55 protein-coding genes and 1 pseudogene (1 of these 56 running past the window's edge) are annotated in these 57,110 nt (G+C 56.4%); 38 read left to right on the top strand and 18 right to left on the bottom strand.

Annotated features, from left to right (window positions below; translation table 11 throughout):
- The first annotated feature begins 81 nt into the window (after window positions 1-81).
- Window positions 82-666 carry a hypothetical protein gene (locus BWI95_RS12180; RefSeq protein ID WP_076769552.1) on the top strand — a complete coding sequence of 195 codons (585 nt, stop codon included), beginning with the start codon at window positions 82-84 and terminating at the stop codon, window positions 664-666.
- 34 nt (window positions 667-700) lie between these two features.
- Here the strand turns inward: BWI95_RS12180 and ubiF are convergent, their stop codons facing one another.
- Window positions 701-1,873, bottom strand: coding sequence for a 3-demethoxyubiquinol 3-hydroxylase (ubiF, locus tag BWI95_RS12175; RefSeq protein ID WP_076769551.1), 1,173 nt, complete (start codon window positions 1,871-1,873; stop codon window positions 701-703).
- Window positions 1,874-2,045: 172 nt separating this feature from the next.
- Here ubiF and miaB point away from each other — a divergent pair, with 172 nt between their 5' ends.
- The 9 genes from miaB (at window position 2,046) to BWI95_RS12130 (ending at window position 11,431) form a co-directional block, all read left to right on the top strand.
- A complete protein-coding gene (miaB, locus tag BWI95_RS12170) occupies window positions 2,046-3,470 on the top strand; it encodes a tRNA (N6-isopentenyl adenosine(37)-C2)-methylthiotransferase MiaB (RefSeq protein ID WP_076769550.1) in 1,425 nt (474 codons plus the stop codon).
- Between the two features lie 141 nt (window positions 3,471-3,611).
- Window positions 3,612-4,658, top strand: coding sequence for a PhoH family protein (locus BWI95_RS12165; RefSeq protein WP_023479981.1), 1,047 nt, complete (start codon window positions 3,612-3,614; stop codon window positions 4,656-4,658).
- Window positions 4,655-5,122, top strand: coding sequence for an rRNA maturation RNase YbeY (ybeY, locus tag BWI95_RS12160; RefSeq protein WP_023479990.1), 468 nt, complete (start codon window positions 4,655-4,657; stop codon window positions 5,120-5,122). Before BWI95_RS12165 ends, ybeY begins: the two co-directional genes overlap by 4 nt.
- Before the next feature lie 103 nt (window positions 5,123-5,225).
- On the top strand, window positions 5,226-6,104 hold the full coding sequence (gene corC / locus BWI95_RS12155; RefSeq protein WP_023479952.1) for a CNNM family magnesium/cobalt transport protein CorC: 879 nt from the start codon (window positions 5,226-5,228) through the stop codon (window positions 6,102-6,104).
- A gap of 5 nt (window positions 6,105-6,109) precedes the next feature.
- Window positions 6,110-7,648: an apolipoprotein N-acyltransferase gene (gene lnt, locus BWI95_RS12150; protein ID WP_054804211.1), complete on the top strand. Its 1,539-nt coding sequence runs from the start codon at window positions 6,110-6,112 to the stop codon at window positions 7,646-7,648.
- 561 nt (window positions 7,649-8,209) lie between these two features.
- On the top strand, window positions 8,210-9,130 hold the full coding sequence (locus BWI95_RS12145; protein ID WP_076769549.1) for an amino acid ABC transporter substrate-binding protein: 921 nt from the start codon (window positions 8,210-8,212) through the stop codon (window positions 9,128-9,130).
- 158 nt (window positions 9,131-9,288) lie between these two features.
- On the top strand, window positions 9,289-10,029 hold the full coding sequence (gltJ, locus tag BWI95_RS12140) for a glutamate/aspartate ABC transporter permease GltJ (protein ID WP_023480005.1): 741 nt from the start codon (window positions 9,289-9,291) through the stop codon (window positions 10,027-10,029).
- A 2-nt stretch (window positions 10,030-10,031) separates the two neighbouring features.
- Window positions 10,032-10,706 carry a glutamate/aspartate ABC transporter permease GltK gene (gene gltK / locus BWI95_RS12135; protein ID WP_054804212.1) on the top strand — a complete coding sequence of 225 codons (675 nt, stop codon included), beginning with the start codon at window positions 10,032-10,034 and terminating at the stop codon, window positions 10,704-10,706.
- Entirely contained in the window at window positions 10,706-11,431 is a 726-nt protein-coding gene (locus BWI95_RS12130; RefSeq protein ID WP_023479949.1) for an amino acid ABC transporter ATP-binding protein, read from the top strand. The genes gltK and BWI95_RS12130 overlap by 1 nt, the downstream gene beginning before the upstream one ends.
- 42 nt (window positions 11,432-11,473) lie before the next feature.
- On the opposite strand, the gene BWI95_RS12125 is transcribed toward BWI95_RS12130, so the two are convergent.
- Window positions 11,474-11,956, bottom strand: coding sequence for a zinc ribbon-containing protein (locus tag BWI95_RS12125; protein WP_054804213.1), 483 nt, complete (start codon window positions 11,954-11,956; stop codon window positions 11,474-11,476).
- A gap of 233 nt (window positions 11,957-12,189) precedes the next feature.
- Here BWI95_RS12125 and leuS point away from each other — a divergent pair, with 233 nt between their 5' ends.
- The 15 genes and pseudogenes from leuS to lipA all read left to right on the top strand — a co-directional run bounded on the left by leuS (window position 12,190) and on the right by lipA (window position 27,880).
- Window positions 12,190-14,772: a leucine--tRNA ligase gene (gene leuS, locus BWI95_RS12120; RefSeq protein ID WP_076769548.1), complete on the top strand. Its 2,583-nt coding sequence runs from the start codon at window positions 12,190-12,192 to the stop codon at window positions 14,770-14,772.
- A 14-nt stretch (window positions 14,773-14,786) separates the two neighbouring features.
- Window positions 14,787-15,353, top strand: a complete 567-nt coding sequence (gene lptE, locus BWI95_RS12115; RefSeq protein WP_076769547.1) for an LPS assembly lipoprotein LptE — start codon at window positions 14,787-14,789, stop codon at window positions 15,351-15,353.
- Window positions 15,353-16,384, top strand: coding sequence for a DNA polymerase III subunit delta (holA, locus tag BWI95_RS12110; RefSeq protein ID WP_054804216.1), 1,032 nt, complete (start codon window positions 15,353-15,355; stop codon window positions 16,382-16,384). Before lptE ends, holA begins: the two co-directional genes overlap by 1 nt.
- Before the next feature lies 1 nt (window position 16,385).
- The gene (nadD, locus tag BWI95_RS12105) at window positions 16,386-17,027 is read left to right on the top strand and encodes a nicotinate-nucleotide adenylyltransferase (protein ID WP_167552469.1); all 642 of its coding nucleotides are present in this window, start codon (window positions 16,386-16,388) and stop codon (window positions 17,025-17,027) included.
- 25 nt (window positions 17,028-17,052) lie between these two features.
- Window positions 17,053-17,670, top strand: coding sequence for an adenosylcobalamin/alpha-ribazole phosphatase (locus tag BWI95_RS12100; protein ID WP_054804218.1), 618 nt, complete (start codon window positions 17,053-17,055; stop codon window positions 17,668-17,670).
- A gap of 244 nt (window positions 17,671-17,914) precedes the next feature.
- The gene (gene rsfS, locus BWI95_RS12095) at window positions 17,915-18,232 is read left to right on the top strand and encodes a ribosome silencing factor (protein WP_023479923.1); all 318 of its coding nucleotides are present in this window, start codon (window positions 17,915-17,917) and stop codon (window positions 18,230-18,232) included.
- Window positions 18,233-18,235: 3 nt separating this feature from the next.
- Window positions 18,236-18,703 (top strand): 23S rRNA (pseudouridine(1915)-N(3))-methyltransferase RlmH, encoded by a 468-nt coding sequence (gene rlmH / locus BWI95_RS12090; RefSeq protein ID WP_003858701.1) that lies wholly within the window; start codon window positions 18,236-18,238, stop codon window positions 18,701-18,703.
- Between the two features lie 26 nt (window positions 18,704-18,729).
- Window positions 18,730-20,631 carry a peptidoglycan DD-transpeptidase MrdA gene (gene mrdA, locus BWI95_RS12085; protein ID WP_076769546.1) on the top strand — a complete coding sequence of 634 codons (1,902 nt, stop codon included), beginning with the start codon at window positions 18,730-18,732 and terminating at the stop codon, window positions 20,629-20,631.
- 2 nt (window positions 20,632-20,633) lie between these two features.
- Entirely contained in the window at window positions 20,634-21,746 is a 1,113-nt protein-coding gene (gene mrdB / locus BWI95_RS12080) for a peptidoglycan glycosyltransferase MrdB (RefSeq protein WP_023479966.1), read from the top strand.
- Window positions 21,747-21,756: 10 nt separating this feature from the next.
- Complete coding sequence (gene rlpA / locus BWI95_RS12075; RefSeq protein ID WP_076769545.1) at window positions 21,757-22,998, top strand: endolytic peptidoglycan transglycosylase RlpA; 1,242 nt, start codon at window positions 21,757-21,759, stop codon at window positions 22,996-22,998.
- A 138-nt stretch (window positions 22,999-23,136) separates the two neighbouring features.
- Window positions 23,137-24,348 carry a D-alanyl-D-alanine carboxypeptidase DacA gene (gene dacA, locus BWI95_RS12070; RefSeq protein WP_023479926.1) on the top strand — a complete coding sequence of 404 codons (1,212 nt, stop codon included), beginning with the start codon at window positions 23,137-23,139 and terminating at the stop codon, window positions 24,346-24,348.
- A 103-nt stretch (window positions 24,349-24,451) separates the two neighbouring features.
- Window positions 24,452-24,715: a DUF493 family protein YbeD gene (gene ybeD / locus BWI95_RS12065; RefSeq protein WP_017455881.1), complete on the top strand. Its 264-nt coding sequence runs from the start codon at window positions 24,452-24,454 to the stop codon at window positions 24,713-24,715.
- An 87-nt stretch (window positions 24,716-24,802) separates the two neighbouring features.
- Entirely contained in the window at window positions 24,803-25,444 is a 642-nt protein-coding gene (lipB, locus tag BWI95_RS12060) for a lipoyl(octanoyl) transferase LipB (RefSeq protein WP_054804126.1), read from the top strand.
- Between the two features lie 307 nt (window positions 25,445-25,751).
- Complete coding sequence (locus BWI95_RS12055; protein ID WP_054804125.1) at window positions 25,752-26,705, top strand: YbeF family transcriptional regulator; 954 nt, start codon at window positions 25,752-25,754, stop codon at window positions 26,703-26,705.
- A gap of 210 nt (window positions 26,706-26,915) precedes the next feature.
- Window positions 26,916-27,880 (top strand): annotated as a pseudogene (gene lipA, locus BWI95_RS12050) (lipoyl synthase).
- Between the two features lie 67 nt (window positions 27,881-27,947).
- Here lipA and tatE read toward each other — a convergent pair.
- Window positions 27,948-28,145, bottom strand: a complete 198-nt coding sequence (gene tatE, locus BWI95_RS12045; RefSeq protein ID WP_023479962.1) for a twin-arginine translocase subunit TatE — start codon at window positions 28,143-28,145, stop codon at window positions 27,948-27,950.
- Between the two features lie 128 nt (window positions 28,146-28,273).
- Window positions 28,274-29,062 carry a deaminated glutathione amidase gene (locus BWI95_RS12040; protein ID WP_076769544.1) on the bottom strand — a complete coding sequence of 263 codons (789 nt, stop codon included), beginning with the start codon at window positions 29,060-29,062 and terminating at the stop codon, window positions 28,274-28,276.
- 89 nt (window positions 29,063-29,151) lie between these two features.
- Between BWI95_RS12040 and crcB the strand changes: the two genes are divergently transcribed.
- Complete coding sequence (crcB, locus tag BWI95_RS12035) at window positions 29,152-29,535, top strand: fluoride efflux transporter CrcB (RefSeq protein WP_054804124.1); 384 nt, start codon at window positions 29,152-29,154, stop codon at window positions 29,533-29,535.
- 56 nt (window positions 29,536-29,591) lie between these two features.
- Here crcB and cspE read toward each other — a convergent pair whose 3' ends face one another.
- The 7 genes from cspE to BWI95_RS12000 form a co-directional block, all read right to left on the bottom strand.
- On the bottom strand, window positions 29,592-29,801 hold the full coding sequence (gene cspE / locus BWI95_RS12030; protein ID WP_007373839.1) for a transcription antiterminator/RNA stability regulator CspE: 210 nt from the start codon (window positions 29,799-29,801) through the stop codon (window positions 29,592-29,594).
- 190 nt (window positions 29,802-29,991) lie between these two features.
- Complete coding sequence (gene pagP / locus BWI95_RS12025) at window positions 29,992-30,555, bottom strand: lipid IV(A) palmitoyltransferase PagP (RefSeq protein WP_076769543.1); 564 nt, start codon at window positions 30,553-30,555, stop codon at window positions 29,992-29,994.
- A gap of 170 nt (window positions 30,556-30,725) precedes the next feature.
- Window positions 30,726-33,845: an efflux RND transporter permease subunit gene (locus tag BWI95_RS12020; protein WP_076769542.1), complete on the bottom strand. Its 3,120-nt coding sequence runs from the start codon at window positions 33,843-33,845 to the stop codon at window positions 30,726-30,728.
- Entirely contained in the window at window positions 33,842-35,281 is a 1,440-nt protein-coding gene (locus BWI95_RS12015) for an efflux RND transporter periplasmic adaptor subunit (protein WP_054804122.1), read from the bottom strand. Before BWI95_RS12015 ends, BWI95_RS12020 begins: the two co-directional genes overlap by 4 nt.
- Window positions 35,281-36,534, bottom strand: coding sequence for a TolC family protein (locus BWI95_RS12010; protein ID WP_054804121.1), 1,254 nt, complete (start codon window positions 36,532-36,534; stop codon window positions 35,281-35,283). Before BWI95_RS12010 ends, BWI95_RS12015 begins: the two co-directional genes overlap by 1 nt.
- Before the next feature lie 12 nt (window positions 36,535-36,546).
- On the bottom strand, window positions 36,547-36,873 hold the full coding sequence (locus BWI95_RS12005) for a copper-binding protein (protein ID WP_232374352.1): 327 nt from the start codon (window positions 36,871-36,873) through the stop codon (window positions 36,547-36,549).
- 54 nt (window positions 36,874-36,927) lie between these two features.
- Entirely contained in the window at window positions 36,928-37,335 is a 408-nt protein-coding gene (locus tag BWI95_RS12000; protein WP_054804120.1) for a hypothetical protein, read from the bottom strand.
- A gap of 344 nt (window positions 37,336-37,679) precedes the next feature.
- On the opposite strand from BWI95_RS12000, the gene dcuC reads away from it, so the two are divergent.
- The 4 genes from dcuC to uspG all read left to right on the top strand — a co-directional run bounded on the left by dcuC (window position 37,680) and on the right by uspG (window position 41,090).
- Window positions 37,680-39,053: an anaerobic C4-dicarboxylate transporter DcuC gene (gene dcuC, locus BWI95_RS11995; protein ID WP_094193105.1), complete on the top strand. Its 1,374-nt coding sequence runs from the start codon at window positions 37,680-37,682 to the stop codon at window positions 39,051-39,053.
- A gap of 100 nt (window positions 39,054-39,153) precedes the next feature.
- Window positions 39,154-39,957 carry a ribonuclease I gene (gene rna / locus BWI95_RS11990; protein ID WP_054804119.1) on the top strand — a complete coding sequence of 268 codons (804 nt, stop codon included), beginning with the start codon at window positions 39,154-39,156 and terminating at the stop codon, window positions 39,955-39,957.
- 148 nt (window positions 39,958-40,105) lie between these two features.
- The gene (gene rnk / locus BWI95_RS11985; RefSeq protein ID WP_042715712.1) at window positions 40,106-40,516 is read left to right on the top strand and encodes a nucleoside diphosphate kinase regulator; all 411 of its coding nucleotides are present in this window, start codon (window positions 40,106-40,108) and stop codon (window positions 40,514-40,516) included.
- 145 nt (window positions 40,517-40,661) lie between these two features.
- Window positions 40,662-41,090 (top strand): universal stress protein UspG, encoded by a 429-nt coding sequence (uspG, locus tag BWI95_RS11980; protein WP_054804118.1) that lies wholly within the window; start codon window positions 40,662-40,664, stop codon window positions 41,088-41,090.
- A gap of 266 nt (window positions 41,091-41,356) precedes the next feature.
- Here uspG and ahpF read toward each other — a convergent pair whose 3' ends face one another.
- On the bottom strand, window positions 41,357-42,919 hold the full coding sequence (gene ahpF, locus BWI95_RS11975) for an alkyl hydroperoxide reductase subunit F (protein WP_023479972.1): 1,563 nt from the start codon (window positions 42,917-42,919) through the stop codon (window positions 41,357-41,359).
- A 181-nt stretch (window positions 42,920-43,100) separates the two neighbouring features.
- Window positions 43,101-43,664 carry an alkyl hydroperoxide reductase subunit C gene (ahpC, locus tag BWI95_RS11970; RefSeq protein ID WP_042715710.1) on the bottom strand — a complete coding sequence of 188 codons (564 nt, stop codon included), beginning with the start codon at window positions 43,662-43,664 and terminating at the stop codon, window positions 43,101-43,103.
- 364 nt (window positions 43,665-44,028) lie between these two features.
- Here ahpC and dsbG point away from each other — a divergent pair, with 364 nt between their 5' ends.
- Complete coding sequence (gene dsbG, locus BWI95_RS11965) at window positions 44,029-44,775, top strand: thiol:disulfide interchange protein DsbG (RefSeq protein WP_076769541.1); 747 nt, start codon at window positions 44,029-44,031, stop codon at window positions 44,773-44,775.
- Window positions 44,776-44,779: 4 nt separating this feature from the next.
- Here dsbG and BWI95_RS11960 read toward each other — a convergent pair whose 3' ends face one another.
- Complete coding sequence (locus tag BWI95_RS11960) at window positions 44,780-45,940, bottom strand: pyridoxal phosphate-dependent aminotransferase (protein WP_054804117.1); 1,161 nt, start codon at window positions 45,938-45,940, stop codon at window positions 44,780-44,782.
- A 116-nt stretch (window positions 45,941-46,056) separates the two neighbouring features.
- On the opposite strand from BWI95_RS11960, the gene BWI95_RS11955 reads away from it, so the two are divergent.
- The 3 genes from BWI95_RS11955 to BWI95_RS11945 are packed head-to-tail and all read left to right on the top strand — an operon-like array spanning window position 46,057 to window position 47,896.
- On the top strand, window positions 46,057-46,671 hold the full coding sequence (locus BWI95_RS11955; RefSeq protein ID WP_023479934.1) for a methylthioribulose 1-phosphate dehydratase: 615 nt from the start codon (window positions 46,057-46,059) through the stop codon (window positions 46,669-46,671).
- Window positions 46,668-47,357 (top strand): acireductone synthase, encoded by a 690-nt coding sequence (gene mtnC / locus BWI95_RS11950; RefSeq protein ID WP_054804116.1) that lies wholly within the window; start codon window positions 46,668-46,670, stop codon window positions 47,355-47,357. The genes BWI95_RS11955 and mtnC overlap by 4 nt, the downstream gene beginning before the upstream one ends.
- Window positions 47,354-47,896 carry a 1,2-dihydroxy-3-keto-5-methylthiopentene dioxygenase gene (locus tag BWI95_RS11945; RefSeq protein ID WP_076769540.1) on the top strand — a complete coding sequence of 181 codons (543 nt, stop codon included), beginning with the start codon at window positions 47,354-47,356 and terminating at the stop codon, window positions 47,894-47,896. The genes mtnC and BWI95_RS11945 overlap by 4 nt, the downstream gene beginning before the upstream one ends.
- Before the next feature lie 50 nt (window positions 47,897-47,946).
- Here BWI95_RS11945 and BWI95_RS11940 read toward each other — a convergent pair whose 3' ends face one another.
- On the bottom strand, window positions 47,947-48,174 hold the full coding sequence (locus BWI95_RS11940; RefSeq protein WP_076770310.1) for a helix-turn-helix domain-containing protein: 228 nt from the start codon (window positions 48,172-48,174) through the stop codon (window positions 47,947-47,949).
- A 453-nt stretch (window positions 48,175-48,627) separates the two neighbouring features.
- Between BWI95_RS11940 and BWI95_RS11935 the strand changes: the two genes are divergently transcribed.
- Window positions 48,628-50,166 carry a methyl-accepting chemotaxis protein gene (locus BWI95_RS11935; protein ID WP_054804115.1) on the top strand — a complete coding sequence of 513 codons (1,539 nt, stop codon included), beginning with the start codon at window positions 48,628-48,630 and terminating at the stop codon, window positions 50,164-50,166.
- 124 nt (window positions 50,167-50,290) lie between these two features.
- Here BWI95_RS11935 and BWI95_RS11930 read toward each other — a convergent pair whose 3' ends face one another.
- The 3 genes from BWI95_RS11930 to melR form a co-directional block, all read right to left on the bottom strand.
- Complete coding sequence (locus tag BWI95_RS11930) at window positions 50,291-51,604, bottom strand: type II toxin-antitoxin system HipA family toxin (RefSeq protein WP_076769539.1); 1,314 nt, start codon at window positions 51,602-51,604, stop codon at window positions 50,291-50,293.
- Window positions 51,604-51,867 carry a type II toxin-antitoxin system antitoxin HipB gene (gene hipB / locus BWI95_RS11925; protein ID WP_023479979.1) on the bottom strand — a complete coding sequence of 88 codons (264 nt, stop codon included), beginning with the start codon at window positions 51,865-51,867 and terminating at the stop codon, window positions 51,604-51,606. Before hipB ends, BWI95_RS11930 begins: the two co-directional genes overlap by 1 nt.
- A 138-nt stretch (window positions 51,868-52,005) precedes the next feature.
- Window positions 52,006-52,923 carry a transcriptional regulator MelR gene (melR, locus tag BWI95_RS11920; protein ID WP_042715696.1) on the bottom strand — a complete coding sequence of 306 codons (918 nt, stop codon included), beginning with the start codon at window positions 52,921-52,923 and terminating at the stop codon, window positions 52,006-52,008.
- 234 nt (window positions 52,924-53,157) lie between these two features.
- Between melR and melA the strand changes: the two genes are divergently transcribed.
- From melA to leuA, 3 genes are all read left to right on the top strand, one after another.
- Window positions 53,158-54,510, top strand: a complete 1,353-nt coding sequence (gene melA, locus BWI95_RS11915; RefSeq protein WP_076769538.1) for an alpha-glucosidase/alpha-galactosidase — start codon at window positions 53,158-53,160, stop codon at window positions 54,508-54,510.
- A 70-nt stretch (window positions 54,511-54,580) separates the two neighbouring features.
- Complete coding sequence (gene melB / locus BWI95_RS11910; RefSeq protein WP_076769537.1) at window positions 54,581-55,999, top strand: melibiose:sodium transporter MelB; 1,419 nt, start codon at window positions 54,581-54,583, stop codon at window positions 55,997-55,999.
- A 229-nt stretch (window positions 56,000-56,228) separates the two neighbouring features.
- Window positions 56,229-57,110, top strand: partial view of a 2-isopropylmalate synthase gene (leuA, locus tag BWI95_RS11905; RefSeq protein ID WP_054804128.1) — the 5' portion only. Its footprint extends 789 nt past the window's final position; the window shows 882 of its 1,671 coding nt (coding positions 1-882); its start codon is at window positions 56,229-56,231; its stop codon lies beyond the right edge, outside the window.

Below are 57,110 nucleotides of genomic sequence, written 5' to 3'. Positions count from 1 at the left end.
CTGCCTCCTGACAATCAGTAGCTGTTAAGCGCCTGAACAGCATGCTAATTTGAGCCATCTTTCCCCTGTCGGGTGCGCACCATGAATTACCAAACTACGACTCTGTGGTTTTACTCCCCCTATCATCTGCTGCTGGTCGTCGCGGTTATTGCCGCCACCTTTCTCGGGCTGACCGCGCCAATCCTCTATTTTCTGGTTATCGGGCTGCTGTTTCCGGTGCTGGTCTCGATGCGGCTGCATATCCTGAGCGAGAACGGCAAAGCAACGTTGATAAAAGAGCGCGAGGAGTGGATGGTCTACGTGCAGGGGATCCCGGTGCATGAGACGCGTGCCTCGCTGAAAAACCCCTGTTTTTCCACGCCTGAGCGGCTGCGCCAGTTTTTTATGCGCGGCTTTATGGCGAGAGCGCTGATCCAACTCGCAGCCATCGCGATGTTGATCGACCAGGCGCGCGCCAATCCGCTGGTGAGTTATGAAGGGCTGGCGGCGGGCACCATGCTGGTTCTGCTGCTGATACCGCTCTATCGCACAGCGCGCGCCATCAGCGATGTGCATGCAGGGAAATGGGCGTTGCAGGAGATTGATGCGACAACAGGCTATCAGGCCTATTTCGTTGACAACAAACGCGTGAAGACGGCACTCGACAGGATGCTTGCGGTGCCGTAACGGTATGCGCGAGCGACCTGTCGCTCGCGCTTTTTTACAGACCTAAGGCGTATTTCAGCGCCTGGCGTTTCAACCCTCCGGCGCGCTCTGCCGCCATCAGGCCAATATTGCGTAACACACGCAGCGGGCCAAGATCGTTACTGAACCCGGCATAAAAGAGATCCATCCCGCTCTGCATAATGAAGTTATCCGCCCTGCGCCGCGTCTGGTAGCGTTGCAGCACCTCGCGGCTGGCCCATGCTTCGCCGTGGCTGCGGGCGCGTGACAGCACATCCAGCAGCGCATCAACGTCGCGATAACCAAGATTGACACCCTGCCCTGCCAGCGGATGAATGGTGTGCGCCGCATCGCCCACCAGCGCCAGCCCCGGCTGCATATATTGCAGCGCATGGCGACGCACCAGCGGGAACGACGCCGCAGAGACCGCTTTAACGCGCCCCAGCCGCGGCGGAAAGTTGCGGGCGATCTCCTGCTCCAGTTGCGTCATGGAGAGGGTTTGTAACTGGCGAATGCGCGCAGGCTTGTCGTACCACACCAGCGACGCCCAGCGATCATAAAGCGGCAAAAAGGCGTGCGGCCCGTTCGGCGTAAAGTGCTGCCAGGTCGACTCGCCCGCCTCCTGCTCGCACTCGACGCTTATCAGCATGCAGGATTGATCGTACTGCCAGGCATGAATACCGATCCCCGCCGACTGGCGCACCCAGGAGTTGGCACCATCCGCGCCAATCAGCAGCTGTGCCGTCAATGTATCGCCATTTTCAAAACTTAGGGTTTGGGTGCCCTCACTGGCTTCACGCCCGCTCAGCGTCTCTGTGCTCAGCGTCACCTGCGAATGCGCCTGCAACGCCTGCCATAAGGCGTACTGCAGAACGCTGTTTTCCACCATATACCCGAGCAGCGGCAGCTTCAGCTCGCTGGCGTCAAACAGCACGTGGGCGTTTTCCCACTCCCACGTCTCCAGCTGTCGGTAGGGGTGGCAACGCATCGCTTCGATGCTCTCCCAGACGCCCAATCCGCGCAGCAGTTCGACCGAGGCGGCGCTGATCGCCGAGATGCGCACATCCGGCGGCGCGCTGGCATCAAAGGGCGCAGGCGTCTGTTTATCAATTACCGTGACGGCAAAACCCTGTTGCGCCAGCCCTAACGCCAGCGCCCCGCCGACCATACCGCCGCCAACAATAGCGACCTCTGTGGAGTGATTTGTCATGGCGAAGTGTCCTTTTAGATGAATGGCCTAAGTCTACCGGATTTTTGCGCCCTTGCCCCCCGTCAACCGTCATACTGGTCAGGGCGCAACCAAAGCATTACAATACGCGGCCTGCAATCCTGGCTTATACCCGTCATACTCCGGGTATACGAACTTACGCAAGAGCAAGTCGATGACAAAAAAACTCCATATTAAAACCTGGGGCTGTCAGATGAACGAATATGATTCATCAAAGATGGCCGATCTGCTGGATGCCACCCACGGCTATCAACTGACCGAGGTTGCGGAAGAAGCGGATGTGCTGCTGCTCAATACCTGCTCAATCCGCGAAAAAGCCCAGGAGAAAGTTTTCCATCAGCTGGGCCGCTGGAAGCTGCTGAAAGAGAAAAAGCCGGAGCTGATTATTGGCGTCGGCGGCTGCGTGGCCTCGCAGGAGGGCGATCACATTCGCCAGCGCGCCCACTATGTCGACATCATTTTCGGGCCGCAAACCCTGCACCGTCTGCCGGAGATGATCAACTCCGTGCGCGGCAACCGCAGCCCGGTCGTCGATATCAGCTTCCCGGAAATTGAAAAATTCGACCGCCTGCCGGAGCCGCGCGCCGAAGGCCCAACCGCCTTTGTCTCGATCATGGAAGGGTGCAACAAATATTGCACCTACTGCGTGGTGCCTTACACCCGCGGCGAAGAGGTGAGCCGTCCTTCTGACGACATCCTGTTTGAGATCGCCCAGCTGGCGGCGCAGGGCGTGCGTGAAGTGAACCTGCTTGGCCAGAACGTTAACGCCTGGCGCGGGGAAAACTATGACGGCACAACCGGCACTTTTGCCGATCTGCTGCGCCTGGTCGCCGCGATTGACGGCATCGACCGTATTCGCTTTACCACCAGCCACCCGATTGAGTTCACCGACGATATCGTTGATGTCTATCGCGATACGCCGGAGCTGGTGAGCTTCCTGCACCTGCCGGTGCAGAGCGGTTCCGACCGCGTGCTGAACCTGATGGGGCGTACCCACACCGCGCTGGAGTATAAAGCGATCATTCGTAAGCTGCGCGAGGCGCGTCCCGATATTCAGATCAGCTCTGACTTTATCGTCGGCTTCCCGGGCGAAACCACCGATGACTTTGAGAAGACTATGAAGCTCATTGCCGATGTCAATTTCGACATGAGCTACAGCTTTATCTTCTCTGCGCGTCCGGGTACCCCGGCTGCCGACATGGTTGACGATGTGCCGGATGAAGAGAAGAAGCAGCGTCTCTATATCCTGCAAGACCGTATTAACCAGCAGGCGATGGCCTGGAGCCGCCGCATGCTGGGCACCACGCAGCGTATTCTGGTGGAAGGTACTTCGCGTAAGAGCATCATGGAGTTGTCCGGTCGTACCGAGAACAACCGCGTGGTGAACTTCGAAGGCACGCCGGAGATGATCGGCAAGTTTGTCGACGTCGAGATCGTGGATGTTTATACCAACTCCCTGCGCGGCGTGCTGGTGCGTACCGAAGAGGAGATGGGGCTGCGCGTTGCGGAATCTCCGGCTTCGGTGATCGCCCGTACCCGTAAAGAGAACGAGCTTGGCGTAGGTACATATCAGCCGTAAAACCTCAGGCCTGCCATTTCTGGCAGGCCTTGCTTTTCCCCGCGATCACCCCAACATGCTGTCTGATGCTTGCGACTTCTGGCGATGCCGTAAATACTTGCCAGAGAGACGCTATGGCGACACATATCAAAGAGGAACAGTTTGAACATAGATACGCGTGAAATCACCCTTGAGCCAGCGGACAACGCACGTCTGCTAAGTCTGTGCGGCCCGTTTGACGACAACATCAAACAACTGGAGCGGCGACTGGGCATCGAAATCAACCGCCGCGATAATCACTTCAAACTCACCGGACGCGAAATTTGCGTCAATGCGGCTGCCGATATTCTGCACACGCTGTATGTCGACACTGCGCCGATGCGCGGTCAGACCCAGGATATCGAGCCGAACCAGATCCACCTGGCGATCAAAGAAGCGCGCGTGCTGGAGCAGAGCGCTGAGAGCGTGCCGGAGTACGGTAAAGCGGTCAACATCAAGACCAAGCGCGGCGTTATTAAGCCACGCACGCCGAACCAGGCGCAGTACATCGCTAACGTGCTCGATCATGACATCACCTTCGGCGTTGGCCCGGCGGGTACGGGTAAAACCTACCTCGCAGTCGCAGCCGCCGTGGATGCGCTTGAGCGCCAGGAAGTGCGTCGCATTCTGCTGACCCGCCCGGCGGTGGAAGCGGGTGAAAAGCTCGGCTTCCTGCCCGGCGATCTCAGCCAAAAGGTCGACCCTTATCTGCGCCCGCTCTATGACGCGCTGTTTGAGATGCTCGGCTTTGAGCGCGTTGAGAAGCTGATGGAGCGCAACGTCATTGAGGTCGCCCCGCTCGCTTATATGCGTGGTCGCACCCTGAATGATGCCTTTATCATTCTTGATGAGAGCCAGAACACCACCATCGAACAGATGAAGATGTTCCTGACGCGTATTGGTTTTAACTCGAAAGCGGTGATCACCGGCGACGTCACACAGATTGACCTGCCGCGCAGCACCAAATCGGGCCTGCGCCACGCTATCGAAGTGCTGGCGAATGTCGATGAGATCAGCTTCAACTTCTTCCACAGCGAAGACGTGGTGCGCCATCCTGTGGTAGCACGCATTGTTATCGCTTATGAAGCCTGGGAAGAAGCGGAGCAAAAACGGAAAGCAGAACTGGCCGCCGAGCGTAAGCGCGAAGCCCAGGATCAGGAGCAGAAATGAGTCAGGTGATCCTCGATTTACAGCTGGCCTGCGAAGATAACACTGGCCTGCCGGATGAAGCGCAGTTTCAGGCGTGGCTGGATGCGGTGATCCCGCAGTTCCAGCCGGAAGCGGAAGTGACCATCCGCCTGGTCGACAGCGCAGAGAGTCACGAGCTGAACCTGACCTATCGCGGGAAAGATAAACCGACCAACGTGCTCTCTTTCCCGTTCGAAGCGCCGCCCGGCATCGAAATGCCGCTGCTGGGCGATCTGATCATCTGCCGCCAGGTGGTTGAGCAGGAGGCACTCGAACAGGTTAAACCCCTCGAAGCCCACTGGGCGCATATGGTGATCCACGGCAGCTTACACCTGCTGGGGTATGACCATATCGAGGATGAGGAAGCGGAAGAGATGGAAGGGATCGAGACAGAGATAATGCTTGCTCTGGGCTATGAGGATCCGTACATTTCCGAGAAGGAGTAGTCTGTGCGCCAGTTCGCTGGCGCATTGGCACAAAATGCCGTCCGGCGCTGAGTTTACGCGTGACGAGCGACAATTCAACCAACATGAGAACCCACACGACGCCATGAGCGACGATAACTCACACAGTAGCGACAACACCAACAGCAAAAAGGGATTCTTCTCCCTTTTACTCAGCCAGCTCTTTCACGGCGAACCGAAAAACCGTGATGAATTACTGGCTCTGATCCGAGACTCCGGGCAGAACGAGCTTATCGATGAAGATACGCGCGACATGCTCGAAGGGGTGATGGATATTGCGGACCAGCGCGTACGCGACATCATGATCCCCCGTTCACAAATGATCACCCTGAAACGCAACCAGACGCTGGACGAGTGTCTCGATGTCATTATCGAGTCCGCCCACTCGCGTTTCCCGGTCATTAGCGAAGACAAAGATCATATCGAAGGGATTCTGATGGCCAAGGATCTGCTGCCGTTTATGCGCAGCGATGCCGAAGCATTCAGCATGGAAAAAGTGTTACGCCCGGCAGTGGTGGTACCGGAGAGCAAGCGCGTTGACCGTATGCTCAAAGAGTTCCGTTCCCAGCGCTACCACATGGCTATCGTTATTGATGAGTTTGGTGGTGTCTCCGGTCTGGTTACTATCGAAGATATTCTTGAGCTGATCGTCGGCGAAATCGAAGATGAGTATGACGAAGAAGAGGATATCGATTTCCGCCAGCTGAGCCGTCACACCTGGACGGTGCGCGCGCTGGCGCCGATTGAAGACTTTAACGACACCTTCGGTACCCACTTCAGCGATGAAGAGGTCGATACCATTGGCGGTCTGGTGATGCAGGCGTTTGGTCACCTCCCCGCGCGCGGCGAATCTATCGACATTGATGGTTACCAATTCAAGGTCGCTATGGCAGACAGTCGACGTATTATTCAGGTCCATGTCAGAATGCCGGATGATTCTCCGCAACCGAAACTGGATGAGTAATGTAAATGGTATTTGCCGCCTTGTTTGAGCGCCAGCGCGTCCGTCTGCTGCTGGCGTTACTGTTCGGAGCCAGCGGAACGCTGGCTTTTTCACCTTATGACCTCTGGCCCGCCGCGCTTCTCTCCCTGATGGGCCTGCAGGGCTTAACCCTTAACCGCCGTCCGTTACAGGCCGCCTGGATTGGCTACGCCTGGGGGCTTGGCCTGTTTGGCAGCGGCGTACACTGGGTCTATGTCAGCATCGCGCAGTTTGGCGGCATGCCTGGCCCCATCAATGTCTTTATCGTCGCGCTGCTGGCGGCTTATCTCTCGCTCTATACCGGCCTGTTTGCCGGCCTGCTCGCGCGCCTGTGGCCAAAAACCAGCTGGCTGCGCGTGGCGGTTGCCGCGCCGGTGGTGTGGCAGATCACCGAGTTCCTGCGCGGCTGGGTGCTGACCGGCTTCCCGTGGCTGCAGTTTGGCTATAGCCAGATTGATGGCCCGCTGAAAGGTCTGGCACCGGTGCTCGGCGTCGAGTCGATTAACATCCTGCTGATGGTCGTCAGCGGCCTGCTGGTGCTGGCGCTGGCAACCCGTAACTGGCGTCCGCTGGTGGCGGCGGTTGTGCTCTTCGCCCTCCCCTTCCCGCTGCGTTTTATTCAGTGGTATCAGCTGCTGCCAGATCGCACCACCCAGGTGACGATGGTGCAGGGTAATATTCCCCAGTCGATGAAGTGGGACGCAGGTGAGCTGCTCAATACGCTGAAGATTTACGCCGGGGCGACAGAGCAGGTGCTGGGCAAGTCGCAGCTGATTATCTGGCCAGAGTCGGCAATCCCGGATCTGGAGATTAATCAGCAGGGTTTTCTCAACGAGATGGATAAAACCCTGCGGGCGAACAATGCCACGCTGATTACCGGTATTGTTGATGCGCGTCTCAATCAACAGAATCGCTACGACACCTACAACGCGGCGATTACGCTGGGGACCGGCAGCCCGTATAGCTATCGCTCAACGGATCGCTACAACAAAAATCACCTCGTGCCGTTTGGCGAGTTTGTGCCGCTGGAGTCGATTCTGCGACCACTCGCGCCCTTTTTCGATCTGCCAATGTCATCCTTTAGCCGCGGGTCTTATGTGCAGGCACCGCTGTCGGCTCATGGTTTAAAACTGACGGCGGCAATCTGCTACGAGATTATTCTCGGCGAGCAGGTGCGGGATAACTTCCGTCCGGACACCGACTTCCTGTTGACCATCTCCAACGATGCCTGGTTTGGTAAGTCAATTGGGCCATGGCAGCACTTCCAGATGGCGCGTATGCGTTCTCTGGAGCTGGCGCGCCCGCTGCTGCGCAGCACCAATAACGGCATTACCGCCGTGATTGGGCCGCAGGGGGAGATCCAGGCGATGCTGCCGCAGTTCACCCGCGAGGTGCTGACGGCGAAAGTAACCCCCACCAGCGGATTGACACCGTATGCGCGAATGGGTAACTGGCCGGTGTGGATTATCACGGTTCTGCTGGGCTTTGCCGCGCTGGTGTTGGGCCTGCGTCAACGCCGTCGTTAATTTTTCGCTGCTGATTGCCGGATGGCGCTGCGCTTATCCGGCCTACAAAATTTCGCACTTCTCCGTAGGCCACATAAGGCGTAAGCCGCCATCCGGCAGTGAACTCATATCTTTGCCGGATAGCGCTGCGCTTATCCGGCCTACAAAACTTCAAACTTCCCCGTAGGCCGGATAAGGCGCAAGCCGCCATCCGGCAGTGACCTCATATCTTTGCCCGATAGCGCTGCGCTTATCCGGCCTGGGTGACTTCTCACTTCTTCACCCGCCAAACTGGCATGCCGCTTGCTTATATCTACCCTGTGACGACCAAATCTGCCCGTGCGTAAACGGGTCGCACCGGCAGGGATCGGTCGCAGCACTATTCTGGTGCAATGTGAGATTTTTGCCTCTAAACGGTGCGGCGCGCCTCGCAAAAATAAACAATACCGCAGCAAATTCTTTACATTAAGCCAGACTAAATGTAACAAACACACACGACACTGCACGAATATGTAGCAGCACATAACAACAACACAACGGGTATCACTGTGCTTTACGCACTGACGATAAAGGAGTCTGGATATGCAATTACGTAAACTGGCCGCCGCCATGCTGGTGATGGGACTGTCCGCCGGTCTGGCACATGCCGAAGAGGCGAAGCCTGCCGACGCAGCGGCTCAGCAATCGACGCTGGATAAAATTGCCAAAAACGGCGTTATCGTCGTCGGTCACCGTGAATCTTCCGTACCGTTCTCCTATTACGACAACGCACAGAAAGTTGTCGGTTATTCACAAGACTACTCCAACGCTATCGTTGAAGCGGTGAAGAAGAAGCTCAACAAGCCGGATCTGGCCGTTAAGCTGATTCCTGTCACCTCGCAGAACCGCATTCCGCTGCTGCAAAACGGCACCTTCGATTTTGAGTGCGGCTCCACCACTAACAACGTCGAGCGCCAGAAACAGGCGGCCTTCTCTGACACCATTTTCGTGGTTGGCACCCGTCTGCTGACCAAAAAAGGCGGCCCGATCAAAGATTTCGCCGACCTGAAAGGCAAAGCCGTGGTTGTCACCTCCGGCACCACCTCCGAGATCCTGCTTAACAAGCTGAACGACGAGAAGAAGATGGATATGCGCATCATCAGCGCGAAAGATCACGGCGACTCCTTCCGTACGCTGGAGAGCGGCCGCGCGGTGGCCTTTATGATGGATGATGCCCTGCTGGCTGGCGAGCGCGCGAAGGCGAAGAAACAAGATAACTGGGAGATCGTCGGCACGCCGCAGTCGAAAGAGGCTTACGGCTGTATGCTGCGCAAAAACGATCCGGAATTTAAAAAGCTGATGGATGAGACCATCGCGCAGTACCAGACCTCTGGCGCGGCGGAAAAATCGTTCACCAAGTGGTTTAAAAACCCGATTCCACCGAAAAACATGAACCTGAACTTCGATCTTTCTGACGACATGAAAGCGCTGTTCAAAGAACCGAATGACAAAGCTCTGAACTAATTACAACCATTAGGGGCGGGTTTACCTGCCCTCTCGATTGTCGAAGCTGCACGGACAGACTATGCGTTGAGTGGCCGTTCCCCACTCAGCGTGAACATTCGCACTTCACACAATCTTCGAGGGTAGCGCTGCTACCCTTTTTTTTCTGGAGTAGATTTATGTCCATAGACTGGAACTGGGGAATCTTCCTGCAACAGGCCCCGTTCGGCAACACCACCTATCTTGGCTGGTTATGGAGCGGTTTTCAGGTCACCATCGCCCTGTCGGTGACGGCCTGGATTATCGCCTTCCTGGTCGGCTCTCTGTTTGGCATCCTGCGCACCGTTCCCAACCGCTTCCTCTCGGGGATCGGCACCTTATATGTGGAACTGTTCCGTAACGTGCCGCTGATTGTGCAGTTCTTTACCTGGTATCTCGTGGTACCGGAGCTGCTGCCGGAAGATATCGGCATGTGGTTTAAGGCAGAACTGGATCCCAACATCCAGTTCTTCCTCTCGTCAATGGTCTGCCTTGGGCTGTTTACTGCCGCTCGCGTCTGCGAGCAGGTGCGCGCCGCGATCCAGTCGCTGCCGCGCGGGCAGAAAAATGCCGGGCTGGCGATGGGCCTGACGCTGCCGCAAACCTACCGCTACGTGCTGCTGCCGAATGCCTACCGCGTGATCGTTCCGCCGATGACCTCCGAGATGATGAACCTGGTGAAAAACTCGGCCATCGCTTCGACCATTGGTCTGGTGGATATGGCGGCGCAGGCGGGCAAACTGCTAGATTACTCCGCCCACGCATGGGAATCTTTTACCGCCATTACCCTCGCTTACGTGGTGATTAACGCCGTGATTATGCTGGTGATGAACCTGGTTGAACGCAAAATCCGCCTGCCGGGCAATATGGGAGGCAAATAACGATGTATGAGTTTGACTGGAGTTCAATCGTCCCTTCCCTTCCCTATCTGTGGGCGGGATTGCTGGTGACGCTGAAAATCACCGCCATCGCCATTGTGTTCGGTATCGTCTGGGGCACGCTGCTGGCAGTGATGCGTCTGTCGACCTTCGCACCGCTGCGCTGGTTCGCCAAAAGCTACGTTAACGTCTTCCGTTCGATTCCACTGGTGATGGTGCTGCTGTGGTTCTATCTGATCGTGCCGGGTTTCCTGCAAAACGTGCTGGGACTGTCGCCGAAAACCGATATCCGGCTTATCTCGGCGATGGTCGCCTTCGCGATGTTTGAGGCGGCGTACTACTCGGAGATTATCCGCGCCGGGATCCAGAGTATCTCCCGCGGGCAGTCGAGCGCGGCGCTGGCGCTCGGCATGACGCACTGGCAGTCGATGAAGCTGATTATTCTGCCGCAGGCGTTTCGCGCCATGGTGCCGCTGCTGCTTACCCAGGGCATCGTCTTATTCCAGGACACCTCGTTAGTGTATGTCCTGAGCCTGGCGGATTTCTTCCGCACGGCCTCCACGATTGGCGAGCGTGACGGTACGCAGGTCGAGATGATCCTGTTTGCCGGCGCTGTCTATTTTGTTATCAGTTTGAGTGCTTCGCTGTTGGTCAGCTGGCTGAAGAAAAGGACCGTCTAATGATTTCCCTGAAAAATGTTTCGAAATGGTATGGCCACTTTCAGGTGTTGACCGACTGCTCCACCGAAGTGAAAAAGGGCGAGGTGGTGGTAGTTTGCGGCCCGTCGGGTTCCGGTAAATCGACGCTGATCAAAACCGTCAATGGCCTTGAGCCGGTGCAGAAAGGCGAGATCCTGGTAAACGGCACCAAAGTGAACGACAAGAAAACCAATCTCGCGGAGCTGCGCTCCCACGTGGGTATGGTGTTCCAGCACTTTGAGCTCTTCCCGCACCTGTCGATTATCGAAAACCTGACGCTGGCGCAGGTGAAAGTGCTGAAACGCGATAAAGCGGCGGCGCGCGACAAAGGGCTGAAGCTGCTGGAGCGCGTTGGTCTGACGGCGCACGCCAATAAGTTCCCGGCACAGCTCTCCGGTGGTCAGCAGCAGCGCGTGGCGATTGCCCGCGCGCTCTGCATGGATCCGGTGGCGATGCTGTTTGATGAACCGACATCGGCGCTCGATCCGGAGATGATCAACGAAGTGCTGGACGTGATGGTCGAACTGGCTAACGAAGGGATGACGATGATGGTGGTAACCCACGAAATGGGCTTCGCCCGTAAAGTGGCGAACCGCGTGATCTTTATGGATGAAGGGAAAATCGTCGAAGACTCGGAGAAGGATGCCTTCTTTAACGATCCGAAATCGGATCGCGCAAAAGACTTCCTCGCCAAGATCCTGCATTAATCCCCTTGCGCCTGCCCGCGCTATGTGGGCAGGCGCTTGCTGTTAAGGTTCGAACGGACGGCGCTGGAACTGATCGTGCCCGCATTTCGGGCATAACGGCAGTACATCCGGCGTGTAGACCGCCAGATGGAAATGGCACTTCTCGCAGACCAGGTTCCCCAGCCCAACCACCTCCCCGCTGTGATAGACGCCGTGGTGGTTGAGATCCTGAAACACCTCGCGCCACTCCAGCTGGGTTTTATCGGTAATATCCGCCAGCTCCTGCCAGATGCTCTCTTTAATCACCCGCATAAAGACGCCGTCGGTGACCTCACTCTGGCTTTCGTTGTAGCTGCGGGCGAACTCTTCCAAATCGCGACGAATAGCGCGCATTAACTCATCCGTCTCGGTTCGCGTTAACTCACCGGTCTGTGTGACCCTCAGGCGAGCCTGTTCAACCAATGCGTCAATATCGCGATCGCCATTACGCAGGCGCTCGGTCAGTGAAGCGACCAGTTCACGGTAAAATTGCGCAACCTTGTTCATCGTTTCGCCTCCGGTTAAGTGATTCATTTTAATGATAGACGTTAATTTCCCCCGCCTCTGCCGAGCCGTCTGTTGCGTGATGAAAAAGTGATGTGGCGCAGAGAAGGGCTATTTCGACGGCGCTTTTCGGAAAGGCTGTTTTGAGGCTGGCGTTTGGGCTATGCTATGCCGACTAAAAACCACCTATTAACGCTACATTTGTAGCTGTAGCAAAAACAGGACTACTGGCTGCCATGCAAGAGCAATACCGCCCGGAAGAGATAGAATCCACCGTACAGCGTCACTGGGAAGAAAAGCGCACATTCGAGGTCACCGAAGACGAGAGCAAAGAGAAATACTATTGCCTGTCGATGCTTCCCTATCCTTCTGGCCGACTACACATGGGCCACGTCCGTAACTACACCATTGGCGATGTGATCGCCCGCTACCAGCGCATGCTGGGTAAAAACGTGCTGCAGCCGATTGGCTGGGATGCGTTTGGCCTGCCGGCTGAAGGCGCCGCGGTGAAAAACAAAACCGCCCCTGCGCCGTGGACCTACGACAATATCGCCTACATGAAAAACCAGCTCAAAATGCTGGGCTTCGGCTACGACTGGAGCCGTGAAGTGGCGACCTGCACCCCGGAATATTACCGCTGGGAGCAAAAATTCTTCACCGAGCTCTATAAAAAAGGGCTGGTCTACAAAAAAACCTCCGCGGTGAACTGGTGCCCGAATGACCAGACCGTACTCGCTAACGAACAGGTTATCGATGGCTGCTGCTGGCGCTGCGATACCAAAGTTGAGCGTAAAGAGATCCCGCAGTGGTTTATCAAAATCACCGCCTATGCCGACGAGCTGCTGAACGATCTGGATAAACTGGATCACTGGCCGGATACCGTGAAAACGATGCAGCGCAACTGGATCGGCCGTTCTGAAGGGGTGGAGATCACCTTTGATGTGCAGAACAGCGTCGAGAAGCTGACCGTTTACACCACCCGCCCGGACACCTTTATGGGCGTGACCTATCTCGCCGTTGCCGCCGGTCACCCGCTGGCGCAGCAGGCTGCCCAGACCAACCCGGAGCTGGCGAGCTTTATCGACGAATGCCGCAACACCAAAGTCGCGGAAGCCGAAATGGCGACGATGGAGAAAAAAGGCGTCGATACCGGCCTGAAAGCAATTCATCCGCTGACCGGCGAAGCGATTCCGGTCTGGACGGCGAACTTTGTGCTGATGGAGTACGGCACCGGCGCGGTGATGGCCGTTCCGGGTCACGATCAGCGCGACTACGAGTTTGCCAGCAAATATCAGCTGAACATCAAGCCGGTCATCCTGAATGCCGACGGCAGCGAGCCGGATCTCAGCGCCCAGGCGCTGACCGAAAAAGGCGTGCTGTTTAACTCCGGTGAGTTTGACGGTCTCGACTTCAACGCCGCCTTTAACGCCATTGCTGACAAGCTGGCAGAGAAAGGCGTCGGTGAGCGTAAAGTGAACTTCCGTCTGCGCGACTGGGGCGTTTCCCGTCAGCGTTACTGGGGCGCACCCATCCCGATGGTGACCCTTGAAGATGGCACCGTGATGCCGACGCCAGAAGACCAGCTGCCGGTGATCCTGCCGGAAGATGTGGTGATGGACGGCATTACCAGCCCGATCAAAGCCGATCCGGAGTGGGCGAAAACCACCGTTAACGGCCAGCCTGCGCTGCGCGAAACGGATACTTTCGACACCTTTATGGAGTCCTCCTGGTACTATGCGCGCTACACCTGCCCGCAGTACAACGAAGGGATGCTGGATCCGAACGCGGCGAACTACTGGCTGCCGGTTGATATCTATATTGGCGGTATCGAACACGCCATCATGCACCTGCTCTACTTCCGCTTCTTCCACAAGCTGATGCGCGATGCGGGCATGGTCACCTCTGACGAACCGGCTAAACAGCTGCTGTGCCAGGGCATGGTGCTGGCAGATGCCTTCTACTACCTCGGCGAAAGCGGCGAGCGTAACTGGGTGTCACCGAAAGAAGCTATCGTCGAGCGTGATGAGAAAGGCCGTATCGTGAAAGCGACCGATGCCGCGGGCCATGAGCTGGTCTACACCGGTATGAGTAAGATGTCGAAGTCGAAAAACAACGGCATCGACCCGCAGGAGATGGTAGAGCGTTACGGCGCGGATACCGTGCGTCTGTTTATGATGTTCGCCTCCCCGGCAGATATGACGCTGGAGTGGCAGGAGTCCGGCGTTGAGGGGGCAAACCGCTTCCTGAAACGCGTCTGGAAACTGGTCTACGAACACACCGCCCAGGGTGCCGTTGCGCCGCTGGATCTGGCTGCGCTGAATGACGATCAGCAGGCGCTGCGCCGCGATGTGCATAAAACCATCGCCAAAGTCTCCGATGATATCGGCCGTCGTCAGACCTTCAACACCGCCATCGCGGCGATCATGGAGCTGATGAACAAGCTGGCGAAAGCGCCGCAGGAGAGCGAGCAGGATCGCGCTCTGATGCAGGAAGCGCTGCTGGCAGTGGTGCGTATGCTCAACCCGTTCACCCCGCATGCCAGCTTCACGCTGTGGCAGGAGCTGGGCGGCGAAGGCGACATCGATAACGCGCCGTGGCCGGTTGCCGACGAGAAAGCGATGGTTGAAAACACCACGCTGGTCGTCGTGCAGGTCAACGGCAAAGTGCGCGGTAAAATTACCGTCGCTGTTGATGCGACAGAAGAACAGGTTCGTGAACGCGCAGGCCAGGAGCACCTGGTGGCGAAATATCTTGAGGGCGTTACCGTACGTAAAGTGATTTATGTACCGGGCAAACTGCTCAATCTGGTCGTTGGTTAAGCGCGGGAGGAAGCGTGCGATATCTGGCAACACTGTTCGTAACCCTGGCGGTGCTGGTCACCGCCGGATGCGGCTGGCATCTGCGGAACACAACTCAGGTGCCGCCGGAAATGAAAACGATGATCTTTAACTCTGGCGATCCGAATGGACCGCTGAGCCGGGCTGTTCGTAGCCAGCTTCGCCTCAACGGCGTGACGCTGCTCGATGACAGCACGCTGCGTCAGGATGTACCGTCGCTGCGTCTCGGCTCTGTGTCAATGGGACGCGATACTGCTTCCGTTTTCCAGAATGGCCAGACCGCAGAGTATCAAATGGTGCTGACCGTACATGCAAGTGTGTTGATCCCGGGTCACGATATCTATCCGATCAGCACCAAGGTGTACCGTTCGTTCTTTGATAACCCGCAGAAAGCGCTGGCAAAAGCGGCTGAGCAGGAGATCATTACACAAGAGATGTATAACAAAGCCGCAGAGCAGCTGATTCGTCAGTTGCCGAGCGTGCGTACGGCGGATGCGAAAAACACGCAAAATAGTGAGGCTTCCTCAAGCGTGACGCCCGCCCCGGCAACGCCAGGTAGCTGATGCTCAGGCTTTATCCGGAACAACTCCGCGCGCAGCTCAATGAAGGGCTGCGCGCGGCCTATCTGCTGCTCGGTAACGATCCGTTACTGCTGCAAGAGAGCCAGGATGCGGTGCGGCAGGTTGCCGCCACGCAGGGCTTCACTGAACACCACACCTTCTCGCTTGATGCCAGCACCGACTGGGATGCGATCTTCTCTATTTGCCAGGCGCTGAGCCTGTTCGCCAGCCGACAAACCCTGCTGTTACAGCTGCCGGATAACGGCCCGAACGCCGCGATGAACGAACAGCTGGCAAAGCTGGTTAGCCTGCTGCATGATGATCTGATCCTGATTGTGCGCGGCAATAAGCTTACCAAAGCGCAGGAGAACGCCGCCTGGCTTAGCCAGCTTAATACGCAGGTGGTGCAGGTCAGCTGCCAGACGCCCGAACAGGCGAACCTTCCACGCTGGGTGGCGGCACGGGCAAAACAGAACAAACTGGAGCTGGACGACGCCGCCAATCAACTCCTCTGCTACTGCTACGAGGGGAATTTGCTGGCGCTGGCGCAGGCGCTCGAACGCCTGGCGCTGCTGTGGCCCGACGGCAAGCTTACCCTGCCCCGCGTCGAGCAGGCGGTTAACGATGCCGCGCACTTCACGCCGTTTCACTGGGTCGATGCCCTGCTGGCCGGTAAGAGCAAGCGCGCGTTACATATTCTGACCCAGCTGCGGCTGGAGGCGTGCGAGCCGGTGATCCTCCTGCGTACCGTGCAGCGCGAGCTGCTGCTGCTGGTCACGCTGAAACGCCAGATGACGCAGATGCCGCTGCGCGCGCTGTTCGATAAACACCGGGTGTGGCAAAACCGCCGCGGCACCACCACGGAGGCGCTGAACCGGCTGAGTGCCGATCAGCTTCGCCAGGCAGTGCATCTGCTGAGTCGCATTGAGCTGATCGTCAAGCAGGATTACGGTCAGTCGGTCTGGGCGGAGCTGGAGGGGCTTTCTCTGCTACTCTGTCACAAAGCCCTCGCTGACATCTTTATTGATGGTTGATATGAAACAGTTACAAGCGCTGTTTGGCGGCACCTTCGATCCTGTCCATTACGGTCACCTGAAACCGGTGGAAGCGCTGGCAAATCTTATTGGCCTGTCAAAAGTGACGATCATGCCCAATAATGTGCCGCCCCATCGCCCGCAGCCAGAGGCGAACAGCCAGCAGCGCAAAACCATGGTCGAGCTGGCAATCGCTGATAAACCGCTCTTCACCCTTGATGAGCGTGAACTGATGCGCAATGAGCCCTCCTATAGCGCGGATACGCTGCAGGCGTGGCGGCAGGAGTCTGGCGAGAAGGCACCACTGGCATTTATTATTGGCCAGGACTCGCTGCTCACTTTCCACAGCTGGCATCGCTACGACACCATTCTTGATAACTGCCACCTGATTGTCTGCCGCCGCCCGGGTTATGCCCTGACGATGAGCGAAGAGGCTCATCAGCGCTGGCTGGACGCACACCTTACAACCCGCGTAGAGGATCTGCACACTCTGCCCGCCGGTAAAATCTATCTTGCCGAAACGCCGTGGTTTGATATCTCCGCCACGCAGATTCGCCAGCGGCTGGCGCACGATGAGCCGTGCGACGATCTGCTGCCTGCCGCCGTGCTCGAGTACATCCATCAACAGGGCCTCTACCGCTAAACCGCGCGATAAACAGGAGAAGTGCATGCGACTCTGGTTAATACGCCACGGCGAGACCGAAGCGAACGTGGCCGGGCTCTACAGCGGACATGCCCCTACCCCCTTAACGCCAAAAGGATTAGCCCAGGCGCAAACCCTTCACCACCTGCTCCACGCCGTACCGTTCGATTATGTGCTCTGCAGCGAACTGGATCGCGCCCAACAGACCGCGGCGCGCGTGCTGGCATCGCGCGATATCGAAACTCACACCACGCCCCTGCTCAATGAGATGTTTTTTGGCGACTGGGAGATGCGCCACCACCGCGATTTAACGCACGACGATCCCGAGCGCTACGCCGCCTGGTGTACCGACTGGCAGCATGCGGTTCCGACTAATGGTGAAGGTTTTCAGGATTTTTCGGCGAGGATCGAGCGCGTGGTGACGCTGTTGCAGGATCTGAAACAGACGCAGAAAAATGTGCTGATCGCCAGCCACCAGGGGGTTATCAGCCTGCTGATTGCCCGTTTACTGAATATGCCCGCCTCGTCGCTGTGGCATTTCCATATTGACCAGGGCTGCTGGAGCCGGGTGGATCTGCGCGACGATTTTGCCACGCTGCGGGTGCTAAACAGCCGCGCGGTCTGGCATCCTGACGATAAGTAGCCGCTTTTTCATCCATCTTTTAAGCTGTAGTGATTCGGTGATTGACAGGACCCCGCAGGCTGCTATTCTCCGCGCGCAGAAATTGTTTTACAAAATTGGCGATGCAATCGCGCGGCCAGGATGGGATGATAGCCCACTTTTCATGTCGCGAAGCCTGGACTTTTGTCCCGACATTCGCCGTCTTTCAGGTATAATGTCAGGCTGTTTATGACCAGTACATTTTTTACTCACCCAGGGGGAACACTTGCAGGGTAAAGCACTCCAGGATTTTGTTATCGACAAAATTGACGACCTGAAAGGTCAGGACATCGTCGCCATTGACGTTCAGGGCAAATCGAGCATCACCGATTGCATGATCGTCTGTACCGGCACTTCAAGCCGCCATGTTGCTTCTATCGCGGATCACGTGGTTCAGGAGTCCCGCGCAGCGGGCATGCTGCCACTGGGCGTAGAGGGTGAAAGCGCCGCCGATTGGGTGGTCGTTGATCTGGGCGATGTCATGGTCCACGTCATGCAGGAAGAGAGCCGTCGTCTGTACGAGCTGGAAAAACTCTGGGGTTAATGCGTGAAGCTGCAACTCGTCGCCGTCGGCACAAAAATGCCGGACTGGGTACAGACAGGTTTTACCGAGTATCTGCGCCGTTTTCCGAAAGATATGCCGTTTGAGCTGGTGGAAATTCCCGCCGGCAAGCGCGGCAAGAACGCGGATATCAAGCGCATCCTCGATAAAGAGGGTGAACTGATGCTGGCCGCCGCCGGCAAAAACCGCATCGTCACCCTTGATATCCCCGGCAAACCGTGGGATACGCCGCAGCTGGCACATGAGCTGGAGCGCTGGAAGCAGGACGGACGCGATGTCAGCCTGCTGATCGGCGGCCCGGAAGGGTTGTCTCCCGCCTGCAAAGCGGCAGCTGAACAAAGTTGGTCGCTCTCTGCGTTGACACTTCCTCACCCGCTGGTGCGTGTGTTGGTTGCCGAAAGCCTGTATCGCGCATGGAGTATCACGACCAACCATCCTTATCACCGTGAGTAACGAGTCTTAGGCGGATTTAGCAGCGGATGAAATTACAGAACTCTTTTCGCGACTATACGGCTGAGTCCGCGCTGTTTGTGCGCCGGGCTGTAGTCGCTTTTACGGGGATATTGCTGCTTTCCGGCGTGCTGATCGCCAACCTTTATAACCTGCAAATCGTCCGCTTTGCGGACTATCAAACCCGCTCCAACGAAAACCGCATCAAACTGGTGCCCATCGCGCCCAGTCGCGGCATTATTTACGATCGCAACGGTACGCCGCTGGCGCTGAACCGCACCATCTACCAGGTGGAGATGATGCCGGAGAAGGTCGATAACGTGCAGCAAACCCTCGACGCGCTGCGCGATGTGGTCGATCTGAACGATGACGATATCGCCAACTTCAAAAAGGAGCGCGCTCGCGCGCACCGCTTTACCTCGATTCCGGTGAAAACCAACCTCACGGAAGTGCAGGTGGCGCGCTTCGCCGTCAACCAGTACCGTTTCCCCGGCGTGGAAGTAAAAGGCTATAAGCGCCGCTACTACCCCTTCGGCTCTGCGTTGACCCACGTGATCGGCTATGTGTCGAAAATCAACGATAAAGACGTCGAGCGGCTGGATAAAGATGGCAAGCTTGCCAACTATGCCGCGACTCACGATATCGGCAAGCTCGGCATCGAGCGCTACTACGAAGATGTGCTGCACGGCCAGACCGGTTATGAAGAAGTGGAAGTGAACAACCGGGGCCGCGTGATCCGCCAGCTGAAAGAGGTGCCGCCGCAGGCGGGACACGATATCTACCTGACGCTCGATCTCAAACTGCAGCAGTATATTGAAACCCTGCTCGCCGGCAGCCGTGCGGCGGTCGTGGTGACCGATCCGCGCACCGGCAGTATCCTGGCGCTGGTCTCAACGCCAAGCTACGACCCGAACCTGTTTGTTGATGGTATCTCCAGCAAGGATTACTCCGGGCTGCTCAATGACCCGAATACGCCGCTGATTAACCGCGCCACCCAGGGCGTCTACCCGCCAGCATCAACGGTTAAGCCTTATGTCGCGGTCTCCGCGCTCAGCGCCGGGGTGATCACCCGCAATACCAGCCTGTTCGATCCCGGCTGGTGGCAGCTTCCGGGTTCCGAAAAACGGTATCGCGACTGGAAAAAATGGGGACACGGGCATCTGAACGTCACCAAATCCCTGGAAGAGTCCGCCGATACCTTCTTCTACCAGGTCGCTTACGACATGGGCATCGACCGCCTTTCCGAGTGGATGAGCAAGTTTGGTTACGGCCACTACACCGGCATCGACCTTTCGGAAGAGCGCTCCGGCAACATGCCAACCCGCGAATGGAAACTGAAGCGCTTTAAGAAACCCTGGTATCAGGGCGATACCATCCCGGTCGGCATCGGCCAGGGGTACTGGACCGCGACGCCGATCCAGATGAACAAAGCGATGATGACGCTGATTAATGATGGCATCGTGAAAGTGCCGCACCTGTTAATGAGCACCGTCGAGGACGGCAAAAAAGTGCCGTGGAAGCAGCCCACGCAGCCGCCGGTGGGTGATATTCACTCCGGCTACTGGGAGATTGCCAAAGATGGCATGTATGGTGTCGCGAACCGCCCTAACGGTACCGGTCACAAATACTTTGCCAATGCGCCTTACAAAGCGGCGGCGAAATCGGGTACCGCACAGGTCTTCGGCCTGAAGGCGAACGAAACCTATAACGCCCACCGTATTGCCGAGCGTCTGCGTGATCATAAATTGATGACCGCTTTCGCCCCGTACGACAATCCGCAGGTCGCCGTCGCCATGATTCTGGAAAACGGCGGCGCAGGTCCGGCCGTAGGTACCATCATGCGGCAGATCCTCGACCACATTATGCTTGGCGACAACAACACCGAATTGCCGGCGGAAAACCCCTCCACGGCCGCGGCAGAGGACCAATAATCATGACGGATAATCCGAACAAAAAATCGTTCTGGGATAAGATCCATCTCGACCCAGCGCTGCTGCTGATCATTCTCGCGCTGCTGTTTTACAGCGCGATCGTTATCTGGAGCGCCAGCGGCCAGGATATCGGCATGACCGAACGTAAAATCGGCCAAATCGCTATGGGGCTGGTGGTCATGGTCGTGCTGGCGCAGGTGCCGCCGCGCGTCTATGAAGGCTGGGCGCCCTATCTCTATGTCTTCTGCGTTATCCTGCTGATTGCGGTTGACGCCTTCGGTGCTATCTCCAAAGGCGCGCAGCGCTGGCTCGATCTCGGCGTGGTGCGCTTTCAGCCGTCAGAGATTGCCAAAATCGCCGTACCGCTGATGGTGGCGCGCTTTATCAACCGCGATGTCTGCCCGCCGTCGCTGAAAAATACCGGCATTGCGCTGGTACTGATCTTCGTCCCTACCCTGCTGGTAGCGGCGCAGCCGGATCTCGGTACCTCGATTCTGGTGGTGCTCTCCGGGCTGTTTGTGCTGTTTCTCTCCGGCCTGAGCTGGCGGCTAATCGGCATTGCCGCGCTGCTTGTCGCCGCCTTTATTCCGATAATGTGGTTCTTCCTGATGCATGATTATCAGCGCCAGCGCGTGATGATGCTGCTCGATCCGGAAACCGATCCGCTCGGCGCGGGCTACCATATTATTCAGTCGAAAATCGCCATTGGTTCCGGCGGCCTCAGCGGCAAAGGCTGGCTGCACGGTACCCAGTCACAGCTGGAGTTTCTGCCGGAGCGCCACACGGACTTTATTTTCGCCGTACTGGCGGAGGAACTGGGCCTGGTGGGGATTTTGATCCTGCTGGCGCTCTACCTGCTGTTGATTATGCGCGGGCTGTGGATCGCCGCGCGGGCGCAAACCACCTTTGGCCGGGTGATGGCCGGCGGTTTGATGCTGATTCTGTTCGTATATGTGTTCGTAAATATTGGTATGGTAAGCGGTATCTTGCCGGTGGTAGGCGTTCCGCTGCCGCTGATCAGTTACGGGGGTTCCGCCCTCATCGTACTCATGGCCGGGTTTGGTATCGTGATGTCGATCCATACCCACAGAAAAATGTTGTCCAAGAACGTTTAAGAGGTGCGCAATGCATAAGCTTTGGCCTGGGATCTGTATAGCAGCAGGGTTACTGGCGGCCTGTACGAGTAATGATAATCAGCAGCAGACAATGGTTGCGCCACAGCCTGCGGTCTGCAACGGCCCGGTGGTGGAGATCAGCGGCGCGGAGCCGCGCTATGAAACACCTAACGCCACGGCGAATCAGGATTATGAGCGCGACGGTAAACGCTACACCATCGTGCAGGATCCCTCCCGCTTCAGCCAGGCGGGCTTTGCCGCCATCTATGACGCCGAGCCGGGCAGCAACCTGACCGCCTCCGGTGAAGCGTTCGATCCGATGCAGCTCACTGCCGCGCATCCGACGCTGCCGATTCCGAGCTATGCGCGTATCACCAACCTGGCGAACGGCCGTATGATTGTGGTGCGCATCAATGACCGTGGCCCGTACGGCAGTGACCGCGTTATCTCGCTATCGCGTGCCTCTGCCGATCGTCTGAACACTTCGAATAACACCAAAGTGCGCATCGACCCAATTATCGTTGCGCAGGATGGCTCGCTCTCCGGCCCGGGAATGGCCTGTACCAAAGTGGCGCAGCAGACCTATGCCCTGCCGGCGCGCCCGGATTTGAGCGGGGGCGGCATGAGCGCTGCGCCGCAGCCGAACGAAGCCCAGCCGATGCAGCCGATTGCCGCACAGCCGAGCGACGCTCAGCCAGCGGAAACGCAGGCTAACGTGCAGCCGATCAGTAACGATACGCTGAAAAGCGATGATCCGACCGGTGCCCCAGTGCGCAGCGGCGGTTTCCTCGGCGCGCAAACGCCGCTCGCCTCTGGCGTGCTGGAGAGCAGCGAGGCCGCACAGCCCGCAATGAACACCGCCACCCAGCCTGCTGCCGCTACGCCGGTGAACCAGACAGAGCCGGTTACACAAACGGCTGCGCCTGCCACGCGTAACTCCCCGGTGACGGCACCTGGTTCGGTGCAGGGCACCGTTCACAGCGCGGCACCGGCTGCCAGTGCGCCTGCTGCTGCCGCAGCGGCCAGCGGAAGCTATGTGGTGCAGGTTGGCGCAGTAAGCGATCAGACCCGCGCGCAGCAGTATCAGCAGCGCCTGGCACAGCAGTTTTCCGTGCCGGGCCGCGTGACGCAGAATGGCGCGGTGTGGCGTATTCAGTTAGGGCCGTTCAGCAATAAGTCTGAGGCCAGCGCGTTGCAGCAGCGTCTGCAGAGCGAAGCGCAGTTACAATCTTTTGTAACGCGCGCACAGTAGTCAGGAAAGGTGTCTGATTTTGTCAATTTGTGTAAGTATGATTCACACTCTCACGCGCAAAGTCAGATGCCTGCCGGTATAGCTTTTGCTATAGTAAGGCACTTTTTTTAACTCCATCACGGATGTCGTTGTTCGACCATGAAGACCACTTTTTCCGCTCGTTTCGTGCAGCGCCTGGCGCTCACCACGGCGCTGACCGCAGCTGCCCTCTCCGCTGCGCATGCCGATGACCTGAACATTAAAACCATGATCCCAGGCGTTCCGCAGATCGATGCGGAGTCCTATATCCTGATCGATTACAACTCCGGCAAAGTGCTGGCGGAACAGAACGCCGATGCGCGTCGCGATCCGGCAAGCCTGACCAAAATGATGACCAGCTACGTTATCGGCCAGGCGATGAAAGCGGGTAAGTTCAAAGAGAGCGATGTGGTGACCATCGGTAATGACGCCTGGGCAACCGGCAACCCGGTGTTCCGCGGCTCCTCGCTGATGTTCCTGAAACCTGGCATGCAGGTGCCGGTTTCCCAGCTTATCCGTGGTATTAACCTGCAATCGGGCAATGACGCCTGCGTGGCGATGGCCGACTACGTCGCTGGCAGCCAGGACGCATTTGTTGGCCTGATGAACAGCTACGTCAACGCGCTGGGCCTGAAAAACAGCCACTTCCAGACCGTGCACGGCCTGGATGCTGAAGGTCAGTACAGCTCCGCCCGTGATATGGCGCTGATTGGCCAGGCGCTGATCCGCGATGTGCCGAACGAATACTCCATCTACAAAGAGAAAGAGTTCACCTTCAACGGCATTCGCCAGACCAACCGTAACGGTCTGCTGTGGGATAACAGCCTGAACGTTGACGGCATCAAAACCGGTCACACCGATCGCGCCGGTTACAACCTGGTGGCCTCGGCAACCGAAGGCCAGATGCGTTTGATCTCCGCCGTGATGGGTGGGCGCACCTTTAAAGGGCGTGAAACCGAGAGCAAAAAACTGCTCACCTGGGGCTTCCGCTTCTTCGAAACCGTCAGCCCGTTGAAAGCCGGGAAAGAGTTCGCCTCTGAGCCAGCCTGGTTCGGTGACAGCGATCGCGCCTCGCTGGGCGTGGATAAAGATGTCTACCTGACCATTCCGCGCGGTCGTATGAAAGATCTGAAAGCGAGCTATGTGCTGAACAGCAGCGAGCTGCACGCGCCGCTGCAGAAAAACCAGGTGGTCGGCAGCATCAACTTCCAGCTGGATGGCAAAACCATTGAACAGCGTCCGCTGGTGGTGTTGCAGGAGATCCCGGAAGGTAACTTCTTCGGCAAAATCATTGATTACATTAAATTGATGTTCCACCACTGGTTTGGCTAAAGATTGCGCACTTGAAAGTGTGATCTCTGCCCCCATATACTGAACATCTCAAAAAACTCCTGCCCCTTCGGCAGGAGTTGTTATTTTTTACGCCGGAGCTGACATGAAAACCAATCTTAAAGAACTGCTTGAATTCCCGACACCTTTTACTTACAAAGTGATGGGTCTGGCGAAGCCTGAGCTGGTTGATCTGGTGGTTGAAGTGGTACAGCGCCATGCGCCAGGTGATTACTCTCCGCAGGTAAAACCGAGCAGCAAAGGCAACTACCACTCGGTCTCAATTACCATCAACGCGACGCATATTGAACAAGTTGAAACGCTGTACGAAGAGCTTGGCAATATCGAAATTGTTCGTATGGTGCTGTAAAAGTTAGTGACGTTACCCGGAGCCATTCGGGTAACGTTTTCGCTGTGATATACTCCCCGCACTCTTTTCTCCGCCGGAGATGCCGTTTTGTCTCAGGACACCATTCTTATCCGCAATCTTGGTTTACAGCCCTACGCGCATGTCTCTCAGGAGATGCACGACTTCACCGATCGCCGCGATGACGACACCCCCGACGAGATCTGGCTGGTGGAACACCCGCCTGTTTTTACTCAGGGCCAGGCCGGTAAAGCCGAACACGTGCTCGCCGCGGGCGATATTCCGGTCATTCAGAGCGATCGCGGCGGCCAGGTAACCTACCACGGGCCGGGTCAGCAGGTTATGTACGTGTTGATTAACCTCAAGCGCCGGAAAATTGGCGTGCGTGAGCTGGTCACGCTGCTGGAAAACACGGTGATCAATACCCTGGCGCAGCTCGATATTGTGGCGAATGCACGGCCGGATGCGCCGGGTGTCTATGTCGATGGCAAGAAGATCTGCTCGCTCGGTTTACGCATCCGCAAAGGTTGCTCATTCCATGGCCTGGCGCTGAATATTGATATGGACCTGGCGCCGTTTATGCGCATCAACCCGTGCGGTTATGCCGGAATGGAAATGACCCAGGTCAGCAAACTTGTTGAAAACGCGAGCATGGATAAAATAAGGACGATTCTTATCCAGCACTTTTTAGCGTTACTAAACAATCCGCCTCATCAATATATGAGCGCTTAATGTATGATGTATCACGGCCCGCAATTTGTGCGGGTCGTTATATATTTGCCCTGTTAACGCTTTACAATAGAAGCCATATTCTCTATTTTCAACCTGCCTGCCCTCTCTGGCTAATATGCGTTACCATGCTTCGCCAGACTTCTTACATATGCTTCAGGCCAATTGTTTTCCGACTGCATTGCCCGGCATCGTGATGAAAAAATCTACGTAATGATGAGACGAGACAGGACGTTAACTCAGTTTGCTGATGAACAAAAAAAACAAATTCAACTATCATTCATATTGCGAATGAAAACGGAGCACAAGCGTGGATAATAAGAGCCTGCCGGAAAAGCGAATAACAGTGCGTCCCCAGGATGATAAGCCGCAAGTCTTCCGAACCCTGCGCAATATTGATCTCAATTTATTGACCATTTTTGAGGCGGTATATGTGCATAAAGGGATCGTTAACGCCGCGAAAGTGCTAAACCTGACGCCATCCGCTATTAGCCAGTCAATCCAAAAATTGCGTTCAATATTTCCCGATCCGCTTTTCATTCGCAAAGGTCAGGGCGTGACGCCGACCGCTTATGCAGCCCATCTGCATGAATATATCAGCCAGGGGCTGGAGTCGATTCTCGGCGCGCTCGATTTAACCGGCAGCTACGATAAGCAGCGCACGATAACGGTGGGCACGACGCCCTCTATCGGTGCACTGGTGATCCCGGTGGTCTTTCAGGCGATCAAAGAGAGCGCCCCGCATCTGATGATGCGCAACATCCCGATAAGCGATGCTGAAAGTCAGCTCAGCCAGTTCCAGACCGATCTGATTATCGATACCCATATCGCCAGTTCGCGCACCATCAATCACCACGTACTCTTTTCTGACCGCCTGATGCTGGTGTGCCGCAAAGATCACCCTTGCCTGAACGAACCGATTAATGAGCTGGTGTTGCAGAAGTATGAGCACACGCTGTTGATGCTTGAGGGGCAGAACCTGAGCGCGCTGCGCCAGCGGATGCAGGATCTCTTCCCTGAACGCCAGGTCTCGTTTAGCAGTTACAATATGTTCACAATCGCTGCACTGATTGGTAGCAGCGATCTGCTCGGGCTGATGCCGTACCGTTTATATGAACTTTTCCGCCACTGCTGGCCGCTGGTCGAGATCCCCTTCCCGCCGGTCAACAATGAGCGCCTGGATATTTCGCTTTACTACAACAAGTTAAGCCTGCGCGACCCGGTGCTGGAGAGCGTGGTAGATGTGATCAGACGGGCGTTTTAACGCCCGCTGGTACCAGGAAAAGTGATAAATGGCCTGCGGGCCTTTAGCACAAAACAACAACTATTTCACAATTTGGCAGTCCGTCAGGCTGCTTTATCCCCGCTATAGATGGTATACTGCGCCTACGTTAATTCAAAAATAGTTGATAAATACAACTTCTCCTTGAATTGAAATGCCTTCTTCGTCACCCGCAACTGGAACACGCACGCTATGAGTAAACCCATTGTGATGGAACGCGGTGTAAAGTATCGCGACGCCGATAAAATGGCGCTTATCCCGGTAAAAAACGTGGCAACAGAGCGTGAAGCCCTGTTAAGAAAACCGGAATGGATGAAAATCAAACTCCCGGCCGACTCCTCCCGTATCCAGGGTATCAAAGCTGCCATGCGCAAAAACGGGCTGCACTCTGTTTGTGAAGAGGCTTCCTGCCCGAACCTCGCTGAGTGTTTCAACCACGGTACCGCCACGTTTATGATCCTTGGCGCCATCTGTACGCGTCGCTGCCCTTCTGCGATGTGGCGCATGGCCGTCCTGTTGCGCCGGATACCAACGAACCGCTGAAACTGGCGCAGACCATTGCTGATATGGCGCTGCGTTATGTGGTCATCACCTCCGTTGACCGCGACGATCTGCGTGACGGCGGCGCTCAGCACTTTGCTGACTGCATTACCGCGATTCGTGAGAAGAGCCCGACGATCAAAATCGAAACCCTGGTGCCGGACTTCCGCGGCCGTATGGATCGCGCGCTTGATATTCTCACCGCCACGCCGCCGGACGTGTTCAACCACAACCTGGAAAACGTGCCGCGTATCTACCGCCAGGTGCGTCCTGGTGCGGATTATAACTGGTCGCTGAAACTGCTGGAGCGTTTTAAAGAAGCGCATCCGGAGATCCCGACGAAATCGGGCCTGATGGTCGGTTTAGGCGAAACCAATGCGGAAATCATTGAAGTGATGCGCGATCTGCGCCGCCATGGCGTGACCATGCTGACGCTGGGCCAGTATCTGCAACCGAGCCGTCATCACCTGCCAGTGCAGCGCTACGTCAGCCCGGATGAGTTTGAAGAGATGAAAGAGGAAGCGCTGGCGATGGGCTTTACCCATGCAGCTTGCGGTCCGTTCGTCCGCTCCTCCTACCATGCAGATTTGCAGGCCAAAGGGATGGAAGTGAAGTAACACTTACTTACACTCAATACAGAAAAACCGGCTGATAGCCGGTTTTTTTTCGCCTGTCGTGGCGCGATTACTCTTTGTGAGAGAGTTTCTCTGCTGTGACAACGTCTGCGTCTTTCTTCGCAGCATCATCATCGTTCATGGCTTTTTTGAAGCCCTTGATCGCTGCACCAAGATCGCCGCCCAGTGTACGCAGTTTCTTGGTCCCAAACAGCAGAACCACTAACGCGGCCACGACCAGCAGTTTAGTAATACTAATCTCACCCATAGATACCTTCTTTCATAAAACAGGCTGTAAAAAGCACCGTTGATAACCTGACACCATTAACGGTCATTCAGTGCGCGCACACAATAGCAATCTGTAACGAGATGAATCAAGCACTGATTAAAAAAACATCACAACAATTGAGGATGCGCAAAACGGCGATTGAGTAAAACGGGAAGTTTTTCCCGCGTATGCGCCACGCGCTCAGCCGTCACGTCGGCAAAAATTAACTGCGCCTCCTCGGCTGCCGCGGCAAGCGTAACACCTTGCGGATCGACGATCCGGCTTTGGCCAATATTCTTGTTGCCGCACTCGCCAGCAGCCACCAGATAACAGGTGGTGTCCAGCGCCCGCGCGGCAAGCAACGTTGCCCAGTGCATCTCTTTTAGCGGCCCGCGTACCCAGGCGGCGGGTAGCACCAGCAGCTCAGCACCCTGTAAGGCCAGCGATAACGCTAGCTCCGGGAAACGAAGATCGTAACAGGTCATCAGACCCACCTGCATCCCCTCCACCTCAATCAGCGGTGGCAATGTGTTTCCGGCATCGACCCGCGCGGACTCCTGCATGCTGAACGCATCATAAAGATGCAGCTTGGCATACTGCGCGATGATCTCCCCGCCGCGCAATACCACCAGCGTATTAACCGCCCTGCCCGCTGTTGACGGAACATGCACAGTCAGCACAGTAGTCATGGTATTACGTCGGCTCTCTTCGCAAAGCAGGCTCAGAAAGCCCTCATCAAGCCGCTGCGCGGATTTCACCGACATATGCGGGTCATTATCATCCCGCGCCAGTAATGCCTCTGGCAGCACCAGCAGCGAGGCCTGTTGGCGCGTGGCCTGTGCCATTAAGGATACACACGTACGGGCGTTAGTTTGCCACACGGGTGTGACAGCAAATTGTCCGGCAGCAACAATCATCACGTTTCTCCTTACAGTATTGCCATAGCCAGCTTCCGGCCACGACGGTAAACTCGGCACATTCACTTATCAGATAGCAGGATAGCTCAGTGTTACAACTCCTTTTAGCGGTATTTATCGGCGGAGGCACGGGCAGCGTGGCGCGCTGGATGCTGAGTATGAAACTTAACCCGGTTCATCAAATTATTCCGCTCGGTACGCTGACGGCTAACTTAATTGGCGCATTTATTATTGGTGCCGGGCTGGCGTGGTTTAATCGTATGACGCATATCGATCCGGTGTGGAAAGTGCTGATAACTACCGGATTTTGCGGCGGGTTAACGACCTTCTCCACCTTTTCGGCAGAAGTGGTGTTTTTACTGCAGGAAGGGCGCGCAGGTTGGGCGCTGCTAAATGTCGCCGTTAACCTGTTGGGATCGTTTGCCATGACCGCACTGGCGTTCTGGCTCCTCTCAACCGCTAACGCAAACTGAAGGCAATAAAAAACCCGCCTTGCGGCGGGTTTTGGAATTCTTGCTGTACGCGCTGATTAAACAGGCATTACGTTAGCAGCAGATGGGCCTTTGGCACCGTTAGTGATTTCAAACTCAACGCGCTGACCTTCGGCCAGGGTTTTGAAACCATTGCTCTGGATTGCAGAGAAGTGTACGAACACGTCTTTGCTGCCATCTTCCGGAGTAATGAAACCGAATCCTTTGGATTCATTAAACCACTTAACGTTACCTTTAATCTTAGACATCAAAATTACCTTTACATGAAAAAACGACACAAATGCTGTGTCGGGTATCAGTACAACAATTGTCGCGAGTTTTGTCCAGTCGTTATTCGCGAAAAAGTGATAAATGTCGCGAACTTTTTTTCCAGCGCCGCATTATTCCGCGTTTTTCGCGCTGTTTACTCTTTGTCCACTATAACCACTGATGCGTCGATCAAAACTGGAAGCGCATCCACGCGAAGTAAACGTTACCGTTGTTGTAAGTGCCGGGAATGTAGGTCATCTGGAACGTCGCCGGTCCATAGCCAATTGAGGCCAGCGGCAGCAGCACCGGAATCGGAATGTACTTCCAGTTATCGCGCGCGGTAACACCCGCGGTGTAACCAAGACCCAGATGGAAATTCTCATCCGCCAGCGGGCGCCAGGTCTTTTCCCAGCCGTAGCCGCCAATCGGCTCCCACTTGTTAAAGGAGTCTTTAAACGCCATCAGGTAGAGCCCGTGCCAGTTCCCCTTCTCATCCCAGCGATCCTGACCAAAGCCTGCGCCCCACGGACGCTCGTTATAGCGATCGGTTTTGTCCTTGTCATAGGCGAAACGCGCATGCCAGGTGATGGCAGGCACATAGAGATCGTAGTTATCCGGCTGCTGCCACGTTTGCTTAACGTTGTCAGCGAAAACGGTGTACCAGGGTTTGTCTGCTGCGTGAAGTGTTGGAATCAGTAAAATCTGTAAACACAAAAAGACAGCGAAATATTTAAATTTTTTATAAACAGCCACAACAAATTTTCCATATAACAAATCAACTTCTATTTTCCGACACCTTACCTTAATAGTTCCTTAACGAAATTAGTGTTGTTCTTAAACCTGCCAGGAAGAGTCCCATTTGCTGGCTGGTTACAAAACTTAATAAAGTATCAAGCGCCCCGTTGCCGAGGCGCATATTAAGGTCAGCGTTTTCGATGGAGTAAATAATAGAGCGCCGGAATCACCAGCATTGAGAGCAGCGGTGCGGTAACCATCCCGCCGATCATCGGTGCCGCGATACGACTCATCACCTCTGCACCGCTGCCGCCGCCCCACATGATCGGCAGCAGCCCGGCCATAATGGTCGCTACCGTCATCACTTTTGGGCGCACGCGTAAAACCGCCCCCTCGTGTATCGCGAGAAGCAGTCGCGTATTAGGTTCATCGGATTCAGAGATGCGATATTTCTCAAGGGCATGATTAAGATAGAGCACCATAATAACCCCGAACTCTGCCGCCACACCGGCCAGCGCAATAAAGCCGACGGCGCCCGCCACCGATAAGTTATATCCCAGCAGCCAGAGCAACCAGACGCCGCCTATTAATGCGAAGGGCAATGTCCCCATAATTAATAAGACATCACTCACTCGTTTGAAGGTAATAAACAGCAGCACAAAGATAATTATCAGCGTCACCGGCAGGACAATTTTCAACTTCGCCGTCGCGCGTTCGAGATACTCAAACTGCCCGGACCAGCTGAGCGTAACGCCCTGCGGCAGTGCCACCTGCTGCGCTACCCGCTGCTGCATCTCCTCCACCGCCGACTTCAAATCACGCCCGCGCAGATCGACGTAGATCCAGTTCGACAAGCGTGCATTCTCGCTCTTCAGCATCGGCGGCCCTTCGGTAATCACCACCTCTGCCAGATCGCCGAGCGCAATCTGGCTGCCGCTGGCGGTGATCACCGGTAGTGCGCGCAGATCGTCGACGTTCGCCCGAAGATCCCGCGGGTAACGCACATTGATGGGGAACCGCTCGCGCCCCTGTAACACCTCGCCAATCTTTTCGCCGCCCACTAAGGTTGCGACCAGCGACTGCAACTCCTGCACCGAGACGCCATAACGCGCGGCCTGCTGGCGATTAATGTTGATATCAACATAGCGCCCGCCAGCCAGCCGCTCCGCCAGCGCGGAGGTGACGCCCGGCACGCTTTTTACCACCTGCTCAATCTTCTGCGCCACGCGCTCAATATCGGCAATGTTATTGCCGTTCACCTTAATCCCTACCGGGCTCTTAATGCCGGTCGCCAGCATGTCGAGGCGGTTACGGATCGGCGGCACCCAGACATTGGCGATGCCCGGCACGCTGACGGTTTTATCCAGCTCATCGATCAGTTTTTCCGGCGTCATGCCGGGCCGCCACTGCGCGCGCGGTTTAAAGCGAATGGTGGTTTCCAGCATGGTCAACGGCGCAGGGTCGGTCGCGCTCTCCGCCCTGCCCGCCTTACCAAACACGCTCTCCACCTCCGGCACGCTTTTGATCAAACGATCCGTTTGTTGCAGTAAGCGCCCCGCTTCACGGGCGGAAATCCCCGGCAGCGTCGAGGGCATATAGAGCAGATCGCCCTCATCCAGCGGCGGCATAAACTCACTGCCAAGGCGGCTGAGCGGCCAGGCGGTCGCCACTAACAGCAGCAGGGCGATGGCGAGCATCGCTTTCGGCCACGCCAGCACCTTATCGAGCAGCGGTTCATACAGGCGGATCAACACGCGGTTAATCGGGTTGGCCTTCTCATCAGGGATCTTGCCGCGGATAAAGAGCGCCATCAGCACCGGCACTAGCGTAATGCCAAGCCCGGCGGCGACAGCCATCGCCCAGCTTTTGGTAAACGCCAGCGGCGAGAACATCCGCCCCTCCTGCGCCTCCAGCGAGAAGACCGGAATAAACGACAGGGTGATGATAAGCAGGCTGCAAAAGAGCGCCGGGCCGACCTCCACCGCTGCCTGCTCGGAGAAGCGCCAGTAATCGCCCCGCGCTGGCAGGCGGCCAGGGTTATCGTGCCGCCACTGCTCCATCACTTTGTGCATGTTCTCAATCATCACAATCGCCGCATCGACCATCGCGCCGATGGCAATTGCGATGCCGCCCAGCGACATGATATTGGCGTTGATCCCCTGATAGTGCATGACGATAAACGCACCGAGAATGCCCAGCGGCAGTGAGATAATCGCCACCAGCGCCGAGCGAAAGTGAAACAGGAACAGCGTGCAGACCAGCGCAACAACGATAAACTCTTCAATCAACTTATGGGTCAGCGTGCCGACGGCGCTCTCAATCAGCGTTGAGCGGTCGTAAACCGGTACAATCTCCACGCCGGCGGGCAACGTTTTTTGTATCTCAGCAAGCTTCGTTTTGACCGCCTGAATGGTTTGCAGCGCATTCTTGCCGTAGCGCATCACAATCACGCCGCCCGCCACTTCCCCCTCGCCGTTATACTCCGCCACGCCCCGGCGCAGCTCCGGCCCGAGGCGCACGGTCGCGATATCGGAAAGCATCACCGGCACGCCGTCGCGGCTGGCAATCACCGTCTGGCGAAAATCCTCCGGCTGGCGCAAGTAGCCGCTGGTGCGCAGCATAAACTCCGCTTCGCCCATCTCCAGCAGCGCGCCGCCGCTCTCCTGATTCGCCGCCTGCACCGCGCTTACTAACTGCTGATGGGTGATATTGAGCGCGCGCATCTTTTGCGGGTCCGGCACAATCTGGTACTGGCGCACCATGCCGCCGACGCTGGCAACCTCGGCGACATTGGGCACAGTTTTCAGTTCAAATTTCAGCGTCCAGTCCTGCAAGGCACGCAGGTCGGCGAGGTTGTGCTTACCGCTGCGATCCACCAGCGCATACTCATAGATCCAGCCGACGCCGGTGGCATCTGGCCCGAGGCCCACCTCCACTCCGGCGGGCAGCGATGCCTGAATCTGGCTCAGGCTCTCCAGCACCCGCGAGCGCGCCCAGTAGAGATCGGTATCATCGTCAAACAGCACATAGACATAGGCATCGCCAAACATCGAGTAGCCGCGCACGGTTTTCGCCCCCGGCACCGAGAGCATGGCGGTGGTGAGCGGATAGGTCACCTGATCCTCTATCAGCTGCGGCGCTTTGCCCGCATAGCTGGCGCGAATAATCACCTGCACATCCGAGAGATCGGGCAGCGCATCAAGCGGCGCGCGCTGCAACGACCAGATGCCCCAGCCGGTGAGGACAAGCGCCGCCAGCAGAACCAGCAGGCGGTTGCGTAATGAGGCGCGAATCACGGCAGCAATCATTTCGTCGCCTCCGGCATCAGATGGGTAATAACCGCGCCCGCCTCATCATCCAGCGTGAAGCTGAACATCACCTTATCGCCCACTTTCACCTGCGGATCGGGATCTGTAAGCGTAAAGTCCATCGTCATCGCCCCCCAGTTCAGTTCGGGGATCGGTTGATGACTCAGGGTAATGGTGCCGTTATCTACCGCCTGCACCACGCCGCTGGCACGATATTCCGGTGTTTTTTTGACGGAAGTCGGCTGCTGCGGCAAAGCACTGCGCAGGCTCGCTTCGGAGTCGATCAGGAACTGCCCAGAAGTGACAACCTCATCGCCCTCCTGCAGCCCGGAGAGGATCTCCCGCCAACCCTGCGCGCGCCGTCCGGCCGTCACATTCACCGCACGGAAATGCCCCTCGCCGGTTGCCAGCAGCACGCGGCTGGCGCGCCCGCTTTCGATCAACGCCTCTTCCGGGATTGCCAGCACTGCAGGCTGCTGTGCTCCTTCCGGCTGGGTGACGGTAAGAAACATGCCGGGTTTCAGCTTCTGCTGCGGGTTTTCCAGCACGATGCGCGCTTGCAGCGTGCGCGTGGCGCTGGCGAGCTGCGGCAACAGTTCGCTGACGCGACCGTGGAAACGCTCGCCCGGCCAGCTTTCGCTGGTCGCTTCCACTTCGCTACCAACCTTCAGCGCCTGCGCCTGGCTTTGCGGATAATCGACCAGCAGCCAGACCGGATCGAGGCTCGCCAGTTCAAACAGCGTTTGCGTGGCGGCGACCTGCGCCCCTTCGCGGGTATCGAGTTTGGTGATATAGCCGTCGCGCGCGGCGCGGATGATCAGCCGGGTCTGCGCTTTGGCGCTGCGCTCCACCGCGCGAATCACCTCTTGCGGCATAAACTGCAGCGCCAGCCGTTCGCGGGCGGCGCGCGTCAGTTCGCTGTCGCCGAGTTGGCGCACCGCCAGATACTCCTGCTGCGCGCTGGTCCACTGCGGGATCCAGAGCTGCGCCAGCGCCTCGCCCTTTTTCACCCACTGCTGCGGCGCGCGGACAAAGAGTTTCTCCACCACGCCCGCCGCCGGTGAGGGTACGATCTGCATCGCACGCTCGTCGGTAGTGACGGTGGCAAACGCGCTGAAAGCACTGGCGAGCGGCCGTTTCTCCACCTTCGCGGTGGTCATGCCAAGATTTTGCTGCTGTTGGGCGCTGATGCGCACGCCGCCGTCAGCGGGCGCATCATCGGCATATTTCGCCACCAGCGGCATATCCATAAAGGGCGATTTGCCCGGTTTATCGAAGCGCTGGTCCGGCACCATCGGGTCGTACCAGTAGAGCACTTTGCGCGCCTGTTGCGGCTGGCTGCTATCAGCGGGCACGCTCTCTTGGCGACCAGTAAGGTAACCGGCGCTGGCCGCCACGCAGGCAGCAACCGCTACGGCTAACAGGGTTCGTTTCATCACATCACCTCCTGTGGGATAAGCCAGCGGATCGCTGCCCACTGCTGCGCCATCGTTTTTTCGGCCTGATTGAGCGCCAGTTCACCGTCGAGCACGCTGCGGCGCGCCTCAAGCAGCGCCGGGAGATCGGACTGCCCGGCGCGGTACTGGGCCGCTAACAGCGCGGAACGGCTACGCAAAAGCGGCAGCACGTCATCCCGCTGGCGCTGCCAGAGGGTTTGCGCGGCGTTGTACTGGGCAATCAGGGTGTGAAGTTCGGCGAGATGCTCGCGTTCGGCGAGCGCCAGTTGGTCATTGGCCTGCAAGGTACGGGAGACGTCGGCGGCGTGATCTTTATCCTGACGGCGGGACTGAAACAGCGGCAGGTCGACGGTAAACATCACCCCGGCCATATCCTCATACCCCTCGGCACGCCGCCCATACCACACCTCCACCTCGACATCGGGCAGTGCGGCAATCGCCGACTCCGCCGAGCGGGCTTTGGCGCTGTTGGCAACGCTTGCGGCAGCCAGGATATCGGGATGCTGGCGAATCGCCTCTTCCAGCGTTTTCTCATCGCCTGGAAGACGCTGATAGCGGGGAAGCTCGCCGCTGACGGCGGTGATCGGCTGCCCGGTAAGCTGCATCAGCCGGGTCTGTGCCAGTTGAACATCCCGCTCGGCCAGGGTGACTTTATCGCGCATCGCGCTCAGGCCGATTTGAAAGGCGAGCACGCTGTCCGGCAGGGCATTACCCGTGCCGACGCTGGCGCGTTGCGCGCCCTGCTGACGCGCGGTTTCCGCCACTAATTGCCGGGCGGTGTGCAGCGCCCGCAGTGAGAGCGCCAGCTCAAGCCACGCCTGGGCGGTATCGCGCTGGAGCGCTGCGCGCACCGCGTGGGATTTGGCCTCGATGCTGCGCGCTTCGGCCAGCAAGGTGTCGGCTTTACGATCGCGTTTTTCCGCGCTGACATACTGCTGCATCACGCCAATGCGCTGCATAGTCATGCCTTCGCGGGTCAAACGGCGGTCGTTATTGCCCTGTACCGGCACATTCTCAATGCCGAATTTCAGTTTGGGGTCGGGCAACTGGCGGGCGGAATCGGCCATTGCATCCAGCGCCCGGGCTTCGTTACGGTTAGCAGAAAGTTCAGCGGAGTAGCGCTCTGCGGCGGCGAGGGTTTGCGTCAGGGTCAGCGGCTCCGCCTGCGCGGCGGAGCAGATAAGCGCAAGGCAAGCCCCGCCGAGCCGCAGGCTCAGCGAGTATCGTTTCATGGTTACTCCCGCTTACGGTAACGGCGTTACAGAGATGAGGGTGTAACCCTGCTCGCTCTGGCTGAAGCTGAAGCGAACGTTATCGCCCACCTTCACCTGCGCCAGCGGATGCTCCGGCGTAACCGTAAACTGCATGGTCATCGGCGGCCAGTGCAGCGCGGGAATAGCCTGATGGGCGATAGAGATCGCCTGCGGGGTGATTTTTTTGATACTGCCCTGGCTTTGATAAACCTGAGCCGGCATCGCGTGATGGTGCGCCATGTCGTGCGTTTGCGCGTAAGCGCTGAGATGCGGGAAAAGCAGGATGCCTGAGAGCAGGCAGAGTAAATAGCTACGCATAGAAAATCTCCTGTTAAACATTAATAAAATTCAAATCAATGAGTTAACAGGTCTCTATTCGCGAAAACGGCAGAAGCGGATGGTTGCCGGAGGGCCAGCGGCAGGCGGGGTTAATATCCAGCTGCGCGAAGTGATAGCAGAACAAACAGGTTCGGCAATCGCCAGCGTCAGCGTGGCGGGCAGCGCCGCCAGCGAAGGGTAATGGCTCTCTTTTTGCACCTGATCGGGCACGCAGTGCTTCTCGCAGAGCGGCGCTTTCATGGCGTGGGCTTTGGGCGCGTCATCACTCATGGCCAGATGGTGCAGATGCTGCTGCGCCATCGCCTCACTCGGTACCGAAAGCGCGCAGCCGTGAGAGGCTATCGCCATCTGGCTCTGGATCAGCAGCCAACCCAATGCGATAAGCAGCATTAATAAATGCCGCTTAATAAAGCGCAATCGGTAGAGCCAGGCTGCGTGCATAACATCGCCATGGGTGAGTGAAGGTAACGGCGAGTATAAGCAGCCCGCTTTCTATTTTTAAAGGCTTTTTTAGTGAATTTTGCTGTCAAATCAAACTGAAACGAAAAACGCCAAAACAATTAACCAGCCGTTATCACGAATAAAACATAACTGCCGAAATTCATTAGCCTGAATTATCGTTTCGCCCGTATTTATTTTTCTGATTTATAACAATTCACGTAATATTGCGCGCAATGCAGCGCTTTGTTGATTTTAATCAGCTATCACGCTGCCGTTATTCGGCACATTGCGGTGCAGTTTTGATTACTTTACTTTTTTTTGTCCAACCTCCGGGACCCAATATGATTTCAACCCTGATTGAGCTGTTGATCGGCGTCGTGGTAATTGTCGGCGTCGCCCGCTACATCATTAAAGGCTACTCCGCCACCGGCGTACTGTTTGTCGGCGGTCTGGCGTTATTGATCGTCAGCGCGCTGATGGGCCACTCAATATTACCCTCCAGCGCCACCAGTACCGGGTATCGCGCTACCGACATTGTCGAATATATAAAAATCCTGCTGATGAGCCGCGGCGGCGATCTCGGCATGATGATCATGATGCTGTGCGGTTTTGCTGCCTACATGACGCACATCGGCGCTAACGATATGGTGGTTAAGCTGGCATCGCGCCCGCTGCGCTTTATCAACTCGCCCTATATCCTGATGATTGCCGCCTACTTTGTCGCCTGCCTGATGTCGCTGGCGGTCTCTTCGGCAACCGGCCTTGGCGTGCTGTTGATGGCAACGCTCTTCCCGGTGATGGTTAACGTCGGCATCAGCCGCGGCGCGGCGGCGGCGATTTGCGCCTCCCCGGCAGCGATTATTCTCTCGCCCACCTCCGGCGATGTGGTGCTGGCCGCGAAAGCCGCAGAGATGCCGCTGGTTGATTTCGCCTTTAAAACCACCCTGCCTATCTCTATCGCCGCGATTATCGCTATGGCCATCGCCCACTTCTTCTGGCAGCGCTATCTCGATAAGAAAGAGAACATCGTCAGCGAAATGCTGGATGTGAAAGAGATCACCACCCGTGCGCCCGCGTTTTACGCCATCCTGCCCTTTACACCGATTATCGGCGTGCTGATTTTTGACGGTAAATGGGGCCCGGAGCTGCACATTATTACCATCCTCGTGATCTGTATGCTGATTGCCGCAGTGCTGGAATTTTTGCGCGGCTTTAATACGCAGAATGTCTTCAGCGGGCTGGAAGTGGCCTGGCGCGGCATGGCCGATGCCTTTGCCGGTGTCGTGATGCTGCTGGTTGCCGCGGGCGTCTTCGCCCAGGGGCTGAGCACCATCGGCTTTATCCAGAGCCTGATCTCCATTGCTACCTCGTTCGGTTCCGCGAGCATTATTTTGATGCTGGTGCTGGTGATCCTCACCATGCTGGCAGCAATGACGACGGGTTCCGGTAATGCGCCGTTTTACGCGTTTGTAGAGATGATCCCAAAACTGGCGCGCGAAGCGGGCATTAATCCGGCCTATCTGTCGATTCCGATGTTGCAGGCCTCCAACCTTGGTCGCACCATTTCGCCGGTTTCAGGCGTGGTGGTTGCCGTTGCCGGGATGGCAAACATTTCGCCGTTTGAGGTGGTAAAACGCACCTCCGTGCCGATTCTGGTTGGTCTGGTGGTGGTGATTGTCGCCACCGAGATCCTCGTACCTGGTGCAGCAGTTCACTAACGCTGCCGGGTTTCAGAAGTTGAAAAAGCGCCTGCCCGGCGCTTTTTTTATGGTTTAATAACCTATGGCAATTATCTGGACCCATTAATCAGGAACTGAAATGTTTAAAAAGGGACTCTTCATCAGCACAGGCATTGCCGCGCTACTCTTTACTTCTGCCTATGCCGCACCGCTGCAACCGAAGCAGTATGGCGATTTTGATCGCTACGTGCTGGCGCTCTCCTGGCAGACCGGTTTTTGCCAGAGCATGCACGACAACGGGCGCGACGAGCCTGACGAGTGCCGCCTGCAAAAATCCCCGGACGACAAAGCCGATAATTTGACGGTGCACGGTTTATGGCCGGGCCTGCCGAAATCGATCGCCGCGCGCGGCGTCGATAACCGCCGCTGGATGCGCTTTGGCTGCGCCACGCGCCCGATCCCCAATATGCCGGAAGCGAAGACCAGCCAGAAATGCGCGGCGGCAGAGACCGGTTTATCGCTGGAGATGGCAGATAAACTCAACGCCGCCATGCCCGGCTCCGGCGGTAACTCCTGCCTTGAGCGTTATGAATATGCCAAGCACGGCGTCTGTTTCGGCTTCGATCCCGATGACTATTTTGGCGCGATGGTGCGTCTGAATCATGAGATCAAAACCAGCCCGCTCGGGGTATTTCTTGCCAACAATTACGGCAAAGCGGTCACCCGCGCCGCCTTTGATGCTGCGGTCGCCAGTGCCTACGGGAAACAGAGCGTGAAAGCGGTAAAACTCACCTGCAACGGTAACCCGGCCTATTTGACCGAGATGCAGGTTGCTATCAAAGCCGAGGCGATTAACGCGCCGCTCTCTGGCCGCTCGCTACTGCCACAGCCGCACCCCGGCAACTGCGGGGATCACTTTATCCTCGACAGCGCGGGTTACTGATCGCTGCGGAATAATCATAATTGAGGCAAATGTGCGCCTGGTCACTTCACAGCATGGGGCCGGGTTAGTATCATCAGCTTTAGACAAACCCTCGCTGCCCGTCGGCGAGGGTTTTTCTTTGGATCAATCACCTGACACGGAGTAAGAGATGTCCAGACCTGCCATTATCATTAATGAGCGAGACGCTGAGCGCCTTGACCGCTTGCTGGAGCAGCCTGCACATGCCAGCCTTGCGGTCGCGGATGCGCTGAATGAGGAGTTGGATCGCGCCAATATGTGCGCGCCAGAAGCGATGCCGCATGATGTGGTGACGATGAACAGCACGGTAAAATTCCGCGAGCTGAAAAGCGGTGAAATCCGCGTACGTACGCTGGTCTACCCGGCGCAGATGACAGACAGCGCCACGCAGCTGTCGGTACTGGCCCCGGTGGGCGCGGCGCTGTTGGGTTTACGTGTTGGTGATTCCATTCACTGGACGTTGCCGGGGGGAACCACCACCGACCTTGAAGTGCTGGAGCTGCTTTACCAGCCCGAAGCCGCTGGCGATTTCATGCTCTGATCCCCGCCCTGCTTTGTTTTGCAGAGGATGCGCCCGCATCCTCTTTCCGGCACCCGCCATTGTTCAGATTTGCCACCCATGCAGCAAAATCCCCCCTCTCTTTGTGCTTCAATTCCTGGGACATAACCCACAGGGAGACGCGTTTATGTATCAGACAATCATTATGCCGGTCGATATTTTCGAAATGGAGTTAAGTGATAAAGCCGTCCGTCACGCCGAGTTTCTCGCCCAGAGCGAAGGTGTTATTCACCTGCTGCATGTGTTACCCGCTTCTGCCAGCCTCAGCCTGCACCGCTTCGCCGCCGATTTGCGCCGCTTCGAAGAGCATCTGCACCAGGAGGCGCAAACCCGCCTGGAGAGTATGCGAAGCCATTTCTCCATCGATCCTTCGCGCATTCATACCCACGTTCGCTTCGGCAGCGTGCGCGATATGGTCAATGAGCTTGGCGAAGAGCTGCGTGCGGATATGGTGGTGATCGCCTCGCGCAACCCCTCCATCAGCACCCATCTGCTCGGCTCCAATGCCTCCAGCGTGGTGCGCCATGCGCATATTCCGGTGTTGGTCGTGCGGTAGAAGCGGCTTATTGCCGGATGGCGCTAACGCTTATCCGGCCTACGGGATCGTACGCGTTATTGCCGGATGGCGCTGGCGCTTATCCGGCCTACGGGGTGTGCGCGTTGTTGTTATGGGGATCGCGGTCTTTTGTAGGCCGGATAAGGCGCAGCCGCCATCCGGCAAAAAAGAGGCACCCAACCCGCAAACCGGCTCCATCCGGGCAAAAAAAAGCTGCCTTGCGGCAGCTTTTTATATGCAGGTGACTCTTACTCTCTTATTTTTGCTTACGCTTTGGTACGGATCAGGTAATCAAACGCGCTCAGCGACGCTTTGGCACCTTCGCCGGTAGCGATAATGATCTGTTTGTACGGCACCGTGGTGCAGTCACCCGCCGCGAACACGCCTTTCACGCTGGTTTCGCATTTGGCGTCGATGATGATTTCGCCCATGCGGTTGCGCTCAATCGCGCCTTCCAGCCAGGTGGTGTTCGGCAGCAGACCGATCTGAACGAAGATCCCCGCCAGCGCAACCTGATGCACATCGCCGCTCACGCGGTCACGGTACTCAAGGCCGGTCACTTTGGTGCCGTCGCCTTTTACTTCGGTGGTCTGCGCATTCAGCACGATATCAACGTTCTTCAGGCTGCGAACTTTATCCTGCAACACCTGATCCGCTTTCATCTCCGGAGCAAACTCCAGCAGCGTCACATGTTCAACAATCCCGGCCAGATCGATAGCCGCTTCCACGCCGGAGTTACCGCCGCCGATCACCGCCACGCGCTTGCCTTTAAACAGCGGGCCGTCGCAGTGCGGGCAGTAGGTCACGCCCTTGGTGCGATACTGATCTTCGCCCGGCACATTCATGTTGCGCCACTTCGCACCGGTCGCAATGATCACGGTACGCGCTTTCAGCACCGCGCCAGACGCGGTTTCAATCTGATGCAGGCCGCCTTCAACCGACGCCGGAACCAGCTTGCTGGCGCTCTGGCTGTCGATCACGTCAACATCATAATCCGCAACGTGCGCTTTCAGTGCGCCCGCGAACTGCTGGCCTTCGGTTTTCGGCACGGAGATGTAGTTTTCGATATCAACGGTATCCAGCACCTGGCCGCCGAAGCGTTCGCCCATCAGACCGGTACGAATGCCTTTACGGGCAGAATAAACAGAGGCCGCTGCGCCCGCCGGGCCGGAGCCGACAATCAGCACATCGTAAGCGTCACGTTTGTTCAGCTCTTCCGCCGCACGTTTTTCCGCGCCGGTATCAATTTTCGCCACGATCTCTGTCAGCGTCATACGACCCTGACCAAACTCCTGACCGTTAACGTAGACCGCCGGAACGCCCATCACGTTGCGATCGGTGATTTCGTTCTGGAAGGTGCCGCCGTCAATCGCCGTGTGCTTGATGCGCGGGTTCAGCACCGACATCAGGTTCAGCGCCTGTACCACGTCCGGGCAGTTGTGGCAGGAGAGCGAGTAGTAAGTCTCGAACTCGAAGTCGCCGTCGATATCGCGGATCTGCTCCAGCAGCGCCTGCGCTTCTTTCGACGGATGACCGCCGGTCCACAGCAGCGCCAGCACCAGCGAAGTAAATTCATGCCCCAGCGGAGAGCCAGCAAAGCGCGGGCCAGTGTGCGAGCCTGGGTTGGTGATCAGGAAAGAGGGCTTACGCACCGCCAGGGTGTTGTCCTCTTTAAAGGTCACTTTGTCAGAGAGCTCGGCGATTTCGCCCAGCAGCTCTTTGATCTCATTAGATTTTGCGCTGTCATCCAGCGTCGCGATCAACTCAACAGGCTTGGTCAGTTTCTCAAGATAAGCCTTGAGCTGGGTTTTCATTGTAGTGTCGAGCATGTCGGTATCCTTCTCTTAAAACATCATCATGCAAGCTGCCTCATTGGAGCCGCCTGGATGCAACTTGAATCATGGTGTGTGGAAGAAAAACGGGTGCATTGCACCCGTTTTACGCCGGGTGGCGCTACGTTTACCCGGCCTACGTTTTGCAGACCGGGAGAGACTTTGCGCCGCCGGAAATTTAGATTTTGCCAACCAGGTCCAGGGACGGAGCCAGGGTCGCTTCGCCTTCTTTCCACTTAGCCGGGCACACTTCGCCTGGGTGAGAAGCAACATACTGAGCCGCTTTGATTTTACGCAGCAGGTCAGATGCGTCACGGCCGATGCCTTCAGCGGTCACTTCGATAGCCTGGATGATGCCCTGCGGGTCAACGATGAAAGTACCGCGGTCTGCCAGACCTTCATCTTCACGCATGATTTCGAAGTTACGGGTCAGGGCACCAGTCGGGTCGCCGATCATCGTGTATTTGATTTTCGCGATGGTGTCAGAGCTGCTGTGCCATGCTTTGTGCGTGAAGTGGGTATCGGTGGAAACAGAGTAAACGTCAACGCCCAGTTTCTGCAGTTCTTCGTAGTGGTCAGCCACGTCACCCAGTTCGGTCGGGCATACGAAGGTGAAGTCAGCCGGGTAGAAGAAGAAGACGCTCCAGCGGCCTTCGGTATCTTTCTCGGTTACTTCGATGAATTCACCGTTTTTGAACGCCTGGTTTTTGAAAGGTTTGATCTTGGTGTTAATTAAGGACATCTATACTTCCTCCGTGTTTTCGTTGGGGCATAAGTTAACGAACTTTGCTTACGACGGCTAATGCGTTTGCATTATCAAATCAATAAGCGTTAGCTAACAAACGCCAACGAACAACTCTGTGAACAGACATTAGCCAAAAGTAAAAAGGCCACCGGTACGGGTGGCCTCAATATCTGAAATACCCGTGGGTGACTTCAGCGCCAGCGCGCTGGCTGTGCGATACGCCTGCCATCTGTCGACGGCAAACAGGGTTGATTACACCACTCCCCTGGGAGTTCGACAATCATTATTCCCTGTCTCTTGCCTATGGCTGTGATAGGTTTAGCCTTTCTTACCTTTACCCACTGAATTGATAAGGATTTTTATGCTCAAGCGCCTGTTAATGCTCACCCTGCTGCCGCTGACCCTGCACGCCGAAGATCTGCCCGCGCCGGTTAAAGCCATTGAAAAGCAAGGCATTACCATCATTAAATCCTTTGACGCGCCGGGCGGCATGAAGGGTTATCTGGGTAAATATCAGGAGATGGGCGTCACCATCTACGTCACGCCAGACGGTAAACACGCCATCTCTGGCTACATGTATGACGAAGCGGGCACCAATCTTAGCGAAAAGCTGTTCAATCAGGAGCTTTATGGCCCGGCCGGGCGCGAACTCTGGCAGCGGATGGAGAAAGCAGACTGGATCCTCGACGGGCAAAAAACCGCGCCGCGCGTGGTGTACGTCTTTGCCGACCCTTACTGCCCCTACTGCAAACAGTTCTGGCAGCAGGCGCGCCCGTGGGTGGAGTCCGGCAAGGTGCAGATCCGCACCTTGATGGTCGGCGTAATCAAACCGGAAAGCCCGGCGGCGGCGGCGGCGATCCTCAGCGCGAAAGATCCGGCCAAAAGCTGGCATGAGTATGAGCAGTCGAACGGCAAAATGACGCTGGCGCTGCCGAAAACTATCCCGCCGGCGATCATGCGCTCGCTCAATCTCAATCAGAAAATCATGGACGATCTCGGGGCCAACGCCACGCCCGCTATCTACTATATGAATGAAGAGAATGTACTCCAGCAGGCGGTCGGCCTGCCGGATGCAGAAAAGCTCAAAACGATTATGGGCGAGAAGTAAGCCGTTACAGCGTGCAGAGTCGCTCTGCCGCCGCCAGCAGCGTCGATTCCTGTTTCGCAAAGCAGAGGCGAATCAGCTTATGCGGGAAGGGATCGGCGCAGAACACCGACAGCGGAATAGCCGCCACACCCACCTCTTTCGTCAGCCACTGGCAAAACGCGACATCATCGAGATCGGAGATGGCGCTGTAATCCGCCAGCAAAAAGTAGGTTCCTTCGCAGGGCAAAATCTCCAGCTTGCTCTCGCGTAATGCATTGACCAGCACATCGCGGCGCGCGCGGTAAAACGCCGGCAACTCGCGGTAGTGTTGCGGCTCGGCGCGCAGCATATCAGCCAGCGCCAGCTGCGCCGGGGTGTTCACCGAAAAGGTTAAGTACTGGTGCACCTTGCGCAGCTCGGCGCTGATGGCGGCGGGCGCAATGCAGTACCCCACTTTCCAGCCGGTCATATGGTAGGTTTTGCCAAACGACGACACGGCAACGGCGCGCTCGCGCAGCTGCGGATGCTTCAGCACGCTGGCATGGCCGCCGTCGGCAAAGCAGATATGCTCGTAGACTTCATCGCTCAGCACATAGATCTCCCGATCGGCAATCGCCTGCCACAGCGCGGCAAAATCGGCCTCCTGCCACACCGTCGCCGACGGGTTATGCGGCGTATTAACAATCACCAGCCGGGTGCGATCGCTAAGCAGCGCGGTAAAAGCCTGCCAGTCAACGCGAAAGTGCGGCGGTTGCAGGGCAATGCGCTTCAGCACCCCGCCGGAAAGCTCAACCGCAGGCGCGTAGCTGTCGTAACTCGGATCGAAACAGATAACCTCATCGCCCTCGCGCACCAGCGCGGTGATCGCCGCATAGAGCGCTTCCGTCGCCCCGGCGGTGACGGTAATGTCGCTGTTCACGTCTGGCTGATGGCCATAAAGCGCCGCCGTTTTCTCGGCAATTGCTTCGCGCAATGCCTGCACGCCGGTCATCGGCGCATATTGATTTGCCCCCTGCGCAACGTGATACGCCAGCCGCTCCTGCAAATAGCGCGGGCCGTCAAAATCCGGGAAGCCTTGTGAAAGATTAATCGCCTGATGCTGCTGGGCGAGCGCGCTCATTTGCGTGAAGATAGTGGTGCCTAAAGCGGGGAGTTTACTCTCAGGAATCAAAGGGTTATTGCGCATCTTTTCGTGCCTGCTGTCGAGACTCAAGTTGCCGCCACTATAACACGATGCTAGTATTTGGCAATCAAGACGCTTAGACGTCTATATCACAACGATATTCCTGATAAGGAAACGCGATGACTGACAACCTGCAACTCCAGCAACTTGTTTCTGCCTGCCACTGGATCGGCGCCAAAGGGTGGGCACCCGCGACGGGCGGTAATATGTCCCTGCGCCAAAGTGCCGAATGGTGCTGGCTGAGCGAGTCCGGAAAAGATAAAGGCAGTCTGACGCCGGAGGATTTTTTGCAGGTTTCCATCGCCGACAACCATGCGCCATCCGGGCGCAAACCCTCCGCCGAGACCGGTCTCCACACCCTGATTTACCGCCTCTACCCTGACGCTAACGCAGTGCTGCATGTCCACACCGTCAACGCCACCGTGCTGTCGCGGGTGGAGAAAAGCGCCGCGCTGCAACTGAGCGGGTATGAGATGCAAAAATCCCTCAGCGGGCAGCAGACGCACCTCGATAGCGTGCCGATTGCCATTTTCGATAACGATCAGGATATCGACGCGCTCGCCGGGCGCATCGCCGCTTATGCCGAATCAAACCCGTTACGTTATGGTTTTCTGCTGCGCGGCCACGGGTTAACCTGCTGGGGGCGCGACGTCGCCGAAGCGCGCCGTCACCTCGAAGGGCTGGAGTTTTTATTTGAATGCGAATTGCAGCGCCGACTGCTGGAGAGATTATGATCCGCGCGATTGTCACCGATATAGAAGGCACCACCAGCGATATCCGCTTTGTGCACAACGTTCTCTTCCCCTACGCCCGCGAGCGGCTGGCAGGTTTTGTCACTGCGCAACAGTATCAGGAACCGGTCAGCACCATTCTTGATAATCTGCGGGAAGAGATTGCGCAGCCGAACGCCACCAGCGCTGAGCTTATCGAGGTGCTGTTTGCGTTTATGGATGAAGACCGCAAATCGACGGCGTTGAAAGCATTGCAGGGCATTATCTGGCGCGATGGCTACGTGAACAGCGATTTTACCGGCCACCTCTACCCCGACGTGCTGCCCGCGCTGGAGAACTGGAAAGCGCAGGGCATTGATCTCTATGTATATTCCTCTGGCTCCGTTGCTGCGCAAAAACTGTTATTTGGCTACAGCGACGAAGGTGATATTACTCATCTCTTCAGCGGCTATTTCGACACGCTGGTCGGTGCGAAGCGCGAAGTGCAGTCCTATCGCAATATCGCCGCACAGCTTGCGCTACCGCCCTCGTCTATTCTCTTCCTCTCCGACATTCATCAGGAGCTGGACGCTGCCGAAGAGGCCGGTTTTCGCACCACGCAACTGATTCGTGATGATGATGACGCAGCCAGCCATCATCACCAGGTTAACTCATTCAGCACCATTAAGCCGGAGCAGATCCCCTCATGAGCGCACTGACGATTTACACCGACACCGATGCCAGCACGCCGGTATGGCACAGCACCGACGCCACAGAGATTCAGCAGAAGTTGAATGCGAAAGAGGTGCGCTTTGAGCGCTGGCAGGCCGACCGCGATTTGGGCGCTAACCCAACGCCGGAAACAGTGATCAACGCCTATCAGCACGCTATCGACAAGCTGGTGGAGGAGAAAGGCTACCAGAGCTGGGACGTGATCAGCCTGCGCGCCGACAACCCGCAAAAAGAGGCGCTGCGCAGCAAATTCCTCAGCGAACACACCCACGGCGAAGATGAAGTGCGTTTCTTCGTTGAAGGCGCCGGGCTCTTCTGCCTGCATATCGGCAACGAAGTCTACCAGGTGCTGTGCGAGAAGAACGACCTTATCTCCGTGCCCGCCGGCACACCGCACTGGTTTGATATGGGTTCAGAACCGAACTTCACGGCGATCAGGATTTTTGATAACCCCGAGGGTTGGATCGCGCAATTTACCGGTGATGCGATTGCGGACGGGTATCCAAGATTGGCGTAAACAAAAAAGGCTCCGCAGGGAGCCTTTAATCTTAAAAACGGTTATACGCTCTACTGAATTTCTTTGAGTACGTTTTCCACCGCCAGCCCTACCAGCCTCGCCAGATGCACAAACTCCACCACATCCAGCCTCCTCTCGCCGCTCTCGATTTTGGCGATAAAGGATTGTGGTCGCCCGAGCGCCTCAGCAAGCTGCATCTGCGTGATGCCCCGCGCTTTACGCGCTTGCTTAAGTGCCGCGATCAGGCGTTGGTACTCGTCTGAGTAGAGAGATGCCATAGATTTACTCTCTGAAAATCTCATTAGTTTGAAAATCCATGTCTTACTTATCTATCCTGAAACAGGATAATTCAGCATAGAGTAAACACGTAGAATATGAACACGACAGGCCCGCAAAACGAGCACCGCGATGAAAGTCTCGCACTTTTACTATTAAGTGTTACTCATTAATATTTCACCAGCACTACACTAATACTCCTTTTTTTCATGAATGGATGTAGAATATATTTAAAACACCATCTAAAGAATCAAAAATATATTATATAAAGTGGCTTTTACCTTTTATTATCCATCACTACCCTTTGTATTTAATCATTATTCCTCCGCAATCCGTGTCCAGATCAAAAAAGGCTTAAAAGACCTCTCTTTTTATAATGTTCTGGCTGAAGGTTTCACTTTAGTCGCCGATAAAAATAGCATCCGCGTTGGATATGGATTGCACCTGAGGCCGTTATGACTATTTTAAGAAAATTAATTATTGTTTTTGCTATCACCTTTATTGCGATGCTTGTGCTGGGCGGATTAAGCATCAGGGCATTAGATAATGCGCAAAACCGTTTTGACTATGTTGTGTCAAATAGTCTGCCGAGCATCAGCAAGCTGAGCGAAGCGGTGCAGCACCGCGAAGAAGCAAGACGCCAAATCCTGATGTCGCTGCTGGTGACCGATGAAGCGGTGTTTACCAAACATATGGCGCAGGCGAAAGATGAGTTAAATAAAACTCGCCAGATCTTTGATGAGTACCAGGCCAATCTGGTCAGCGATAAAATTGACGGTCAATTACTGAAAAAGACGCGTGATATTTTTGATGATTATGTGCAAAAAACCGAGGCTATGTCTGATACCTACCATAACCAGGGAATAGAAGCGGCGCGTCTGATGGTCTCTGACGGCGGTGCTACCGCCAATGCATCAGTGGCATTAAGTGCCGGTTTAAAAGAGATGCTGGCACATAATTACAGTATTGCGAAAGAGTATGCCGAAAATAACCATACGCAATATATCAATACTTTCTGGCTGTTAGTGGGCACGATTGTCTTTCTGGTTGCGCTGGTCGCGGTCTTCGCCTCGGTTATTCTGCGCTACTTAAGTAAGGGCTTAAAAAGTTTGCAGGAGAGCATGGGATTAATCAGCCGCTCTCTCGATTTAACCCATAAAGTGGCGCTGGATAATAACGATGAACTCGGCGCGACGGCAGCAAGTTTTAACGCGCTGATGGATAAAATCCGCCACGTATTAGCCAGCGTAAAAGATGCCAGTAACGAAGTGGATACCGCCGCCAGCGAGATCGCCAAAAGCAATGATGATCTCTCTTCGCGCACCGAGTCTCAGGCATCGTCACTGGAGCAGACCGCAGCCAGCATGAATGAGCTGTCGGTAACGGTGAAACACAATATGGATAACGCCAAAGAGGCGAATACCTATATCGGCCGCGTGCAGACGATGGTCAACGAGAGCCACCGCGAACTCAGTTCGCTGCAAAAATCGATTGATGATATTTCGGCTTCTTCCGCGAAGATTTCAGAAATTACAGACATCATTGATGGGATTGCTTTCCAGACCAATATCCTGGCACTGAACGCCGCCGTTGAAGCCGCCCGCGCGGGTGAGCAGGGCAAAGGTTTTGCGGTGGTGGCAGGCGAAGTGCGCTCGCTGTCACAGCGCTCATCCGTTGCGGCGCGCGATATTCGTGGTCTGATTGATGAAGCGATTAAGAATGTCGGCCAGGGGGTAAATTACGCCGCCAATGTCACCACGCGCATGAACGAAGCCCTCGGCGCGGTGGATGAAACCACGGTGCTGATAAACCAGGTGAATAACTCATCCACCGAGCAGAGCTACGGCATTGAGCAGGTCAACGTCGCCGTCAGCCAGATGGAAGGCAACCTGCAACAAAACGCTGCGATGGTGGAAGAGATGGCCACCGCCGCCAACTCCCTCAGCCACCAGGCCGGCAAACTATTGAACGATGTGAACGCCTTCAGGCTGTAACCTGAAAGCCATTGCCGGATGGCGGCTAACGCCTTATCCGGCCTACATAGCCAGCGCATTCCGTAGGCCCGATAAGCGCAGCGCCATCGGGCAATGTGTCCCGGTCGCCTGAGCGCACAGCCAATTAAAGATGTTTAACCAGCCTTGCATGTAACCTGAGCACATTTGTCGATATCGCTTTTTCTACGCGCGATGAAAAATCTTCCGGCAGAGAGTGCCTTGCTCGCTCAAGGGCTGTCGGCAGGTTTTCCGCGAAAGAGTGCAGGATCTCCTCCATGTATTGCTGGGGGAAATTGACCTCTTTGGACGTTGCCAGAAAGTGACGCGGCAAGATTTTATCAATAGCCATTTTCCGGCCTTTCGTCGCTTTCAGGCTCATGGCCAGTTTCAGGTCACTCATATGTAACCCCGTGCCGCCGAGTAGAGGAAACGCCGAAATTATGTCGTAGAAAGGCGTAAGGCTGTAGCTTCCTCCGGCATAAATAAAGAGGGAGAAGTTTTTTGCATGCCCGTCTGTCGCGCCCATCAGCCACTGAAAAACCTGAAACTTCATAAAATCATGACGATCTTTTAGCGCGTCACGCGAACCGGACAGCAACGACATAATTCTTGCAATCCCCGGACCGTTATCCGCTTCATACTTCAGGGAAGAGGGCAGCCCCAGCGCCTGACAAACATCGTCTTGCGGTAACCGAAGCAGAACGTTTTTATCCGCGTTCCAGCGTCTGTCGAAGCGCTCAACGGCCAGCGCCCGGATCGCGCCCGCGCGAACAATTTCCGCTTCCGGCACGGCAAAACCCAACGCCCTGGCCAGCGCTAAGCAAAAGAATTCGTTATCGACGCTCTCGCTTAAATCCAGCGTCGCATTCGGCTGGCGAATTTCGCCAATCGGTAACTTAATGATGTGGGTTGTGGGGGTCATGCCTTTTGGAATGCACCATGCATCTTCTATTTTTAACAGCGCTGTTTTCTCCTGCGCGCCCGCAACTGAAATCCTGAAATCATCTTCATCCTCAATCATGCCCAGCGGAATATCAGCCTGATAGGCGGTCAGCACTTTTTCCAGCCTCGGCCCATCAAGCGTTGTCCAGCTTAATGCCCGGGAAGCACTCTCCTCCTCAGGAGGCAGTAATGTCACCGCGCCAACGCTGTCTCTGCCAATCTCTGCCAGCAGATCAAAAGGTTGTTTAGAAGCAGCGTGATAACGCTTCACGATGCGATCGCGGACACGCGGGTTATCGGGGAGCAGATTATCAAAGTAGTTAAAGACGGCGTCTGAGGTGATGGCACCAAACTGTAGTGGTAATGATAACGAGAGAGGCCGTGCGCGTGCGCTTTGCAGCCAGCCCTCATCATATTTGAAGGTATGCGCGCCGTTACTTTGCTTCGTCAACTCGCCGACACGTTCGTTGTTCATCCATGTACTTAACTTGCGCATTACCAGTCCAGATCCTGTTGATGGAGGTTATCGACGCCTGCTTCCTTTTTCTCTTGCAAAATTAACGACATCTCAAGGGACTGGAGAATTTTAAACAGGGTCGTCAGCGTGGTTTTATCGGGGTTATTTTCGAAGTTCGAGATCGTGGCCTGCTTGATACCAATCCGTTGGGCCAGATCATTTTGCGTCCAGCCATTTTTCTGCCGAATAAGCTTCATGGCATTGGCAAGTTGTACCGGGCTGTAGATCGCTGGCGTGGTCATAGGCTTCTCGTTTTTCGCAGATTATCCGCAGTAAGGGATAAAAAGCCTTTTATACCCTGGAGGGGATATTGTCAACGTTGCCATTATCCCCACTAAGGGATATCCCTATCAATATCCCTTAGTGGGGATAAACGCTTTTTACCCCGCATGCTGCTGGCGTCGCAGCTGGCTGAGCTTGCGGTATTTCTGCGGCGGCATGCCGACATACTTCTGAAAGGTGCTGTAAAAACGGCTGCTGGAGCCGAACCCGGCGGTGAGCGCGATATCAAGAATGGTTTTATCGGTATCGCTCAGCAATGCTCGAACGTGGTTGATGCGCATGGCGGTGATGTATTGCTTCATGGTCAGCTGCATCACGCGCTGAAAAATGCCCATCGCATAGTTGGGATTGAGCTTCACATGCTCGGCGATGGCGTTAATCGTCAGCACCTGATCGTAATTGACCGCAATAAACTCCAGCATCTGACTGACGTAAAACTGCGCATGGCGCGAGACGCTATTTTTATGGGTGCGCGAGGTTTTATTAACGAGGATCGGCTGCCAGCCGGAGAGGCTAAAGCGCTTAAGCATCAGGGCGATCTCCTCAATCGCCAGCTGGCGCAACTGCTCGTTGTCGCTGTTGAGTTCATGCTGCCAGCGCTGCACTTCAAACGCGCTTAGCTGCTGGGCGGCGAGGGATTTGATCACCATGCCGTGGGTGACGTGGTTGATCAGTTCACGATCCAGCGGCCAGGAGAGAAACAGGTGCATCGGCAGGTTGAAAATCGCCATCTGCGTACAGTCGCCGGGGCGCGTTAGCTGGTGCGGGGTACAGGCCCAGAACAGGGTGATATACCCCTGCTTAATGCGCACCACTTCGTTATTGATCAGGTACTCGACGTCGCCATCAAACGGCACATTTACTTCCACCTGGCCATGCCAGTGGCTGGCGGGCATCGCCAGCGGCGCGCGCAGCTCAATCTCCATGCGCTGGTATTCGGAGTAGAGCGACAGCGGGCCGCGCGTGGTTTTCTCATCCCCGCTGCACATATCTGCTCTGATAAGTTCTTTTGCCATCGATCCTTCCCGCATCATCACTTTCGCGCTTCACCGCGCCCTCACCTGCCCTAGTTTAGTGAAAGCCGTTGCCATTAACTCTGCTTAAGCGCCCATTTTCTCCCGGAAACTCAGATCGCGCGCGGCGCATTACGCGATCTGAGTTTTCGGGAATCTCCCGCCGGGAAGAAGGCAGATGGCGCAGGCCTGCCGTGCCACGCTCAGAACGTACAACCACATCTGGGAGAAAGGTTCATGTCTGCACCAAAAATCACTTTTATCGGCGCCGGTTCAACGGTGTTTGTCAAAAACATTCTCGGCGACGTGTTCCAGCGTCCGGCACTGAAAAACGCGCAGGTAGCGCTGATGGATATTGACGCCACGCGCCTTGAGGAGTCGCACATCGTGGTGCGCAAACTGATGGATTCGGTCGGCGCTTACGGGAACATCACTTGCCATACGGATCAAAAAACGGCGTTAAAAGAGGCCGATTTTGTGGTCGTCGCGTTCCAGATTGGCGGCTACGAACCCTGCACCGTCACCGATTTTGAAGTGTGTAAGCGCCACGGTCTTGAGCAGACCATCGCCGACACCCTCGGCCCCGGCGGCATCATGCGCGCCCTGCGCACCATCCCTCACCTGTGGCAGATTTGTGAGGATATGACCGACGTCTGCCCGAACGCTACGCTGTTGAACTACGTCAACCCGATGGCGATGAACACCTGGGCGATCTATGCCCGCTACCCGCATATCAAACAGGTTGGGCTGTGTCACTCGGTGCAGGGCACCGCGGAAGAGCTGGCGCGCGATCTCGATCTCGACCCGGCCTCGTTGCGCTACCGCTGCGCCGGGATCAACCATATGGCCTTTTACCTGTCGCTGGAGAAAAAGCAGCCGGACGGTAACTATGTCAGCATCTATCCCGAATTGTTGCAGGCCTATGCCGAGAAACGCGCGCCGAAGCCAAACATGCACGGCAACCCGCGCTGCCAGAACATTGTGCGCTATGAGATGTTCAAAAAGCTCGGCTACTTCGTTACCGAATCCTCGGAACACTTTGCTGAATATACGCCGTGGTTTATCAAGCCGGGACGCGAGGATTTACTTGAACGCTACCAGGTGCCGCTCGATGAGTACCCGAAACGCTGCGTGGAACAGCTGGAAACCTGGCAGAAGGAGCTGGCGGAGTACAAAACCGCCGATCGCATTGAGGTGAAAGCCTCGCGGGAGTATGCCAGCACCATTATGAACGCCATCTGGACCGGCGAGCCGAGCGTAATCTATGGCAACGTGCGTAACGATGGCCTGATCGACAACCTGCCGGACGGGTGCTGTGTCGAAGTGCCGTGCCTGGTCGATGCCAACGGCATTCAGCCAACCAAAGCTGGCAAGCTGCCCGCCCATCTTGCAGCGATGATGCAGACCAACATCAATGTGCAGACGCTGCTCACCGAAGCGGTGCTGACCGAGAACCGGGATTATGTCTATTACGCCGCGCTGATGGATCCGCACACCGCGGCGGTGCTTGGTATCGATGAAATCTATGCGCTGGTGGATGACCTGATCGCAAGCCACGGCGAGTGGCTGCCCGCGTGGCTGCATCGCTAACGCATTCGCCGGGCCGCGCGCCCGGCGGTTTTGCAACCCTTCCGACACTGAAAGAGGCAATCGGTACCCTATGAGTATTTCAATCACAACAAAGCTCAGCTACGGATTTGGTGCATTTGGTAAGGATTTTGCGATCGGCATCGTCTACATGTACTTGATGTATTACTACACCGATATTGTCGGCCTGTCGGTCGGCATGGTCGGTACGCTCTTTCTGGTGGCGCGTATTCTCGACGCGCTGGCCGACCCGATCATGGGCTGGATAGTCGACTGCACCCGCACGCGCTGGGGCAAGTTCAAGCCGTGGATTTTAGTCGGCACGCTGACCAACTCGCTGGTGCTCTATATGCTCTTCAGCGCCCACCACTTTACCGGCACCACGCAGCTGGTGTGGGTGTGGGCGACCTATCTGCTGTGGGGTTTCACCTACACAATTATGGATGTGCCGTTCTGGTCGCTGGTGCCGACCATCACTCTGGATAAACGCGAGCGCGAACAACTGGTGCCCTACCCGCGTTTTTTCGCCAGCCTCGCCGGGTTTGTCACCGCAGGGATCGCGCTGCCGTTTGTGAACGCCGTTGGCGGAGCGGATCGCGGGTTTGGCTTCCAGATGCTGACGCTGGTGCTGATCGCCTTTTTTATCCTCTCGACCATCGTCACTCTTCGCAACGTGCATGAGGTCTACTCCTCTGATAAACAGGGCGGCGAACAGAGCGCGCCAATGAACCTGAAAGCGATGCTGCAACTGATTATTAAGAACGATCAGCTCGCCTGCCTGCTGGTGATGGCGCTGGCCTACAACACCGCCGCTAACGTCATTGAAGGCTTTGCGATCTACTACTTCACCTATGTGATTGGCGATGTCGACCTCTTCCCCTACTACATGTCCTATGCGGGCGTCGCGAACCTGCTGATCCTGATGCTCTTCCCGAAGCTGGTAAAACTCTTCTCGCGCCGCGTACTCTGGGCGGGGGCGTCGGTGCTGCCAATTATCAGCGGCGGCGTGCTGCTGTGGATGGCGCTGCTGGGCCAGACTCACGCATGGGTGATTTTGCTGGCGGGCGTGCTGTTCAGCATCGGCAAAGCCTTCTTCTGGGTGTTACAGGTGATTATGGTTGCCGACACCGTCGATTACGGCGAATACAAACTCAATGTGCGCTGTGAAAGCATCGCCTACTCGGTGCAGACGCTGGTGGTGAAAGCGGGCGCCGCCTTTGCGGCTTACTTTATCGCCGTGGTGCTCGGGGTAATTGGTTATGTGCCGAACGTGGCGCAGTCCGCCAGCACCTTAATGGGCATGCAGCTGATTATGCTGGCGCTCCCCGCCTGCTTCTTCGTCATCTCGCTGCTGGTCTACTTTCGCTTCTACAAACTCAATGGCGATATGCTGCGCCGCATTCAAATCCATCTGCTGGATAAGTATCGGCATGTTGGCAATGCCAATGCACCGCAGACGCCGCCGGTGGTGGGCGACCGGGTGCAGGCGTAAGTGCGCGTTATTGCCGGATGGCGGCTAACGCCTTATCCGGCCTACGCACTATTCGACATACGCCTCCCGTAGGCCCGATAAGCGCAGCGCCATCGGGCAATGCACCGTGCCTTATCAGGTCATCATTTCCCTGCGGGTTGTCACTTTTACGCAACAGATTGTCAGCTGCACGGGCGCGCGCAACCGCTGCGGTGTGGAAACTAAAACCACACCCTGTGGAGAGCCGAAAATGTTAACTAACCCTGCTGATAAATATCACCCCCATGCCCCTTTGCCGCTGCGCGATCGCCGCTGGCCGGATAACACGCTGACTCACGCGCCGCGCTGGCTGTCGACGGATTTACGCGACGGCAACCAGGCCCTCGCCGAGCCGATGGACGCGGCGCGCAAACTGAAATTCTGGGATTTACTGCTGGAGTGCGGTTTTAAAGAGATTGAGGTCGCCTTCCCTTCCGCCTCGCAAACGGACTTTAACTTTGTGCGCCAGCTGATCGAGGAGCAGCGCATCCCTGAAGATGTCACTATTCAGGTGTTAACCCAGGCGCGTGACGATCTGATTCGCCGCACCTTCGAATCCTTACAGGGCGCGCGCCGCGCGACGGTGCACCTCTACAACGCCACCGCGCCGGTGTTCCGCGAGCAGGTTTTTCGCCAGAGCAAAGAGGAGATTGTCGCGCTGGCGGTCAATGCGGCGCGACAAATCCGCACGCAGTGCGAAGCCGCACCCGAAACGCAGTGGGTGTTCCAGTATTCACCGGAAACCTTCTGCTTTACCGAAGCGGAGTTCGCGCTGGCGATTTGCGAAGCGGTGGCCGATGTCTGGCAGCCAGATTCCACGCGGCCGATGATCATCAACCTGCCGGCCACCGTGGAAGTGAGCATGCCCAATGTCTATGCCGACCAGATTGAGCACTTCTGCCGCCACTTCTCGCGCCGTGAGCAGGTGTGCATCAGCGTGCATACCCATAACGATCGCGGCACCGGTATTGCCAGCGCCGAGCTGGCGCTGCTGGCAGGCGCAGAGCGGGTTGAAGGCTGCCTGTTTGGCAACGGCGAGCGCACAGGTAATGCCGATCTGGTGACGCTGGCGCTCAATCTCTACACCCAGGGT

Origin of the sequence: Kosakonia cowanii JCM 10956 = DSM 18146, from assembly GCF_001975225.1 — a bacterium.
Lineage (GTDB): Bacteria > Pseudomonadota > Gammaproteobacteria > Enterobacterales > Enterobacteriaceae > Kosakonia > Kosakonia cowanii.
The sequence above is the reverse complement of the archived record's forward strand: the minus strand, read 5'-3'. Positions and strand labels throughout refer to the sequence as shown.

Bases quoted from the DNA above. Each gene is read 5' to 3' on its own strand.
- corC (WP_023479952.1), top strand. From the start codon at position 5,226: ATGAGCGACGATAACTCACACAGTAGCGACAACACCAACAGCAAAAAG.
- BWI95_RS11930 (WP_076769539.1), bottom strand. From the start codon at position 51,604: ATGCGCAAGTTAAGTACATGGATGAACAACGAACGTGTCGGCGAGTTG.
- BWI95_RS11945 (WP_076769540.1), top strand. From the start codon at position 47,354: ATGAGCGCACTGACGATTTACACCGACACCGATGCCAGCACGCCGGTA.
- ahpC (WP_042715710.1), bottom strand. From the start codon at position 43,664: ATGTCCTTAATTAACACCAAGATCAAACCTTTCAAAAACCAGGCGTTC.
- BWI95_RS12100 (WP_054804218.1), top strand. From the start codon at position 17,053: ATGCGACTCTGGTTAATACGCCACGGCGAGACCGAAGCGAACGTGGCC.
- gltJ (WP_023480005.1), top strand. From the start codon at position 9,289: ATGTCCATAGACTGGAACTGGGGAATCTTCCTGCAACAGGCCCCGTTC.
- nadD (WP_167552469.1), top strand. From the start codon at position 16,386: ATGAAACAGTTACAAGCGCTGTTTGGCGGCACCTTCGATCCTGTCCAT.
- BWI95_RS12040 (WP_076769544.1), bottom strand. From the start codon at position 29,062: ATGATTGTTGCTGCCGGACAATTTGCTGTCACACCCGTGTGGCAAACT.
- BWI95_RS12180 (WP_076769552.1), top strand. From the start codon at position 82: ATGAATTACCAAACTACGACTCTGTGGTTTTACTCCCCCTATCATCTG.
- BWI95_RS12145 (WP_076769549.1), top strand. From the start codon at position 8,210: ATGCAATTACGTAAACTGGCCGCCGCCATGCTGGTGATGGGACTGTCC.
- mrdA (WP_076769546.1), top strand. From the start codon at position 18,730: ATGAAATTACAGAACTCTTTTCGCGACTATACGGCTGAGTCCGCGCTG.
- BWI95_RS12010 (WP_054804121.1), bottom strand. From the start codon at position 36,534: ATGAAACGATACTCGCTGAGCCTGCGGCTCGGCGGGGCTTGCCTTGCG.
- holA (WP_054804216.1), top strand. From the start codon at position 15,353: ATGCTCAGGCTTTATCCGGAACAACTCCGCGCGCAGCTCAATGAAGGG.
- dsbG (WP_076769541.1), top strand. From the start codon at position 44,029: ATGCTCAAGCGCCTGTTAATGCTCACCCTGCTGCCGCTGACCCTGCAC.
- rna (WP_054804119.1), top strand. From the start codon at position 39,154: ATGTTTAAAAAGGGACTCTTCATCAGCACAGGCATTGCCGCGCTACTC.
- BWI95_RS12000 (WP_054804120.1), bottom strand. From the start codon at position 37,335: ATGCACGCAGCCTGGCTCTACCGATTGCGCTTTATTAAGCGGCATTTA.
- tatE (WP_023479962.1), bottom strand. From the start codon at position 28,145: ATGGGTGAGATTAGTATTACTAAACTGCTGGTCGTGGCCGCGTTAGTG.
- melB (WP_076769537.1), top strand. From the start codon at position 54,581: ATGAGTATTTCAATCACAACAAAGCTCAGCTACGGATTTGGTGCATTT.
- uspG (WP_054804118.1), top strand. From the start codon at position 40,662: ATGTATCAGACAATCATTATGCCGGTCGATATTTTCGAAATGGAGTTA.
- ubiF (WP_076769551.1), bottom strand. From the start codon at position 1,873: ATGACAAATCACTCCACAGAGGTCGCTATTGTTGGCGGCGGTATGGTC.
- BWI95_RS12130 (WP_023479949.1), top strand. From the start codon at position 10,706: ATGATTTCCCTGAAAAATGTTTCGAAATGGTATGGCCACTTTCAGGTG.
- gltK (WP_054804212.1), top strand. From the start codon at position 10,032: ATGTATGAGTTTGACTGGAGTTCAATCGTCCCTTCCCTTCCCTATCTG.
- BWI95_RS12020 (WP_076769542.1), bottom strand. From the start codon at position 33,845: ATGATTGCTGCCGTGATTCGCGCCTCATTACGCAACCGCCTGCTGGTT.
- BWI95_RS12015 (WP_054804122.1), bottom strand. From the start codon at position 35,281: ATGAAACGAACCCTGTTAGCCGTAGCGGTTGCTGCCTGCGTGGCGGCC.
- rlpA (WP_076769545.1), top strand. From the start codon at position 21,757: ATGCATAAGCTTTGGCCTGGGATCTGTATAGCAGCAGGGTTACTGGCG.
- miaB (WP_076769550.1), top strand. From the start codon at position 2,046: ATGACAAAAAAACTCCATATTAAAACCTGGGGCTGTCAGATGAACGAA.
- cspE (WP_007373839.1), bottom strand. From the start codon at position 29,801: ATGTCTAAGATTAAAGGTAACGTTAAGTGGTTTAATGAATCCAAAGGA.
- BWI95_RS11960 (WP_054804117.1), bottom strand. From the start codon at position 45,940: ATGCGCAATAACCCTTTGATTCCTGAGAGTAAACTCCCCGCTTTAGGC.
- rnk (WP_042715712.1), top strand. From the start codon at position 40,106: ATGTCCAGACCTGCCATTATCATTAATGAGCGAGACGCTGAGCGCCTT.
- BWI95_RS11940 (WP_076770310.1), bottom strand. From the start codon at position 48,174: ATGGCATCTCTCTACTCAGACGAGTACCAACGCCTGATCGCGGCACTT.
- hipB (WP_023479979.1), bottom strand. From the start codon at position 51,867: ATGACCACGCCAGCGATCTACAGCCCGGTACAACTTGCCAATGCCATG.
- BWI95_RS12005 (WP_232374352.1), bottom strand. From the start codon at position 36,873: ATGCGTAGCTATTTACTCTGCCTGCTCTCAGGCATCCTGCTTTTCCCG.
- mtnC (WP_054804116.1), top strand. From the start codon at position 46,668: ATGATCCGCGCGATTGTCACCGATATAGAAGGCACCACCAGCGATATC.
- mrdB (WP_023479966.1), top strand. From the start codon at position 20,634: ATGACGGATAATCCGAACAAAAAATCGTTCTGGGATAAGATCCATCTC.
- BWI95_RS11935 (WP_054804115.1), top strand. From the start codon at position 48,628: ATGACTATTTTAAGAAAATTAATTATTGTTTTTGCTATCACCTTTATT.
- dacA (WP_023479926.1), top strand. From the start codon at position 23,137: ATGAAGACCACTTTTTCCGCTCGTTTCGTGCAGCGCCTGGCGCTCACC.
- BWI95_RS12125 (WP_054804213.1), bottom strand. From the start codon at position 11,956: ATGAACAAGGTTGCGCAATTTTACCGTGAACTGGTCGCTTCACTGACC.
- melA (WP_076769538.1), top strand. From the start codon at position 53,158: ATGTCTGCACCAAAAATCACTTTTATCGGCGCCGGTTCAACGGTGTTT.
- lnt (WP_054804211.1), top strand. From the start codon at position 6,110: ATGGTATTTGCCGCCTTGTTTGAGCGCCAGCGCGTCCGTCTGCTGCTG.
- ahpF (WP_023479972.1), bottom strand. From the start codon at position 42,919: ATGCTCGACACTACAATGAAAACCCAGCTCAAGGCTTATCTTGAGAAA.
- ybeY (WP_023479990.1), top strand. From the start codon at position 4,655: ATGAGTCAGGTGATCCTCGATTTACAGCTGGCCTGCGAAGATAACACT.
- ybeD (WP_017455881.1), top strand. From the start codon at position 24,452: ATGAAAACCAATCTTAAAGAACTGCTTGAATTCCCGACACCTTTTACT.
- leuS (WP_076769548.1), top strand. From the start codon at position 12,190: ATGCAAGAGCAATACCGCCCGGAAGAGATAGAATCCACCGTACAGCGT.
- BWI95_RS11955 (WP_023479934.1), top strand. From the start codon at position 46,057: ATGACTGACAACCTGCAACTCCAGCAACTTGTTTCTGCCTGCCACTGG.
- melR (WP_042715696.1), bottom strand. From the start codon at position 52,923: ATGGCAAAAGAACTTATCAGAGCAGATATGTGCAGCGGGGATGAGAAA.